The organism is Micromonospora deserti, from assembly GCF_003236335.1.
Classification (GTDB): Bacteria; Actinomycetota; Actinomycetes; order Mycobacteriales; family Micromonosporaceae; genus Micromonospora; species Micromonospora deserti.
Map to the genome: position 1 here is coordinate 1 of NZ_POUB01000007.1, position 56,892 is coordinate 56,892.

At 71.7% G+C, this 56,892-nt stretch carries 51 protein-coding genes; 44 read left to right on the forward strand and 7 right to left on the reverse strand.

The features are described 5' to 3' along the window. The first annotated feature begins 241 nt into the window (after positions 1-241). The 3 genes from C1I99_RS01965 to C1I99_RS01975 are packed head-to-tail and all read left to right on the forward strand — an operon-like array spanning position 242 to position 2,685. The gene (locus C1I99_RS01965) at positions 242-919 is read left to right on the forward strand and encodes a response regulator transcription factor (protein ID WP_111132430.1); all 678 of its coding nucleotides are present in this window, start codon (positions 242-244) and stop codon (positions 917-919) included. Continuing rightward, positions 909-2,306: a sensor histidine kinase gene (locus C1I99_RS01970; protein WP_158553923.1), complete on the forward strand. Its 1,398-nt coding sequence runs from the start codon at positions 909-911 to the stop codon at positions 2,304-2,306. The genes C1I99_RS01965 and C1I99_RS01970 overlap by 11 nt, the downstream gene beginning before the upstream one ends. A gap of 4 nt (positions 2,307-2,310) precedes the next feature. Next, positions 2,311-2,685, forward strand: a complete 375-nt coding sequence (locus tag C1I99_RS01975; protein ID WP_158553925.1) for a response regulator transcription factor — start codon at positions 2,311-2,313, stop codon at positions 2,683-2,685. A 215-nt stretch (positions 2,686-2,900) separates the two neighbouring features. Here C1I99_RS01975 and C1I99_RS01980 read toward each other — a convergent pair whose 3' ends face one another. Further along, the gene (locus C1I99_RS01980) at positions 2,901-3,680 is read right to left on the reverse strand and encodes a carbonic anhydrase (RefSeq protein WP_111132433.1); all 780 of its coding nucleotides are present in this window, start codon (positions 3,678-3,680) and stop codon (positions 2,901-2,903) included. A 315-nt stretch (positions 3,681-3,995) separates the two neighbouring features. Here C1I99_RS01980 and C1I99_RS01985 point away from each other — a divergent pair, with 315 nt between their 5' ends. After that, positions 3,996-4,493 carry a hypothetical protein gene (locus tag C1I99_RS01985; RefSeq protein WP_111132434.1) on the forward strand — a complete coding sequence of 166 codons (498 nt, stop codon included), beginning with the start codon at positions 3,996-3,998 and terminating at the stop codon, positions 4,491-4,493. A gap of 77 nt (positions 4,494-4,570) precedes the next feature. Here C1I99_RS01985 and C1I99_RS01990 read toward each other — a convergent pair whose 3' ends face one another. Next, a complete protein-coding gene (locus C1I99_RS01990) occupies positions 4,571-5,644 on the reverse strand; it encodes a hypothetical protein (RefSeq protein WP_111132435.1) in 1,074 nt (357 codons plus the stop codon). A gap of 721 nt (positions 5,645-6,365) precedes the next feature. On the opposite strand from C1I99_RS01990, the gene C1I99_RS01995 reads away from it, so the two are divergent. Genes C1I99_RS01995 through C1I99_RS02025 form a run of 7 tightly spaced genes read left to right on the forward strand, consistent with a single transcriptional unit; the run spans position 6,366 to position 10,294 of the window. Beyond that, positions 6,366-7,103, forward strand: coding sequence for a hypothetical protein (locus tag C1I99_RS01995; RefSeq protein WP_111132436.1), 738 nt, complete (start codon positions 6,366-6,368; stop codon positions 7,101-7,103). A 10-nt stretch (positions 7,104-7,113) separates the two neighbouring features. Continuing rightward, entirely contained in the window at positions 7,114-7,653 is a 540-nt protein-coding gene (locus tag C1I99_RS02000; RefSeq protein ID WP_111132437.1) for a hypothetical protein, read from the forward strand. Further along, complete coding sequence (locus C1I99_RS02005) at positions 7,643-8,200, forward strand: hypothetical protein (protein ID WP_146603866.1); 558 nt, start codon at positions 7,643-7,645, stop codon at positions 8,198-8,200. Before C1I99_RS02000 ends, C1I99_RS02005 begins: the two co-directional genes overlap by 11 nt. A gap of 14 nt (positions 8,201-8,214) precedes the next feature. Continuing rightward, positions 8,215-8,436 carry a hypothetical protein gene (locus C1I99_RS02010; RefSeq protein WP_111132439.1) on the forward strand — a complete coding sequence of 74 codons (222 nt, stop codon included), beginning with the start codon at positions 8,215-8,217 and terminating at the stop codon, positions 8,434-8,436. Between the two features lie 57 nt (positions 8,437-8,493). Continuing rightward, positions 8,494-9,012 (forward strand): hypothetical protein, encoded by a 519-nt coding sequence (locus C1I99_RS02015; RefSeq protein WP_111132440.1) that lies wholly within the window; start codon positions 8,494-8,496, stop codon positions 9,010-9,012. Further along, positions 9,009-9,365: a hypothetical protein gene (locus tag C1I99_RS02020; RefSeq protein WP_111132441.1), complete on the forward strand. Its 357-nt coding sequence runs from the start codon at positions 9,009-9,011 to the stop codon at positions 9,363-9,365. Before C1I99_RS02015 ends, C1I99_RS02020 begins: the two co-directional genes overlap by 4 nt. Before the next feature lie 44 nt (positions 9,366-9,409). Then, on the forward strand, positions 9,410-10,294 hold the full coding sequence (locus C1I99_RS02025; protein ID WP_111132482.1) for a hypothetical protein: 885 nt from the start codon (positions 9,410-9,412) through the stop codon (positions 10,292-10,294). A gap of 239 nt (positions 10,295-10,533) precedes the next feature. Here the strand turns inward: C1I99_RS02025 and C1I99_RS02030 are convergent, their stop codons facing one another. Next, the gene (locus C1I99_RS02030) at positions 10,534-10,833 is read right to left on the reverse strand and encodes a GNAT family N-acetyltransferase (protein WP_111132442.1); all 300 of its coding nucleotides are present in this window, start codon (positions 10,831-10,833) and stop codon (positions 10,534-10,536) included. Between the two features lie 182 nt (positions 10,834-11,015). On the opposite strand from C1I99_RS02030, the gene C1I99_RS02035 reads away from it, so the two are divergent. Then, positions 11,016-11,420 (forward strand): Fur family transcriptional regulator, encoded by a 405-nt coding sequence (locus C1I99_RS02035; protein WP_111132483.1) that lies wholly within the window; start codon positions 11,016-11,018, stop codon positions 11,418-11,420. Between the two features lie 34 nt (positions 11,421-11,454). Then, the gene (gene katG, locus C1I99_RS02040) at positions 11,455-13,686 is read left to right on the forward strand and encodes a catalase/peroxidase HPI (protein ID WP_111132443.1); all 2,232 of its coding nucleotides are present in this window, start codon (positions 11,455-11,457) and stop codon (positions 13,684-13,686) included. A 194-nt stretch (positions 13,687-13,880) separates the two neighbouring features. On the opposite strand, the gene C1I99_RS02045 is transcribed toward katG, so the two are convergent. After that, positions 13,881-14,897 (reverse strand): LacI family DNA-binding transcriptional regulator, encoded by a 1,017-nt coding sequence (locus tag C1I99_RS02045; RefSeq protein WP_111132444.1) that lies wholly within the window; start codon positions 14,895-14,897, stop codon positions 13,881-13,883. A gap of 288 nt (positions 14,898-15,185) precedes the next feature. Between C1I99_RS02045 and C1I99_RS02050 the strand changes: the two genes are divergently transcribed. The 14 genes from C1I99_RS02050 to C1I99_RS02115 all read left to right on the forward strand — a co-directional run bounded on the left by C1I99_RS02050 (position 15,186) and on the right by C1I99_RS02115 (position 31,203). After that, positions 15,186-16,709 (forward strand): sugar ABC transporter ATP-binding protein, encoded by a 1,524-nt coding sequence (locus C1I99_RS02050; RefSeq protein ID WP_111132445.1) that lies wholly within the window; start codon positions 15,186-15,188, stop codon positions 16,707-16,709. Continuing rightward, positions 16,706-17,767 (forward strand): ABC transporter permease, encoded by a 1,062-nt coding sequence (locus C1I99_RS02055; protein ID WP_111132446.1) that lies wholly within the window; start codon positions 16,706-16,708, stop codon positions 17,765-17,767. The genes C1I99_RS02050 and C1I99_RS02055 overlap by 4 nt, the downstream gene beginning before the upstream one ends. Continuing rightward, positions 17,757-18,818, forward strand: a complete 1,062-nt coding sequence (locus tag C1I99_RS02060) for an ABC transporter permease (protein ID WP_233512265.1) — start codon at positions 17,757-17,759, stop codon at positions 18,816-18,818. Before C1I99_RS02055 ends, C1I99_RS02060 begins: the two co-directional genes overlap by 11 nt. A gap of 37 nt (positions 18,819-18,855) precedes the next feature. Next, positions 18,856-19,935: a rhamnose ABC transporter substrate-binding protein gene (rhaS, locus tag C1I99_RS02065; protein WP_199561890.1), complete on the forward strand. Its 1,080-nt coding sequence runs from the start codon at positions 18,856-18,858 to the stop codon at positions 19,933-19,935. A gap of 62 nt (positions 19,936-19,997) precedes the next feature. Further along, entirely contained in the window at positions 19,998-20,351 is a 354-nt protein-coding gene (locus C1I99_RS02070) for an L-rhamnose mutarotase (protein ID WP_111132485.1), read from the forward strand. Continuing rightward, positions 20,348-21,529 carry an L-rhamnose isomerase gene (gene rhaI, locus C1I99_RS02075; RefSeq protein ID WP_111132448.1) on the forward strand — a complete coding sequence of 394 codons (1,182 nt, stop codon included), beginning with the start codon at positions 20,348-20,350 and terminating at the stop codon, positions 21,527-21,529. The genes C1I99_RS02070 and rhaI overlap by 4 nt, the downstream gene beginning before the upstream one ends. Positions 21,530-21,566: 37 nt before the next feature. Continuing rightward, positions 21,567-23,600, forward strand: coding sequence for a bifunctional aldolase/short-chain dehydrogenase (locus tag C1I99_RS02080; RefSeq protein WP_199561891.1), 2,034 nt, complete (start codon positions 21,567-21,569; stop codon positions 23,598-23,600). Between the two features lie 84 nt (positions 23,601-23,684). Next, on the forward strand, positions 23,685-25,118 hold the full coding sequence (locus tag C1I99_RS02085; RefSeq protein ID WP_111132450.1) for a rhamnulokinase: 1,434 nt from the start codon (positions 23,685-23,687) through the stop codon (positions 25,116-25,118). 2 nt (positions 25,119-25,120) lie between these two features. Next, positions 25,121-25,912, forward strand: a complete 792-nt coding sequence (locus tag C1I99_RS02090) for a (Fe-S)-binding protein (RefSeq protein ID WP_111132451.1) — start codon at positions 25,121-25,123, stop codon at positions 25,910-25,912. Beyond that, positions 25,909-27,339, forward strand: a complete 1,431-nt coding sequence (locus C1I99_RS02095) for a lactate utilization protein B (protein WP_111132452.1) — start codon at positions 25,909-25,911, stop codon at positions 27,337-27,339. Before C1I99_RS02090 ends, C1I99_RS02095 begins: the two co-directional genes overlap by 4 nt. Continuing rightward, complete coding sequence (locus C1I99_RS02100) at positions 27,336-27,938, forward strand: LutC/YkgG family protein (protein WP_111132486.1); 603 nt, start codon at positions 27,336-27,338, stop codon at positions 27,936-27,938. Before C1I99_RS02095 ends, C1I99_RS02100 begins: the two co-directional genes overlap by 4 nt. A gap of 281 nt (positions 27,939-28,219) precedes the next feature. Further along, on the forward strand, positions 28,220-29,515 hold the full coding sequence (locus C1I99_RS02105; protein WP_111132453.1) for an MFS transporter: 1,296 nt from the start codon (positions 28,220-28,222) through the stop codon (positions 29,513-29,515). A gap of 54 nt (positions 29,516-29,569) precedes the next feature. Beyond that, a complete protein-coding gene (locus C1I99_RS02110; RefSeq protein ID WP_111132454.1) occupies positions 29,570-30,232 on the forward strand; it encodes a M23 family metallopeptidase in 663 nt (220 codons plus the stop codon). A gap of 575 nt (positions 30,233-30,807) precedes the next feature. After that, positions 30,808-31,203, forward strand: a complete 396-nt coding sequence (locus tag C1I99_RS02115; RefSeq protein WP_111132455.1) for a RidA family protein — start codon at positions 30,808-30,810, stop codon at positions 31,201-31,203. Positions 31,204-31,241: 38 nt separating this feature from the next. On the opposite strand, the gene C1I99_RS02120 is transcribed toward C1I99_RS02115, so the two are convergent. The 3 genes from C1I99_RS02120 to C1I99_RS02130 form a co-directional block, all read right to left on the reverse strand. After that, positions 31,242-33,113: an AfsR/SARP family transcriptional regulator gene (locus C1I99_RS02120; RefSeq protein ID WP_111132456.1), complete on the reverse strand. Its 1,872-nt coding sequence runs from the start codon at positions 33,111-33,113 to the stop codon at positions 31,242-31,244. A 73-nt stretch (positions 33,114-33,186) separates the two neighbouring features. Next, the gene (locus tag C1I99_RS02125) at positions 33,187-34,740 is read right to left on the reverse strand and encodes an amino acid adenylation domain-containing protein (RefSeq protein WP_111132457.1); all 1,554 of its coding nucleotides are present in this window, start codon (positions 34,738-34,740) and stop codon (positions 33,187-33,189) included. After that, positions 34,737-36,044 (reverse strand): MFS transporter, encoded by a 1,308-nt coding sequence (locus C1I99_RS02130; protein ID WP_233512266.1) that lies wholly within the window; start codon positions 36,042-36,044, stop codon positions 34,737-34,739. Before C1I99_RS02130 ends, C1I99_RS02125 begins: the two co-directional genes overlap by 4 nt. Positions 36,045-36,864: 820 nt before the next feature. Here C1I99_RS02130 and C1I99_RS02135 point away from each other — a divergent pair. Genes C1I99_RS02135 through C1I99_RS02215 form a run of 17 tightly spaced genes read left to right on the forward strand, consistent with a single transcriptional unit; the run spans position 36,865 to position 56,888 of the window. Further along, a complete protein-coding gene (locus tag C1I99_RS02135; protein ID WP_111132459.1) occupies positions 36,865-37,113 on the forward strand; it encodes a phosphopantetheine-binding protein in 249 nt (82 codons plus the stop codon). Further along, positions 37,110-40,301: a non-ribosomal peptide synthetase gene (locus tag C1I99_RS02140; protein WP_111132460.1), complete on the forward strand. Its 3,192-nt coding sequence runs from the start codon at positions 37,110-37,112 to the stop codon at positions 40,299-40,301. The genes C1I99_RS02135 and C1I99_RS02140 overlap by 4 nt, the downstream gene beginning before the upstream one ends. Beyond that, positions 40,298-41,023 carry an alpha/beta fold hydrolase gene (locus C1I99_RS02145; RefSeq protein ID WP_111132461.1) on the forward strand — a complete coding sequence of 242 codons (726 nt, stop codon included), beginning with the start codon at positions 40,298-40,300 and terminating at the stop codon, positions 41,021-41,023. Before C1I99_RS02140 ends, C1I99_RS02145 begins: the two co-directional genes overlap by 4 nt. Next, entirely contained in the window at positions 41,020-41,760 is a 741-nt protein-coding gene (locus C1I99_RS02150; protein WP_111132462.1) for an SDR family NAD(P)-dependent oxidoreductase, read from the forward strand. Before C1I99_RS02145 ends, C1I99_RS02150 begins: the two co-directional genes overlap by 4 nt. Further along, the gene (locus C1I99_RS02155; RefSeq protein WP_233512267.1) at positions 41,757-43,091 is read left to right on the forward strand and encodes a glutamate-5-semialdehyde dehydrogenase; all 1,335 of its coding nucleotides are present in this window, start codon (positions 41,757-41,759) and stop codon (positions 43,089-43,091) included. The genes C1I99_RS02150 and C1I99_RS02155 overlap by 4 nt, the downstream gene beginning before the upstream one ends. Beyond that, on the forward strand, positions 43,088-43,357 hold the full coding sequence (locus C1I99_RS02160; RefSeq protein ID WP_111132464.1) for an acyl carrier protein: 270 nt from the start codon (positions 43,088-43,090) through the stop codon (positions 43,355-43,357). The genes C1I99_RS02155 and C1I99_RS02160 overlap by 4 nt, the downstream gene beginning before the upstream one ends. After that, entirely contained in the window at positions 43,354-44,694 is a 1,341-nt protein-coding gene (locus tag C1I99_RS02165) for a TrpB-like pyridoxal phosphate-dependent enzyme (RefSeq protein WP_111132465.1), read from the forward strand. The genes C1I99_RS02160 and C1I99_RS02165 overlap by 4 nt, the downstream gene beginning before the upstream one ends. Before the next feature lies 1 nt (position 44,695). After that, the gene (locus C1I99_RS02170; RefSeq protein ID WP_111132466.1) at positions 44,696-45,943 is read left to right on the forward strand and encodes an acyl carrier protein; all 1,248 of its coding nucleotides are present in this window, start codon (positions 44,696-44,698) and stop codon (positions 45,941-45,943) included. Further along, positions 45,943-47,442 carry a class I adenylate-forming enzyme family protein gene (locus tag C1I99_RS02175; RefSeq protein WP_111132467.1) on the forward strand — a complete coding sequence of 500 codons (1,500 nt, stop codon included), beginning with the start codon at positions 45,943-45,945 and terminating at the stop codon, positions 47,440-47,442. The genes C1I99_RS02170 and C1I99_RS02175 overlap by 1 nt, the downstream gene beginning before the upstream one ends. Next, entirely contained in the window at positions 47,435-48,685 is a 1,251-nt protein-coding gene (locus tag C1I99_RS02180) for a type III PLP-dependent enzyme domain-containing protein (RefSeq protein WP_111132468.1), read from the forward strand. The genes C1I99_RS02175 and C1I99_RS02180 overlap by 8 nt, the downstream gene beginning before the upstream one ends. Further along, positions 48,682-48,933 (forward strand): acyl carrier protein, encoded by a 252-nt coding sequence (locus C1I99_RS02185; protein WP_233512268.1) that lies wholly within the window; start codon positions 48,682-48,684, stop codon positions 48,931-48,933. Before C1I99_RS02180 ends, C1I99_RS02185 begins: the two co-directional genes overlap by 4 nt. After that, on the forward strand, positions 48,930-50,099 hold the full coding sequence (locus C1I99_RS02190; protein ID WP_111132470.1) for an acyl-CoA dehydrogenase family protein: 1,170 nt from the start codon (positions 48,930-48,932) through the stop codon (positions 50,097-50,099). The genes C1I99_RS02185 and C1I99_RS02190 overlap by 4 nt, the downstream gene beginning before the upstream one ends. 19 nt (positions 50,100-50,118) lie before the next feature. Then, positions 50,119-51,231 (forward strand): acyl-CoA dehydrogenase family protein, encoded by a 1,113-nt coding sequence (locus C1I99_RS02195; protein ID WP_199561893.1) that lies wholly within the window; start codon positions 50,119-50,121, stop codon positions 51,229-51,231. After that, a complete protein-coding gene (locus C1I99_RS02200; protein WP_267897460.1) occupies positions 51,228-51,932 on the forward strand; it encodes a 4'-phosphopantetheinyl transferase family protein in 705 nt (234 codons plus the stop codon). Before C1I99_RS02195 ends, C1I99_RS02200 begins: the two co-directional genes overlap by 4 nt. Beyond that, the gene (locus C1I99_RS02205; protein ID WP_233512269.1) at positions 51,929-52,873 is read left to right on the forward strand and encodes a hypothetical protein; all 945 of its coding nucleotides are present in this window, start codon (positions 51,929-51,931) and stop codon (positions 52,871-52,873) included. Before C1I99_RS02200 ends, C1I99_RS02205 begins: the two co-directional genes overlap by 4 nt. Positions 52,874-52,883: 10 nt before the next feature. After that, positions 52,884-54,449 carry an AMP-binding protein gene (locus C1I99_RS02210; RefSeq protein ID WP_111132471.1) on the forward strand — a complete coding sequence of 522 codons (1,566 nt, stop codon included), beginning with the start codon at positions 52,884-52,886 and terminating at the stop codon, positions 54,447-54,449. Between the two features lie 9 nt (positions 54,450-54,458). Continuing rightward, positions 54,459-56,888 (forward strand): condensation domain-containing protein, encoded by a 2,430-nt coding sequence (locus C1I99_RS02215; protein WP_111132472.1) that lies wholly within the window; start codon positions 54,459-54,461, stop codon positions 56,886-56,888. The last annotated feature ends 4 nt before the right edge of the window (positions 56,889-56,892 follow it).

A 56,892-nucleotide genomic window follows, 5' to 3' on the forward strand; every position in this document is an offset into this window, starting at 1 on the left:
GTGGGGGGGGGCACGGGCAGCCCCGACGTCTACATCCGCGAGGACCGCCCTGATCGACCCACTCGACACCTGGCTCGCCACCCCGTTCATCCTGGGCCTGAACGGAGCATGTCCGCCTTCTGGTCGGTCGGGCACCGGGCTCTCCGGTGGCGCTTGCGCCCCACCTTCGCGGTGTGTCGCTGAGAACCGTGAGAGCGACTTCTCATCCGGGTCTCATCTACAGCCGGCTACCGTGCGGGGTATGCGTCTGTTGGTGGTCGAGGACGACGTGAAGATGGCGGCCCTGCTCAAGCGCGGGCTTGAGCGCGAGTGTTACGCCGTGGATGTCTCGTCGACCGGGACAGAGGCCTTGTGGGCCGCGCAGGAGTTCCCGTACGGCGGCGTGGTGCTGGATGCGATGATCCCGGCACCGGACGGGTTCGAGGTGTGCCGGCAGTTGCGGGAGATGGGCAAGTGGATGCCGGTGATCATGCTGACCGCACGCGGCGCAGTCGGCGACCGGGTCCGAGGGCTCGACGCGGGCGCCGACGACTACTTGCCGAAGCCGTTCTCGTTCGCTGAGTTGTTCGCCCGGCTGCGGGCGCTGCTGCGCCGTGACCCTGGTGAGCGGCCGACCGTCCTGGCCGCCGGACCCCTGCGGCTGGACCCGGCCAGCCGGGAGGTGCGCCGGGGCGGGGTCCCGATTACGCTCTCGGCGCGCGAGTTCTCCCTGCTGGAGTTGTTGCTGCGCCGTAAGGGTGAGGTGCTCAGCCGCACCGCGGTCCTCGAGCATGTGTGGGACTTCGCCTACGACGGTACCTCCAATGTGGTGGACGTCTATATCCGATACCTGCGCGACAAGATCGACCGGCCGTTTGGCCGGAGCGCGATCGAGACCGTGCGGGGCGCCGGCTACCGGCTCCGCGCCGATGGCGGCTGATCGCATGGCGCCGCGCGCGTTCTCGTTGCGGGTACGCCTGGCGGCTCTGGCGGCTCTGGGGTCGGTCATCGTGCTCGGGATCGGCTCCCTGCTGCTCTACCAGGACCTGAGCCACCAGCTGAGCATCGCGATCACCAACGAACTCGCGGTGGCGGTGGACGACCTTGCCGGTGGCGCCCCACCGGTCGATTCCGCCCTGGTCACCGCCCAGTTGATTGACCTGTCCGGCGAGGTGCGGGCGCCGGCCGGCGAGCCCCCGCTGCTCACAGCCGAGGAACTCGCCGAGGTCAGCCGGGGCCAGATCGTGGTCGATCGACCGGTGCCCGGCATCGGGAAGGACGCGCGTCTGCTGGCCCGCCGTCTCGGGCAGAGCGGCGGGGAGCAGGTCGTGGCTGTTGGGGCGACGAGCACGGCGTCGCTCACCCACGCCCGCGGCCGGCTGGTGCTGGTGCTCGCCCTGGCCGGGCCGGTGCTGACGGTCGGCGTCGCGGTCGCCGCCTGGTTGCTGGCCGGGGCGGCGTTGCGCCCGGTGCGGTGGATGGCTGGCGAGGCGGCGACCATCTCCGCCGCCCAGGTCGGTCGGCGGCTGCCGCAGCCACCGGGTGGCGACGAAGTCGCGCAGCTCGGCCGGACTCTCAACGACATGCTGGCGCGAATCGAACGGGCCATCACGCACGAGCGGGCCTTCATCGACGATGCCGCGCACGAACTGCGTACACCTATTGCCGTACTGAGGGGTGAGATCGAGCTCGCGGCGCACGAGCCGGATCTGCCGCCCCCGGTGGCGGAGAGCCTGGCCAGTGCGCTGGAAGAGACCGATCGGTTGGCCCGCCTGACCGAGAACCTGCTCACCCTGGCCCGGGCCGACGCTGGCCAGCTCGCCCCTGGTGATGCCACCACCGACCTGGTCGCCGCCGCCCGGACCAGCGTGCGCCGGGTCCCGCTCGCCGACGGGATCAGTATCGAGGTGCGAAGGCAACCAGGCCCGAGCTGCCAAGAGCGGGAACCCGTGCTGGTGCGCGGCGAGCAGGAGTGGACCGGCCACATCGTACGCAATCTCGTCGGCAACGCCGGCCGGTACGCGCGGAGCCGCATCCTGCTGACGGTCACGCCGGAGGGTCGGTACGTCCGGCTTGTCGTCGCCGACGACGGTCCGGGATTCCCGCCCTCGGTGCTGCCACGGGCGTTCGACCGGTTTGCCCGGGCGGACGACGCTCGCGGCCAGCCCGGCGGGGCCGGCCTCGGCCTGGCCATCGTCGCCTCGCTCACCCGCGCGCTGGGGGGTCGCGTGACCGCTAGTAACGGGGCGCCACTCGGCGGCGCTCGGGTTGAGGTCGAGCTTCCACTGGCGTCTCATCCTGGTCTCATGGGCCGCGACGCATGCTGAACCCGTGGCAGGAGAACGGGGAGTCGTGCTCGTGGTCGAGGACGACCGTAAGCTCGCTCGGATCGTGGTACGCATGCTGGAGCGCGCCGGCTACCGGTGCGTGACCGGAGCGTCGGCGGACCAGGCGTTGCGGGCGGTCGACGAGCACCACCCGGACGCGATCGTGCTGGACGTGATGATCCCCGGACCTACCGGCATCGAGGTGTGCCGGCACCTGCGGGCTGATGGCTGGGTGGGCGGCGTCATCATGATCAGTGCCCGCAGCAGCCCGGCCGACCGGGCCACCGCCACCGCGGCTGGAGCCGACGCTTTCCTCGGCAAGCCGTTCCCGCTGGCCCAGCTAGTGTCCACGGTCGACAACGTCGTCCGGCCTCACTAGCTCTCGGTCGCGGCTCAGGAGGAGATCAGTCAGTAAGTAGACAAGTCGGACTTGGGGTGCGCCGGGGCCCCTAGCCAAGAAGATGGTCGATCAAGGGGCGGTTGGCGTGATCAGCCGGGGTGCGCTCGTCACGGGTTAGAGATCAAGTTAGGCGTAGTCGGCCTGCAGCGAACGCTGGGGGCGCTCCGAGGCGGAGCGCCCCCAGCGGCCTGCGGTCACTGGACGATGATCTCCACTCGACCGGAGTCGAGGGCGTAGCGGCCCCCGACCACCCGCAGCTTTCCGGACTTCACTGCGGCGCCGATCACAGGATTGGTACGCAGCTTGGCGACGACGTTGGCCACGTGCTGCCGTACCGCATGGTCGACCAGGTCGCCACCGTTTTCTTTGACCTTCTCCACCGCTGGCCGGATCGCGTCGATAATCGAATCCAGGTCGGTGCCGGTGGGCTCGCTGTGCTTTTCGACGGCCTCCACGGCGGCGGTGACCGCGCCACACTTCTGGTGGCCGAGCACGAGGATCAACGGCGCCCCCAGTTCTTGTACGGCGTATTGCATGCTGCCCACCGTCACCGGATCGGGGATATTGCCGGCGTTGCGTTCGACGAATAGGTCGCCGAGGCCGCGATCGAAGACCAGCTCCGGGGCGACCCGGGAGTCGGAGCACGTGAGGACCTGGGCGAACGGGTGCTGACCCTGCGCCAACTCGGCGCGGATCCCAGGGCTGAGATTCGGGTGCTCGAACTGGCCGCTGACAAACCGCGCGTTGCCCTCGAGGAGCCGGTCGAGTGCCTCCTCCGGTGACGTGACCGGCTTCTCCTTGTGGGAAACCGGATTCGTGGTCGAGGCGGCGCTGCCAGCGCTCGTGCCGCCCGAGTCGCCCGAGCCGCAACCGGCCAACGCGGCCGCGCTGCCGGCGCTGCCCACGAGTAGGCCACCGAGGCGTAGCAGATTCCGGCGATTGAGTGCCAGAGATTGGGAAGTGGTGTTGACCATGACAAAGAACCTAACCTCGGTGTTCCACTACGCCAAGCGTCGCCAGAGTTCGGCGATCGTGATTTGAAAGACAAGATGAAAGGACGATGAGAAGTGATCTAAGATACCGCGCCAAATTCTTGGGGGATCTCAAATCTCGCCTGGTTTGTTGGTGTGCGCGAGGTGGTGCCGGACGGGTAGGTCGTCGCTGCCGATCCGCGAAGCTGGGCGAGGACGCGGAGCGCGACGACGTCCTCGCAGAGGTGCAGGGCTGGCTGAGATCGCCCACTGGGTGCCGGCATCGAGCCGCCATCCAATGTGGGATCATGGCGGCTCATGCGCGCGATCTTCGCGCCGGAGCATTTGGAGGACTGTGTGCGCGGACTAGCGCGACGGCTGGCCATCTCGATTCTCTCCGCGACCGTTGCGGCGGTGACGCTCGCCTCGCCCGCACAGGCCGCGACGAATCCGTTCACCGCGGCGCAGGCATGCAACAACGACTTCGGTGGCTCGTGGGCCTACGCCAGTGATGGCCACCGGTCGATCTACGCGTCGGATGGCACCAAGGTGGGCGACGTCTACCTGATGTACAACAGCGCCAGCGGGTACAACTGTGTCGCCACCCTCAAGCGGGTGGCCGTTGGCTCGACGACCGGGGTTTCCGCCGGGATCCGGGTGGAGGGCGCCTCCTGGGTGTACGACTCTGGAAACTACAAGTACTACGCCGCGATCCAACGCCCTGCGCGGGACAAGTGCGTGATGTACAGCGGCGAGGTCCTGTACTTCACCAGCTGGGAGAGCGCTGGCCGGTACAGCTGGGGTAACTGCGGCTGAGCTGCCCTTAGCCCGTGATCGGCGCAACGCCGACGCGCGGCCGGCCCGGTCGGGCCGGCCGCGCTTCCTGTCACCGGTCAGTCGACGGTTCGCGGTGCCGTCCTGGCCGCCTCCGCGAGGGCCGCCGCCGCGCTGGCGTACGGGTTGTAGGTGTAGGTGCGGGCCACGCCGCCCGGAATCGTGAAGTACTCGGCGGACAGCTTCGCCGGGTCGCTGGCGATCTCTCCGCGGGCGGGTACGTCGTTGCCGTCGTCCCAGCCCCAGGGCGCATTGGCCGAGTTGGTCGAGCAGCTCCAGGTGCCGGAGCCGCAGTCGCCGGAGGCGTCGCCGGCGAAGGTGCCCAGGCCGGCGAACAGGCTCGGGGTGGACCGCTGCGCCCACAGGCCGTCAGCGGCGAAGATGTCGACCAGCCGGTAGCGCACGTCGCGGTCGTTTCCGTCGCTCGGCGTCTCGGCCACGGTCGACGGGTAGTAGACCAGGCCGTCGCCGTTGATCGCGTACTGGGGATATGCCTTCAAGCCGTGGCCTTGCGCCTCCTGCGCCGTCACCGGGTGCTCGAACGCGTCGTGCGGTGATGCCTGGAACTGTAGGGCGCCGTCGATGTTCTCGCGGCCGTCCGTCCAGGTGCTGCCGGCCGGCGTGTACGAGTAGAAGTCGCTGTGCGCGACGGTGACGGCGGCGCGCAGCACCCCGTACGTGGAGCCGTCGCGCTCGATCGCGAACAGCACGCCCTCGCCGTCGTTCTCGTGCTCGGTTTCGAAGAACGGGTGGTCCGCCCAGTCTCGAGGGTGGAAGAACAGGTACGTGATGTACCAGTGGGTGCTTGTCTCGACGACGGAGTAGTACACGTGCGCGGCGAGCGAGGTACCGGTCTGACCGGCCCGATCCCAGTTGTTGCGTCCGTTGAGGTCGCCGTCGAAGTCAATCCTGGCGATGTAGTCGGACCGACCGCCCAAGGCGTGGGTCCCGGTGGCGTCGACGTCCTGGTAGTGGATGGGTGCCCAGCGAAGGGCGAGCTGGCTCCGGCTGACCGCGGCGCCCGCGGGCACCGGCGCCGCGAGGTGCGCCGCCGCCAGTGTCGCCACGACACCTGCCGCCGCCAGCGCCCTCGCCACCCTGGATCCTCCCGCCTTGCTGCTTCTGTCGAGCATGCTGCCCTCCTGCGTCCGTGGAATCGATAGACCACTATGGATCCTCACGGTCCCGGACGCCCGGCCCGTGTCCGCCCGGCGACGAACAAATAGATGACGCTCGACAGCTGTGGTTGGTGTGCCTCCTGGCGCCCTGCTGTCCTGATGTGCGGGCTCGGGGGCCAAGCTCGCCGTGCTCCCGACCTGGCCGGTGCCGGTGCTCGCCGAGACCGTCGCCATGCTCGCCGACAGGTCCGAACTCGCCCGGCGCCGCGTCACGATGGCTGGTGCCGTAGGGCCCTCCCGGCCTCGTTGCTCCTCGCGACCGCTGGCGCTGCCGAGCGGAGAGCGGAGCGCAAGGTGGCCGTCATGGCGCTGCTCGGCCTTCGGCGCTTGGATGCCGTACGGCCGCGGCGCGGCTCGTCACCCCCGTGGCGCGGCACAAGACGGGGAACGGTGCCACCTCGGCCATGGGGCCGTCATCCCGCTGCTTGAGTGCCTCGCCGGCGTCGGCGCCACCTGGCGCCCTCCCCAGGGGTGGCCGCCAGGTGAACGCAGTCTCTCCTCCTCGAAAACTCTGGACAAATTTGGGCTCATCGGCCAGACGTACACCGTGCGGTGGAAACGGGAAGGAAGTTGACATACCTCTAAGTGCCCGCTAAAAATTTTCACAAGACATTGGAGACTCTGACGGACGTCTATCGGTGCCTCCAGTGGTTCCCGAACTCACCGAGGAGGCCAGATGGCCGAGGTCGTACGTACGGCACCGGACGGTGCGCGGGTTTCCGTGACGGTGCCTGCCACGGCAGGCACCCTGAAGTGGTACGGCACCATCCGATTCAACGGGCCCGACTTCCTCCGCGACTTCAGCTTCGCTGAAGCGGGTGCCCATCAGGTGATCCCGAAGAAGATCCTGCCGGGGGCACGTACCGAGGTGTTCCGCCGACGGGGCTTCGACCTCGTGGTGTACGAGGCGGCGGACCGCTCGGATGCCTGCCTGGTCATCGCTGGACCGCACAACGAGGCAACCACCTGGTTCGGCGGTCCAGCCCCGCGGCCGGCGGTGCTGAACCGGATCACGTCGATGGTGGACTTCGCAGACTCGCCGACCGGTGCACGGCTGACCCCGCGACCCGGCGCGAATCTTCAGCAGTTTGGGACCATGGTGATCGGTTCGGATGCCCGGATGACCATCATGATCAAGGATGCCCGGCAGGTTCGGGACCAGTTGCCCACCTGGCGGGGCCTGGTGCAAGGAGAAGCCGAGGTCTGGCGGTCCCGGATGGACGTGCACGAGACGAAGGCGGCCAAGCTGGCCGGCACCCCCTTCGAATGGCGCTACACGTACGCGAACCCGACCGCCGTGTTCGACGTCGCCTTCCGCGACGAGACGCCGCCCGGCATCACCCTCAACGTCGCGGTGGACGAGGACTATGTGAACAGCATGCTGTCCGGTCTGCGCGTCACCTGGGCGGGGTGACCGGTCGACGATGAGCCTGCCGACCGCTCTTGCTCTCCTTTCGCTGCTGGTCTCCGCCTTCGCCGTGCTCGCCGTCGGTGCGGTGTACGCCAGACTACGGCTGCTCGAGCGCACCGCGCTGAATCCGCACAGCGCGCTGCTCGCCGACGAGGTTCGGACGGTGCCGGCCGCGCTGTGGCCGCAGGGTGACCAGCAGCAAGCCGTGGTCCTGCAACTCAACGACAGCTGCGCGCTCTGTCACCTGGTCTGGGAAGCGGCGTCCGAGGACGCCACGATCCGCGAGGCCGCCGGTACGCGGATCATGGGACTGTTCGCCTCGTCGGAAGCGGCCAGCTCGTTCCCGGAAGCCTCCTCGGTGGAAATCGTCGTGGACGCTGACGCGTGGGCGGCCATGTCCGAGGGGTACACCCCGTGTGTCTTCCGCATCGACAACGCAGGCCGGGTCGCCGACCGCCGATTCGTCTACCGCGACACTGACCTGCCGGCTCTGCTAGCCCAGCTCGTCCCCGTACCCGAAGCCGAACCCGCCAGGAGTAGCCGTGCGCTTTGACCTCATCCCCGCAATGGAGACCGCTCCGGCAGACGCAACCCCGAGCCGGATCCGCGAACTCATTCCCAACCCGCCGGCGGCACGACGAACCCTGTTCAAAGGACTGGCAGTGGCGGCGATCTCGGCGACGCTGGTGCCCTTCGACTGGGCCCTCTCCCGCCGCCAGGCCGTCGCCGCGGACGCCCCCACGTCGGAGTGGACCGATCCGCACTGCGGCGGATACGGCGTGAACTACACCGGGCAGGCAACCAACTGGTGGTCAGGTGGCCCTTCCGAGTGTCACGGCGGCTGGCGCCGCGGCGGACGGCCGTGCAACGCCGAGAACCGCCACTGGGATGGTCACTTCACCTACAGTTCCCCGTGGTACGAGGACGTCTGGTCGCAACGCACCACGCACTACTGCAACGGCCGGAACGCCTGGCGGTGGTCGGCACCGAGCGGCAACACGTTCCGCTGCTCGGATGCCTGGACCCACATCTATTGGAGTGACGGGACCGACCGGGCCGACCTGACCATCGCCGTGTGCTTCGTCGGCGTCTACGGCTAGCGAGCACGCTCGTCATGACCACCAGCGCCACCGGGACGCCGACCCCGGGCCGGCTCCGCCGCATCCTGCTGCATCCGCTCACCGTGGCCCTGCCGCTCGTGGCCGGCGCCGCCGCTTCGGCGGCGCTGGCCGCGGTCGGCGCGGGCGCCGAGGGAACCCTCGGCGCCGCGCTGGCGTTGCTGGCGTTCGGCTGGGCGGGACTCAACGCCGGGTATGCCAACTCGGGCTCCACTTGAAGCAACAACTCGGCATTCCTGCTGAGCGCGCCGGTCTGGCGCGGTGTCGTTCCGCTCATGTGCTTCGGGCTCGGCCTGCAGTCCGGTGCGTTGCTGGTCGTACTCGTCGGTGCCATCCTCGGCGGGCTCGTCCAGGCGTTGCTGCCGCTCACCGTACGGCTGTCGCTGTTCGGCCTGCTGGCGGTGGCCGTACTGATACGCGAGGCCGGGCTGGTGAAACTGCCAGTGCCCGAGAACAAGCGGCTCGTTCCCGAGGAGGTGCAGCACCGGGGGCGGGTCGTCGGCACGATCCAGTTCGGCTTCGAGATGGGTACGGGCATGCGGACGTACTCGCCGTCGGCGCTGCCGCATCTGGTGCTGCTTGCCGTCCTGCTGGTGCTGCCCTTCCCGGGGGCCCTGGTGGCCGGCGCGGGCTTCGGCGCGGCCCGCTGGATCATGCCCGCGGCGAGCATCGGTTACGGAGGCGACGGAGGGTGGGAGGATCAGTGGCGGGCGAACCGCAGGTTGCTCGCCGTGGTGACGGCGCTGGCCACCGTGACGGCGATCGCCGCCGGCCTGGCTCTGATCGCCCGGTGACCCGTCTCGTGGTGGTGTACGACGGCGCATGCGGCGACTGTTCCGCGATCGCCGCGCGCCTGTCCGACGTCCTGGCCCCGGAGGTGCTGACCCGCTCCTGCCGGGATCCCCACCTGGCAACCGAGTTCCCGGTGCTGGCCGGGCACCTCAGGGACCGGCCCTGCCGCCGCCCACTCATGATCGTCGTTCGTTCGGGCGGGCGGGCCGAGGTGGCGAGCGGGTGGTCCATGCTGTGGGTCGCCGCCGGCCTGGTCGCGCCGCGCCGCTGGCGCGCCGCGCTCCGGCTGGCCCTGCGCGTCATCTGGGGCGGGATCGGTCGCCGCCCGTGGGCGGGATGGCCGAGGCGACGGTGAGCAATGTGCGGGAACTCCTCGACGTGCGATGGCGTCTCATCGCCATGAATATTCGTCGAAGCGGGCCGTTGGCGGTCGTTCCGTTGCTGTTGCTGCTGTCCACGGCCTGCGGCCAGCAGGGCGGCGCCATCGGCGCCGGGTTCTCCGGCTCTCCCGTGGTGTCCCACCCCGCGGACGCCGTGGTGTTCCAGATGGATCACGTCGGCGGGTTCGTGACGCCCGCAATGTTGGCTACCCGCCTTCCCTCCATCAGCGTCTACGGCGACGGGCGGGTGATCACCCAGGGGCCAGTCACCCTGGCCTATCCTGGCCCGGCGCTGCCCAACCTCCAGGTGGGCACGATCAGTGCCGCGGAAGTGGACAACCTGGTCATGCTGGCCCGCGGGGCGGGCGTGGGCAGTGCGGTGGACCTCGGCACGCCGCCGGTCGCCGACGCGCCCTCGACCCGGTTCACCGTGCTCGGTGAGGCCGGAGTCGAACAGCTGGAGGTCTACGCCCTCGCCGAGGCGGCCGGTACCGAGCCGGGCCTGACCGCGGACCAGCGGGCGGCCCGGGCCAAGCTGCGGGAGTTCGTCGAGGCGTTGACCAGTACATCGGGTCCGCTCGCGGGAGCGCAGGGTGGGGGTTCACAGCCGTACGTGCCAACCGCCGTGGCGGCCGTCGCCGAGCCGTGGGTCGCCGACGGCGGGGCCGGCGAGCAGCCCGAGGTGCCCTGGCCGGGGCCGGCGCTGCCCGGCGCCGACCTCGGCACCAATCTCGGTCTGGGCTGTGTGACGGTAACCGGCGATGCGGCGTTGACGCTGCTCACGGTCGCCGCGAGCGCCAACTCGGCGACCCCGTGGACCTCGGGCGGCCGGCGCTGGGCCGTCACACTGCGGCCGCTGTTGCCCGACGAGACGGACTGCGGCGACCTCGCGACCAACCGCTGATCCCGGCCGGAGCAGGACCCGCCATCGGCGCCGGTCGCGCACCTCGAGCCAGCCCAGCGCGCCTGGCCTTCCGACGTGACCGGAGCCGGCGGGGTCAATGCGGATCGTCGTCGCGGCCGGCGTTCACCGGCTTGGTGGAGCAGGTGGGCCCGCACGGCCGTCATGGTCGTGCGGGTGGGCGGTTCGAATCTGGCACCGGCGTCCTTGATGCGCTGCGTGGCGCGGCTGTGACGGTCAAGCTAGTCCGTGACCTTGCTGGCCGCACGGTACTCCAGGCCCGCGTACTCGGGGTGCCGGGCCAGCCATCCCGCGATGAAGGGGCAGATCGCCAGTACCCGCAGGCCGTCCGCCCGCGCTGCATCGAGACCCGCGCGGGCCAGTTGGGAACCCACACCACGCCCCTCATAAGCGGAATCGACCTCGGTGTGGGTAAAGACGACGAGGTTGTCCGTGCGGATGTACTCGGCGAAGCCGGCGATCGTGTCGTCGTCATGTGCCTCGAACCGGCGCATGGTGTGGTTGTCGGTCACGGTGATCATCGGGTGATCCTCGCAGCGGGCGGCGGTGGCCGCCAGAGCTGCCCGGGCAACACCGCGAGCTGACCTCCCGCGCGGCGCATGACCTGGTTCAGGCCCAGGGTGACGTCCAACCTATAATCTTGACTGATTCCAGAAAAGGGGCCAGACTTCCGGACGTGGCCAGGACCCTGGACTTCCAGCAGATGCTGCGCGGGGCCGCGTTGCGCGTGACCCGTCCTCGGGTGGCAGTGCTGAACGCGGTGCACGGGCATCCGCACGCCGACACGGACTCGATCATCGGTGTCGTGCGCACGGAGCTTCCCAGGGTGTCCCACCAGGCCGTGTACAACTCGCTGCACGCGCTGACGACCGCGGGCCTGGTGCGGCGCATCCAGCCGTCCGGCTCCGTGGCTCGCTACGAGTCGCGGGTCGGGGACAACCATCACCACGTCGTGTGCCGATCTTGCGGTCTCATCGCCGACGTCGACTGCGCCGTCGGCGAGGCACCCTGCCTGACCGCGTCCGACGACAGCGGCTTCTCGATCGACGAGGCCGAGGTCGTCTACTGGGGCCTGTGCCCCGACTGTTCCACCGCAGCCAATTCCTGATCCCTCTGATCCGCCACGTCACGGAAGGAACCCGATGTCCGAGAACCACGATGCCGTCGTCCATGACGCGAACGCGGGGAGCGAGTCTCGCTGCCCGGTCGCACACGGACGAGCCCCCCACCCGACCCAGGGCGGCGGCAACCGCGGCTGGTGGCCGAACCAGCTCAACCTGAAGATCCTCGCCAAGAACCCCGCCGTGGCCAACCCCCTCGATGCGGAGTTCGACTACGCCGAGGCGTTCAAGACCCTCGACCTCGCCGTTGTGAAGCAGGACATCGCCGAGGTCCTGACGACCTCGCAGGACTGGTGGCCGGCCGACTACGGTCACTACGGGCCGTTGATGATCCGGATGGCGTGGCACAGCGCGGGCACCTACCGCATCAGCGACGGGCGTGGCGGCGCCGGTGCCGGGCAGCAGCGCTTCGCGCCGCTCAATAGCTGGCCGGACAACGGGAACCTCGACAAGGCTCGCCGCCTGCTGTGGCCGGTCAAGAAGAAGTACGGCCAGCGGCTCTCGTGGGCCGACCTCATGGTCCTCGCCGGCAACGTCGCCCTGGAGTCGATGGGCTTCAAGACCTTCGGTTTCGCCGGCGGCCGTGCGGATGTCTGGGAGCCCGACGAGGACGTCTACTGGGGTCCCGAGACGACGTGGCTCGGCGACGAGCGCTACACCGGCGACCGAGAGCTCGAGGACCCGCTCGCCGCGGTCCAGATGGGCCTCATCTACGTCAACCCGGAGGGCCCGAACGGCAACCCGGACCCGATCGCCGCGGCCCGGGACATCCGCGAGACGTTCCGCCGCATGGCGATGAACGACGAGGAGACGGTCGCGCTGATCGCCGGCGGCCACACCTTCGGGAAGACCCACGGTGCGGGCACCACGGACCACGTCGGCCCCGAGCCCGAGGCCGCCCCGCTCGAGGAGCAGGGCCTGGGCTGGAAGAACACCTTCGGCACCGGCAAGGGCGCGGACACGATCACCAGTGGGCTCGAGGGTGCGTGGACCAACACCCCGACCGCGTGGGACAACAGCTTCTTCGAGATTCTCTTCGGGTACGAGTGGGAGCTGACGAAGAGCCCGGCCGGTGCGCACCAGTGGAAGCCGAAGGACGGCGCGGGCGCCGGCACCGTCCCTGACGCGCACGACGCGTCGAAGAGCCACGCCCCGACGATGCTGACGACGGACCTGGCGCTCCGCTTCGACCCGGTCTACGAGCGGATCTCGCGGCGCTTCCTCGAGAACCCGGACGAGTTCGCGGACGCCTTCGCCCGGGCGTGGTTCAAGCTGACCCACCGCGACATGGGGCCGATCGCCCGCTACCTCGGCCCGGAGGTCCCGACCGAGACGCTGCTGTGGCAGGATCCCGTCCCCCCGGTGACGCACGAGCTCATCGACGCTGAGGACGTCGCCACCCTCAAGGGCCAGATCCTCGCCTCGGGGCTGTCGGTGTCCCAGTTGGTCTCCACCGCGTGGGCGTCGGCATCGACGTACCGCGGCAGCGACAAGCGCGGCGGCGCCAACGGGGCGCGCATCCGCCTCGAGCCGCAGAACGGTTGGGAGGTCAACAACCCCGACGAGCTGGCGAGGGTGCTGCACACCCTGGAAGGGATCCAGGAGGCGTTCAACGCTTCCCAGACCGGAGGGAAGAAGGTCTCGCTCGCCGACCTGATCGTGCTCGGCGGGTCCGCGGCCGTCGAGCTGGCCGCCAAGAACGCCGGCCACGCCGTCGAGGTCCCCTTCACGCCGGGCCGCACCGACGCGTCGCAGGAGCAGACCGACGTGGAGTCCTTCGCCGCGCTCGAGCCGACCGCGGACGGGTTCCGCAACTACCTCGGCAAGGGCCACCGCCTGCCGGCTGAGTTCCTCCTGATCGACAAGGCGAACCTGCTGACCCTGAGCGCGCCCGAGATGACGGTCCTCGTCGGCGGTCTCCGCGTCCTGGGTGCGAACTACCAGCAGTCGCCGATGGGCGTCTTCACCGCGACCCCCGGGTCGCTGACCAATGACTTCTTCGTCAACCTGCTCGACCTGGGCACGACGTGGAAGGCGACGTCCGAGGACGCGAACACCTTCGAGGGTCGTGACCTCGCCACGGGCGAGGTCACGTGGACCGGCAGCCGCGTCGATCTCGTCTTCGGTTCGAACTCGGAGCTGCGCGCGCTGGCGGAGGTCTACGCGAGCGACGACGCGCGGGGGAAGTTCGTGCGGGACTTCGTCGCGGCGTGGGTCAAGGTGATGAACCTCGACCGGTTCGACCTCGCCTGATCCGGACGTCCAGGTCGGCCCGCCCGGGCCGACCTGGACGTCCTCGGTCCGGTGATCGATCCCCTCCGGTCCGGCACGCCGTTCCTGACGCTGCGTGAGCGTGGAGAACAGCTCCCACAGCAGCGTGTCCCGGGTGAGGAACAGGCCGGACGCCGTCCTGGCGTCGGCGACCGCCGGCTAGCCGCGCCTGCCGATCATCGCCGGTCGCTGGAGCGGCGGACGACGAGTTCCGGCTGGAACACGACGTGCCGGTGGCGGTGCGACTCGCCGGCCTCGGCCTCCTCCAGCAGCAGCTGTGCGGCCGTGCGCCCCAGTTGCTCGCGCGGCTGGCGGACCGACGACAGCGGGACCGCCGCGGCGTCGGCGAACTCGATGTCGTCGTAGCCGACGATCGCCACATCGTCCGGCACCCGCAGCCCGCGCCCGGTCAGCTCCTGGAGCACACCGAGCGCGATCAGGTCGTTGGCGCAGAAGACGGCGCTGGGGCGCTGCCGGACGGGCAGGGTCAACAGCTCCTCGGCGGCGCGCCGGCCGGCGGCCACCGTCAGGTTGGTCGTCGGCGCGACGCGCAGCTCCGCGGCGGGGCCGCGCTCGGCCAGCGCCGCCGCCGCGCCGGCGTGCCGGTCGGCCACCTGGGGGATGGAGAAGGGCCCACCGAGGTAGGCGATGCGGCGGTGGCCCTGGTCCAGGAGGTGCTCCATGGCCAAGCGGCCGCCCAGCACGTCGTCGACCGCCACCGAGCAGCGGCTGGCCCGGCCGGATCCGCGGTCGACGAGCACCACGGGAATTCCCCGGTTGTGGAGGCGTCCAAGGTTGGGCTGGCGGCCATGGCCGACCGGAGTGATGAGCACCCCGCGCACCCGCTGCTCTTCCAGCAGCTCGAGGTGCCGGCGTTCCCGCGCGCTGTCCTCGCCGCTGTTGCAGACGACGAGCATGGCGCCGGCCTCCTCGACTACCTGCTCGGCGCCGCGGACCACGTCGGTGAAGAAGGGGTTGGCCACGTCGAGGACGACGATGGCGATGGTGCGGCTCTGTCCGGCGCGCAGTTGGCGGGCGGAGTCGTTGCGTACGTAGCCGAGTTCGGCGATGGCGTCGAGGACCCGCTGGCGGGTGGCGGGGGCGACGTTGTTCGGCCGGTTGAGTACGTTGCTGACGGTGCCCAGGGACACACCGGCGTGCCGCGCCACCTCCTTGATGCTTGCCGCTGACATGGCTCCCTCGACGGTCTCTGGTGGACGTCCGACCTTCTGGGGCGCTCGATGCGGGAGTGCCCGACCGAAGTGGTGATCGGGAGCAGTCTATAACTTCCTAAAACGTTTCACACGCTCGCCCCCTGCGGCGGTTCGTCGACGGGACGGGCGCCCCCCCCGGGAGGTGAGAGTCCTCCGCGGCTACGCCCGCTAACCAAGGAGAAATCTCCTCGAAACTCTTGACGCGTGTGAAGGTGAGCCCCTAGCGTCCTATCCCAAGTTGCATGAAACGATTCAGAAGGGGGTCGGATGAGCCCCGACGCACGCGGGACGAAGGCGCCCCCGCTGCTCGTCCTCGACGACATCAGAAAGTCGTTCGGCGCTGTCGCGGCGCTGCGGGGAGTGCACCTGGAGCTTCACCCCGGTGAGGCCCACGCCCTGGTCGGTGAGAACGGGGCCGGCAAGTCCACCCTCGTCAAGATCCTGGCCGGCGCCCACGCGCCGGACTCCGGCCGGATGACCCTCGACGGGCACCCGCTGCTGCTGCGTGGGCCCGCCGACGCCCGGTCCGCCGGGATCGCCGTCATCTACCAGGAGCCGACGCTGTTTCCGGACCTGACGGTCGCGGAGAACATCTTCATGGGCCGGCAGCCCCTGCGGAGTTTCCGCCGCATCGACACCCGGGAGATGAACCGCGCCGCCGAGCGGCTGTTCGACCGCCTCGGCGTCCGGATCGACCCCAGCCGTCCCGCGCGCGGGTTGTCCATCGCCGACCAGCAGCTGGTCGAGATCGCCAAGGCGCTCTCCTTCGACGCCCGGATCCTGGTGATGGACGAGCCGACCGCCGCGCTCTCCGGCGTCGAGGTGGAACGGCTCTTCGGGGTCGCCCGGTCGCTGTGCGAGCGCGGCGCGGCGGTGCTGTTCATCTCGCACCGGTTCGACGAGGTGTTCGACCTGTGCCAACGGCTCACCGTGCTGCGCGACGGGGCTTGGGTCTCCAGCGACCGGACGGCCGACCTCACCGTCGACGAGGTGGTGCGGCGCATGGTCGGCCGGGACGTCGCCTCGCTCTACCCGAAGCAGGACGCGCCACTGCGCGACACCCTGCTGGAGGTACGCGGACTCAGCCGCGCCGGCGTCTTCTCCGACGTGTCGTTCAGCGTCCGCGGCGGTGAGATCGTCGCCCTCGCCGGGCTGGTCGGAGCCGGTCGGAGCGAGGTCGCCCGCGCCATCTTCGGCATCGACCGCCACGACGCGGGCGAGGTACGCGTCGCTGGGCGGGTCCTGCCCGCCGGCAGCCCGCGCAAGGCGATCGCCGCCGGGATGGCGCTGGTGCCGGAGGACCGTCGCCAGCAGGGCCTGGTCATGGAATTGTCGGTGGAACGCAACGCCACCCTGGCCCGGCGTCGGGCCCTGAGCCGGCTGGGCCTGCTCTCCGGCGGCGCCGAGCGGGCCGAGGCGCGCCAGTGGACCACCCGCCTGCAGGTCAAGACGTCCCGGCTCGCCGCGCCGGTGGCCACCCTGTCCGGTGGTAACCAGCAGAAGGTCGTCCTCGCCAAGTGGCTCGCCACCCGGCCGCGGATCCTGATCATCGACGAACCCACCCGCGGCATCGACGTCGGCACCAAGTCCGAGGTCCACCGGCTGCTGTCCGAACTGGCCGGTGAGGGCCTGGCCATCCTGATGATCAGCAGCGAGCTCCCGGAGGTGCTCGGCATGGCCGACCGGGTCCTCGTCATGCACGAGGGCCGCCTGGTCCGCGAGCTGTCCCGCGACGAGGCCGACGAGACGTCCGTGATGTTCGCCGCGACCGGTCAAGGAGCGACCGCATGAGCCTCACCGACACCGGCGTGACCGAACGGATCGCCAACACCTCGCCACCCGACGCCGGCCGACCGCGCCGCAGGCTCACCGAGCGGCTGCTCGCCGTACGGGAGCTGAGCCTGCTGCTCGCGCTCGGCGCGCTGATCCTGGTCACCATGCTGCACAACGACCGCTTCCTCAGCAGCCAGAGCATCAAGGACCTGCTGCTGGGCTGCGCGATCCTGGTGATCCTCGCGGTCGGCCAGACCCTGGTCATCATCACCCGCAACGTCGACCTGTCCGTCGGGTCGATCCTGGGGCTGGTCGCCTTCGCCACCGGCGAGCTGTTCCTCGCCGCGCCCGGAACCCCCTGGCCGGCCGCGCTCCTGCTCGGTGTCGCGTTGGGCGCGGTGTGCGGGGCGGTCAACGGCGGCCTGATCGCGGTGGCCAAGGTTCCGGCGCTGGTCATCACCCTGGGCACCCTCTACGCCTTCCGCGGCATCGACTACTACTGGGCCGCCGGCCAGCAGATCAACGCCGCCGACATGCCCCGGTCGTTCCTGCGCCTGGGTAACCAGACGTTGCTCGGCGTACCCGTCCTCTTCCTGGTCGCGCTGGTCGTGGTCGCCGCCGCCGGCTTCTACCTGCACTCCTACCGCAGCGGCCGCGAGCTCTACGCCATCGGCTCCGAGCCGGCGGCGGCCCGGCTCTCCGGCGTGCCGGTCGGCCGGCGGGTGTTCGCCGTCTTCGTCGCCAGCGGCGCGCTCGCCGGTCTCGCCGGCGTGCTGTACGCCGCCCGGTTCGGCACTCTCGATGCGGCCGCCGGCACCGGCCTGGAGCTCCAGGTCGTCGCCGCCGCGGTGGTCGGTGGTGTGGCGATCTTCGGCGGCAGCGGCAGCGTGTTCGGCGCGGCGCTCGGCGCCGTCCTGCTCACCACGATCGGCAGCTCGCTGGCAGTCCTGCGCATCGATCCGTTCTGGCAGCAGGCCGTGGTCGGTGCGCTCATCCTCGCCGCCATCGGCCTGGACCGGCTCCTGGCCGCGCGGATGGCGGCCCGGCTCAGAGGGAGAAGCGCACGTGGCGCATGACAGCCTGTACACCGCACCACCGTCCGGCGCGGTCGCCGGGCGGGAAAGGGGCCGCCTGGCCGGGCTGCGCGGCGCGCTCGGCTCCTGGGACGCGGCGATCGTGGCCGGGCTGGCGGTGGTGGTGCTGCTGGCCAGCGTGTCGGTGCCGAACTTCGCCACCGGCCGCAACGCCCAGTTCCTGCTGCTCGACCTGGTACCGCTGGCCCTGCTCGCGCTGCCGATGACGCTGATCGTCATCACCGGCGAGATCGACCTGTCGGTGGCCAGCATGGTCGGCCTCGGCAGCACCCTGATGGGGCAGATGTGGCTGTCCAGCGGGCTGTCGCTGGAGCTGATCTGCGTGCTGGTGGTGCTGTCGGGCGCCCTGCTCGGAGCGGTCAACGGCGTGTTCGTCACCGGCTTCGGCCTGCCGTCGCTGGCGGTGACGATCGGCACCCTCGCCCTGTACCGGGGACTGTCCTTCGTCGTGCTCGGCGACCAGGCGGTGGCCGACTTCCCGGCCGACTGGACCGACGCCGTGGTGCAACCGATCCCCGGTACGTCGATTCCCGTCATGGTCGTCCCGGTGCTTCTGCTGGCGCTGGTGTTCGGCGTCGTCCTGCACGCCACGCCGGTCGGGCGGGCGCTGTACGCCATGGGCAACAACGGCGAGGCCGCCACCTTCGCCGGCGTGTCGGTGGCCCGGACGAAGTTCTGGCTGTTCGTGGCCTCCGGGGCCGTCTGCGGGCTGGTCGGCGTGTTCTGGACCCTGCGCTACGCCAGCGCCCGCGGTGACAACGCCACCGGACTGGAACTGACCGTGGTGACCGCCGTGCTGCTCGGCGGCGTGTCCATCTTCGGTGGCCGGGGCGGGCTGCTCGGCGTGGTGGCCGGCGTCCTGCTCCTCGGTGTCCTGCGCAACGCGCTTCAGCTCGCCGATGTCGACGCCAACGCGCTGACGATCGTCACCGGCACCCTGCTCATCGCCTCCGTGGTACTTCCCCACGCGGTCGCGGACGTCCGCGCCCGGCTGCACCGCCGACGGCAACGCGCGCAGCTCACCGCGTCGTGACCGTCTCCACACCCCCACCTCCCCCGGAAGGATAACGATGTTCACCTCCAGACGGCTTCGCCTCGGAGCCACCGCCCTCACCCTGACCGCCCTCGTGCTCGGCTCCGCCGGCTGTGGCGGCACCACCCGGGAGAACTCCGGCACCGACGCCGGCGGCGCGCAGGCCAGCGGGGCCGCCAACCCGGACGCCCCGATCAAGGAGGGCCTCAAGATCGCCTTTCTGCCGAAGCAGGTGAACAACCCGTACTTCACCACCGCGGACAACGGCGGCAAGGAGGCGGTCACCGAGGTCAAGGGCGAGTTCAAGGAGGTCGGCCCCTCCGAGGCCAGCGCCTCGTCCCAGGTCAGCTACATCAACACCCTCTCCCAGCAGGGCATGGATGTCATCGTGACCTCGGCGAACGACCCGAACGCGATCTGCGGCGCGCTGAACCAGGCGAAGGCGGCCGGCGCCAAGATCGTGACCTTCGACTCCGACACCAAGCCCGAGTGCCGGCAGATCTTTGTCAACCAGGTGACCGCCCAGGGCATCGCGGAGAACCAGGTCAAGCTCATCTCCGAGCAGATCGGCGGCGAGGGCGAAATCGCCATCCTGTCCGCTACCGCCAACGCGACCAACCAGAACGCCTGGATCGAGCTGATGAAGCAGGAGCTGAAGAAGCCCGAGTACAGCAAGATCAAGCTGGTCACGGTGGCGTACGGCAACGACGACGACCAGAAGTCCTTCCAGGAGACCCAGGGCCTGCTGCAGTCGTACCCCAACCTGAAGGGCATCATCTCCCCGACCACCGTCGGTGTCGCGGCCGCGGCCCGCTACCTCAGCGGCTCGCAGTACAAGGGCAAGGTCAAGCTGACCGGCCTGGGCACCCCGAACCAGATGCGTGAGTACGTCAAGGACGGCACGGTCGACGCGTTCGCCCTGTGGAGCCCGGCCGACCTCGGCTACCTCGCCGCGTACGCCGGCGCGGCGCTCGCCTCGGGCCAGATCACCGGCGCCGAGGGCGACAAGTTCAAGGCCGGCAAGCTCGGCGAGTTCACCGTCGGCAAGGACGGGGTGGTCGTCCTCGGCCCGCCCACCGTCTTCGACAAGAACAACATCGACCAGTTCCAGTTCTGACCGCCGCTCGGTCGGTGCCGGCGCTCGCGGCCGGCACCGACCGGGGGCCCGACGGGAGAACCATGCCCCGTATCTGCTTCACCCTGCAGGTCGACCCGGCCCGGCTGGACGAGTACCGCGCCCGGCACGAGCGGGTCTGGCCGGAGATGCTCGCCGCCCTGGCCGAGAGCGGGTGGCGCGACTATTCGCTGTTCCTCCGCGAGGACGGCCTGCTCGTGGGGTTCCTGACGACCGATGACTTCGCGGCGGCCCAGGCCGCCATGCAGGCACACGACGTCAACGCCCGATGGCAGGCGGAGATGGCGTCCTTCTTCCTCAACCTCGACCACGAAACAGCCGACCGCGCCATGCGGCCGCTGGACGAGGTCTTCAACCTCGAGGCGCAGCTCGCCTCCCAGACGGGAGAAACACCATGACGCAGATTGACGCGCTGACCCGCGACCGGGTCAAGCGGGCCCTGCGCGCACAGCGCATCGAAACCCCGTCCTGGGCGTACGCGAACTCCGGCACCCGGTTCAAGGTTTTTCCGCAGGAAGGCGTGCCGCGTAACCCGTACGAGAAGATCGCCGACGCGGCCGTCGTGCACCGCCTCACCGCTGTGGCGCCGACCGTGGCCCTGCACATCCCGTGGGACCGCGTCGACGACTACGCCGACCTGGCGAAGTACGCCGCCGACCAGGGTGTCGCCCTCGGCGCGATCAACGCCAACGTCTTCCAGGACAACGACTACAAGCTGGGCAGCATCACCAACCCGGACCCGGCGGTGCGGCGCAAGGCCATCGACCACCTGCTCGAGTGCGTGGACATCATGGACCGCACCGGCTCCCGCGACCTCAAGCTCTGGTTCTCCGACGGCACCAACTACCCCGGTCAGGACGACATCCGCACCCGGCAGGACCGGCTCGCCGCCGCCCTGCGCGAAACCTACGACCGGCTCGGCGACGGCCAGCGGCTGCTACTGGAGTACAAGCTGTTCGAGCCGGCCTTCTACGCCACCGACGTGCCGGACTGGGGCACCGCGTACGCGCACTGCCTGGAACTGGGGCCGAAGGCGCAGGTGGTCATCGACACCGGGCACCACGCGCCCGGAACCAACATCGAGTTCATCGTGGCGTTCCTGCTGCGGGCCGGGAAGCTGGGGGCGTTCGACTTCAACTCCCGCTTCTACGCCGACGACGATCTCATGGTCGGCTCCGCGGACCCGTTCCAGCTGTTTCGCATCATGCACGAGATCATTCGCGGTGACGCCCTGCGCCCGGAGGCCGGCATCGCCTTCATGCTCGACCAGTGCCACAACATCGAGCCGAAGATTCCCGCGATCATCCGCTCGGTGCTCAACGTGCAGGAGGCCACCGCCAAGGCGCTGCTCGTCGACGCCGACGCACTCGCCGCCACGCAGCAGGCCGGCGACGTGCTCGGAGCCAACGCGGTGCTGATGGACGCGTACCACACCGATGTGCGGCCGCTGCTCGCCGAGCTGCGCGCCGACCTGGGCCTGGACCCGGATCCGATGGCCGCGTACGCCCGCTCCGGCTACTTCGAGAAGATCCGCGCCGAACGCGTCGGCGGCCAGCAGGCCGGCTGGGGCGCCTGAGCACCACCGAGAAACACAGACAGGGGACATGAGGACGATGCATTCCGAGGTTCAGGCGCTGGTAGCCCGCAGCAACCGGCTCGGGGCCGACCCGACCACGACCAACTACGCCGGAGGCAACACCTCGGCCAAGGGCGAGACCACCGACCCGGTGACCGGCGGCCCCGTCGAGCTGCTGTGGGTCAAGGGCTCCGGCGGTGACCTCGGCACCCTCACCGAGGCCGGTCTGGCCGTGCTCCGGCTCGACCGGCTGCGCGCCCTGGCCGACGTCTACCCCGGCGTCGAGCGGGAAGACGAGATGGTCGCCGCGTTCGACTACTGCCTGCACGGGCGGGGCGGCGCGGCGCCGTCGATCGACACGGCCATGCACGGCCTGGTCGACGCCGCGCACGTCGACCACCTGCACCCCGACGCCGGCATCGCGATCGCCACCGCCGCCGACGGGCCGGAGCTGACCAAGGCAATCTTCGGCGACCGGGTGCTCTGGGTGCCCTGGCGGCGGCCCGGCTTCCAGCTCGGCCTCGACATCGCCGCCGTGGCGAAGGCCAACCCCCAGGCGATCGGCGTCATCCTCGGCGGGCACGGCATCACCGCGTGGGGGGCCACCAGCGAGGAGTGCGAGCGCAACTCGCTGGAGATCATCCGCACCGCACAGGCGTACCTCGACGAGCGGGGCCGGCCCGATCCGTTCGGCCCGGTGGTCGCCGGCTACGAGCCGCTGCCGCCGAGCGAGCGGCGAGCCCGGGCAGCGGCGCTGGCGCCGGTCCTCCGGGGCCTGGCGTCGACCGACCGCCCGCAGGTCGGGCACTTCACCGACACCGACGTGGTGCTCGACTTCGTCGCCCGCGAGCGGCACCCCGTGCTCGCGGCGCTCGGCACCTCCTGCCCCGACCACTTCCTGCGCACCAAGGTCCGCCCGATGGTGCTCGACCTGCCACCGACCACCCCGCTGGCGGAGACCATTGCCCGGCTGAGGGAACTGCACGCCGCCTACCGCGACGACTACCGCGCCTACTACGAGCGGCACGCCGGCCCGGACAGCCCCCCGATGCGCGGCGCCGATCCTGCCGTCGTCCTCATCCCGGGCGTGGGCATGTTCAGCTTCGGGACCAACAAGCAGACCGCCCGCGTCGCCGGGGAGTTCTACGTTAACGCGATCAACGTCATGCGCGGCGCCGAGTCCGTGTCGACGTACGCCCCGATCGACGAGGCCGAGAAGTTCCGCATCGAGTACTGGGCCCTCGAAGAGGCCAAGCTGGCCCGGATGCCCAAGCCGAAGCCGCTGGCGACCCGGGTCGCCCTGGTCACCGGAGCCGGTTCCGGCATCGGCCGCGCCATCGCCCACCGGCTCGCCGCCGAGGGCGCCTGCGTGGTGGTCACCGACCGGGACACCGCCGCTGCCGAAACCGTCGCCGGCGAGCTGGGCGGCCCGGACGTCGCGGTGGCCGTACCCGTGGACGTCACCGACGCCGACGCGGTGGCCGCCGCGGTCCGCGAGGCGGTGCTCGCCTACGGCGGACTGGACCTCGTGGTCAACAACGCCGGGCTCTCGCTGTCGAAGTCGCTGCTGGAGACGACCGAGGCGGACTGGGACATCCAGCACGACGTGATGGCCAAGGGCTCCTTCCTGGTCTCGCGCGAGGCCGCCCGGGTCCTCATCGACCAGGGGATGGGCGGCGACATCGTCTACATCTCCAGCAAGAACTCCCTGTTCGCCGGCCCGAACAACGTCGCCTACGGCGCGGCGAAGGCCGACCAGGCGCACCAGGTCCGCCTGCTCGCCGCCGAGTTGGGCGGCCACGGGATCCGGGTCAACGGCGTCAACCCCGACGGCGTGGTGCGCGGCTCCGGCATCTTCGCCGGCGGCTGGGGCGCCCAGCGCGCCGCCGTCTACGGCGTGCCGGAGGAGAAGCTGGGGGAGTTCTACGCCCAGCGCACCCTGCTCAAGCAGGAGGTGCTACCCGAGCATGTCGCCAACGCGGTCTTCGTGCTCACCGGCGGTGAGCTGTCACACACGACGGGTCTGCACATCCCCGTGGACGCGGGCGTCGCCGCGGCCTTCCTCCGCTGATCCGGTGCCGGGGATGAGCAACAACGTGCTGGTCAGGAGTCCGATGTGCGACGAGGAGGACGCGCGGCTTCCGGTGGGGGTCCGGTGAGCGCCGTCGTCACCGTCGCCGCCGTCGACCTGGGGGCGTCCAGCGGCCGGGTCATGCTCGGTCGCGTCGGCGCCGGCCGGGTGGAGCTCACCGAAGCGCACCGGTTCACCAACGAACCCGTCCGCGTCGGGGACACCCTGCACTGGGACATCCTTAATCTGTGGCACGGCGTCCGCACCGGGCTGCGGGCCGCAGGTCCGGTGACGAGCATCGGCGTCGACTCCTGGGCCGTCGACTACGGGCTGCTCGATGCCTCCGGGGCGCTGCTGGGCAACCCGGTGCACTATCGCGACGCGCGTACCGACGGGGTGGCCGAGCGGGTGGCGACGCAGCTGGGGGAGGAGCGGCTCTACGCCACCACCGGGTTGCAGCAGCTACCGTTCAACACCCTCTACCAGCTGGTCGCGGCGGCCGGGACGCCGCAACTGGGCACCGCCCATCGACTCCTGCTGATCCCGGATCTCATCACGTACTGGCTCACCGGCCGGATCGGCGCCGAACTCACCAACGCCTCGACGACCCAGCTGTACGACCTGCGCCGGCGGGCCTGGGCCACCGACCTGATGGCCGACGCGGGCATCCGTACCGACCTGTTTCCGCCGTTGCACGAGCCGGGCACCCGGATCGGCCCGGTCCGGCCCGACCTGGGGCTGCCCGGCACCGCCGAGGTGGTGGCGGTCGGCTCCCACGACACCGCGTCCGCGGTCGTCGGCGTGCCCGCGACCGGGGAGCGGTTCGCCTACATCTCCTGCGGTACCTGGTCCCTCGTGGGAGTCGAACTCGACGCCCCCGTACTCACCGAGGCGAGCCGGCGGGCCAACTTCACGAACGAGTCCGGCGTCGACGGAACGATCCGGTACCTGCGGAACGTGATGGGCCTGTGGCTGCTGCAGGAGTCGCTGCGGACCTGGGGCGCCGTCGACCTGCCCCATTTGCTGCGGCAGGCGGCCGGGGAGCCGGCCTTCCGGTCCGTCGTCGACCCGGACGACCCGGTGTTCCTGCCCCCCGGCGACATGCCGGCGCGCATCGCCGACGCCTGCCGGCGTGCTGGCGAGCCGGTTCCCGCCACCCCGGCCGCCACGGTCCGCTGCATTATCGACAGCCTGGCACTGGCCCACCGGCGCGCCGTCCACCAGGCCCAGCAGCTGTCCGGCCGGAACGTCGACGCCGTGCATGTCGTCGGCGGCGGCGCCCGCAACGAACTGCTCTGCCAGCTGACGGCCGACGCCTGCGGACTGCCGGTGATCGCCGGGCCGGTCGAGGCCACCGCGCTCGGTAACATCCTGATGCAGGCCCGGACCGCGGGCGTCGTCGGCGGCGACCTGCCGGCCCTGCGGACCGTCCTGCGCGAGACCCAGCACCTCGTGCGGTACGAGCCGAGGGGCGACCAGGCGGCCTGGCGAGCTGCCGAAGACCGGATGGGTGGTTGAGGATGCGTGTCGCGCTGTTCGTGACCTGCCTGGCTGACACGCTGTTCCCGCAGGCGGCGATGGCCACGGTGCGGCTGCTGGAGCGCCTCGGTCACCAGGTCGTCTTTCCCGAGGACCAGACCTGCTGCGGGCAGATGCACATCAACACCGGCTACCCGGACGACGCGCTGCGCCTGGTACGCCGGCACGTGCGGGTCTTCGGCCGGTACGACGTGGTGGTGGCCCCCTCCGGCTCGTGCGTCGGCTCGGTGCGGCACCAGCACGCCATGGTGGCCCGGCGGGCGGGCGACGAGCGGTTGGCCAGCCGGGCCGACGAGATCGCCGGCCGCACGTACGAGCTGTCGGAGTTCCTCGTGGACGTGCTCGGGGTGACCGACGTGGGCGCGTACTACCCGCACCGGGTGACGTACCACCCGACCTGCCACTCGCTGCGGATGCTGCGGGTGGGGGACCGGCCGCTGCGCCTGCTGCGCGAGGTGCGAGGGCTGGAGCTGGTGGAGCTGCCGCAGGCGGAGCAGTGTTGCGGCTTCGGCGGCACGTTCGCGCTGAAGAACGCGGACACCTCGACGGCGATGCTCGCCGACAAGATGCGCAACGTACTGGCCACCCGGGCGGACGTGTGCACCGCCGGGGACGCCTCCTGCCTGATGCACATCGGCGGCGGGCTGTCCCGGCTGCGTGCCGGCGTACGGACCGTGCACCTGGCCGAGATCCTGGCCAACACCGAGGCGGACCCGGCCGGTGAGCGGCACGCCGCGGCGAGGGCGACGCCCCCCACCGGAGGTGCGAGATGACCCGGTCCTTCCTCGGCATGCCGGCCACCGCGCCGCCCGGCGTCGGGCACCTGCGCGGCGCCGAGCCGTTCCCGGCCGCCGCCCGGCGTGCGCTGTCCGACGCCCAGCTGCGCCGGAACCTGGGCCACGCCACCACCACGATCCGGACCAAGTCAGCCGCGGTGGTCGGTGAGGTGCCGGACTGGCCGCAGCTGAGGGCCGCCGGGCGGGCCATCAAGAGCGACACCATGGCCCGCCTGCCCGAGCTGCTGGAGCAACTGGAGGCGGCGGTCACCGCCGCCGGCGGCACGGTGCACTGGGCCGCCGACGCGGTCGAGGCCAACCGGATCGTCACCGACCTGGTCCGGGAGGCCGGCGCCGACCGGGTGATGAAGGTCAAGTCGATGGCCACCCAGGAGATCGGCCTCAACGAGGCACTTGAGGCCGCCGGGATCGAGCCGGTCGAGACCGACCTCGCCGAGCTGATCGTGCAGCTCGGCGACGACCGGCCCAGCCACATTCTGGTGCCGGCGATCCACCGCAACCGGGCGGAGATCCGGGAGATCTTCCTGCGCGCGATGCCGGGCGTCGACCCGGCGCTCACCGACGAGCCGGCGGCCCTGGCCGCCGCCGCGCGCCGGCACCTGCGGGAGACGTTCCTGAGCACGCGGGTGGCCGTCTCCGGGGCGAACTTCGCCGTCGCCGAGAGCGGCACCCTCGCCGTCGTCGAGTCCGAGGGCAACGGGCGGATGTGCCTCACCCTGCCGGAGACCCTGATCACCGTGATGGGCATCGAGAAGGTCATCCCCACCTGGCGGGACCTCGAAGTCTTCCTCCAGCTGCTGCCCCGGGCGTCGACCGGGGAGCGGATGAACCCCTACACCTCGATGTGGACCGGCGTGACCCCGGGCGACGGGCCGCAGGCGTTCCACCTGGTGCTGCTCGACAACGGGCGCAGCGCGGTGCTCGCCGACCCGGTCGGCCGGGAGGCGCTGCACTGCATCCGCTGCTCGGCCTGCCTCAACGTCTGCCCCGTGTACGAACGCACCGGCGGGCACGCGTACGGGTCGGTCTACCCCGGCCCGATCGGGGCGGTGCTCTCCCCGCAACTGACCGGAGTCGCCGACAACGCCTCCCTGCCGTTCGCGTCGTCGCTCTGCGGGGCCTGCTACGACGCCTGCCCGGTGATGATCGACATCCCGTCCATCCTGGTCCACCTGCGCAGCCAGGCGCCCCATCCGCGTGCCGAGGCCGCGGCGATGGCCGCCGCCGCGTACACGATGGACCACCCGGCGCTGTACGCGGCCGCGCAGCGCGCCGCGAAGCTGAGCCGGCTCGCTGGCCCCCGCGGGCGCGGCCTGCCGCCACCACTGTCCGGCTGGGCCGCCAGCCGTGACCTGCCGCAGCCGCCACCGCGGAGCTTCCGCCAGTGGTGGGCCGAGCGGTGACCGCACGCGAGCTCATCCTCGGCCGGCTCCGTGCCGCCCTCGCCGAGCCGGGGACAGCGCCGGCCGAGGTGCCCCGGGACTACCGGTCCGCCGGCTCCGTCGCCGTCGATCTCGACGTGCTCGTCCACCGGCTCACCGACTACCGGGCTGCCGTGCACCGGTGCGCCGAGGCCGACGTCGCCCGGATCGTCGACGAGGTACTCGGCCACCGGCGCGTCGTGGTCCCGCCCGGACTGCCCCGGCACTGGCTGCCCGACAGCGTCACCGCGGTGCCGGACGACAACCTCACCGCGGAGCGGATCGCGGCCGTGGACGGGGTCGTCACCGCGGCGGCCGTGGCCGTCGCCGAGACCGGCACCATCGTGCTCGACGCGGCCCCGGACCAGGGCCGTCGGATCATCACCCTGCTGCCCGACGTGCACGTCTGCGTGCTGCGGGCCGACCAGGTCGTCGCCACCGTGCCCGACGCCCTCGCCCGCGTCGATCCGCACCGGCCACTGACCTGGATCAGCGGACCCTCCGCCACGAGTGACATCGAACTCAACCGGGTCGAGGGCGTCCACGGACCACGGGATCTACACGTGATCATCACGACGTGAGTTCTCGCCGGACCCAGACCTCGGCTTGCCGCTGCTGACCGTTCCGGCGGTGCCGGCGCGAGCTGCCACCACCGCCATCGACGGCAGGGCGACGACCGCGGACGGCAGTTGGTGGCGGACGCGTGCGCTTCCGCCCAGCGAGAGCGACCAGGCCGACCTCAATCCGATGGTCGACGCCGTACTGGCCTCCGAGTTGCGCCGCCCGGCCGCTCGGGCGCCACACGTCCCCGGCAAGATCCAGGTCAGCGCTACCACTGCCCCCTGCTCCGGATCGAGGACTGATGGTCGCTCCGCTGCGGTACGCCGCGTTCCGTTACCTGGCTGCCGGTCGGCTGGTCAACATGCTGGGCAACGCGGTCGCCCCCATCGCGCTGGCTTTCGCCGTACTCGACCTGACCGGCTCGGTGCGCGACTTGGGCCTGGTGGTTGGCGCAAGATCGCTGATGAACGTGCTGTTCGTGATCTTCGGCGGGGTGCTGGCTGACCGGATTCCGCGCCGGGTGGTGCTGGTCGGCTCCAACGTGCTCGGTGCGCTGACCCAGGCGGCGGTGGCCGCCCTGGTGCTGACCGGTGCGGCGACGATCCCGCTGCTGCTGGTGCTCGCCGCGGCCAACGGCGTCGTGAGCGCACTGGCCCAGCCGGCCTCGGCCGCCGCGACGCCGCAGACTGTGCCGCCGGAGCTGATCCAGCCGGCCAACGCGATCATCCGGCTTGGCATGAACGCTGGCATGATCGGCGGCGCGGCGCTCGGTGGCCTCCTGGTGGCCGCTGTCGGGCCCGGCTGGGGCCTCGCCGTCGACGCGCTCACCTTCGCCATGGCGGCTGTCGCCTTCACCGGAGTCCGGGTCGCTGCCCCCCGAGCAAAGAGCACCCGCACGAGCATCGTCGCCGACCTCCGGGAGGGCTGGACCGAGTTCACCGCGCGGACCTGGGTCTGGGTGGTCGTGCTCGGCTTCATGGTCCTCAACGCGGCGCTCGCCGGCGGCGTGAACGTGCTCGGCCCGGCCATCGCGGACGAGACGATCGGCCGCAGTGCCTGGGGCGTGGTGTTGGCGGCGGAAACCGCCGGAATGGTCATCGGCGGGTTGATCGCCCTGCGGATCCGGGTACGCCGGCTGCTGCTGCTCGGTGTGGCCTGCATGTTCGCCGAGTCGTTCCTGCTGTTGGGGCTGGCCCTGGCGCCGACCATCGTCGTGCTGGCGACGGCCGGAGTGGCGGTCGGGATCGCCGTCGAACAGTTCGCGGTGGCCTGGGAGACGTCGATCGCGCAGCACATCCCGGCCGACCGACTGGCCCGCGTCTACTCGTACGACATGTTGGGGTCCTTTGTTGCCATCCCGCTCGGCCAGGTGGCGGTCGGGCCGGTCGCCGCGGCGATCGGCACCCGCGACACGCTGCTGATCCTCGCCGCGTTGGTGGTGTTCTCCGTTCTCGGCATGTTGGCCAGCCGGGACGTCCGCCGGCTACCGGCGATGGCCCCCGCCCGCGCCGCCGACGCGGTGCTGGTCGGGTCAACCGACGGCGGACCGGGTGACGGCCCCGTCACGGGACCCGCCGAACCGGCCGTCCGCGCCTGATCCATCTCCGGCCGCGAGCGTCACCGACACGCCGGCGCCTTGCCGGCGTCTGCCATGATCGGTGAGGTGACGACCGGCCACCCACGCGGGCTCCACTCCCGCCGCCACGTTCGGAGCCGCTCCCTCCAAGTGGTCCTCGCGTTCGGTGCGGTCGCGGCCGTCCTCGCCATCGCCGTGGTCGTCGTGCCGCTGCTGCGGCCGCCCGGTCCGCGCCCGCTCTTCCAGCTCCCCGTTGCTTGCGGCGAGACGTGGCAGCTCGGCACCTACCCCGGCCACGACGACTACGACGTCGACCTGTTTCCCACCGAAGGCGAGGCGTGGGGGCGGCCGGTGCTCGCGTCCTACGCCGGCACGGTCACCGAGGCCGGGATCAACGGGTCCCTGGGCGGCCGTACCCCGGACAACCCGGACGGCCCGCGTGGCCGTGGCGGCGGTTACTGGGTGAAGATCGACCACGGTGGCAGGTGGGAGACGCAGTACCTCCACCTGCTCGAACCGCCGCTGGTCCGGGTCGGCCAGCGGGTCGACGGAGGCGAGCAGATCGGGCGGGTCGGCAGCACCGGCAACTCCGGCGCACCGCACCTGCACTACGAGCAGCGCCGGGGCTGGCAGAAGGTCGAAACCTACTTCGACGGTTCACCGTCGGGCATCACCCACGACGACACCGAATACACCGTCACGCGTACGAGCAACAACTGCGCCTCCGGGCAACCGTAGCCGCTGTCGATGGTGGAGACCCCGTCCTCGTACCTGCCTGATTCGGCCTCCCGCGCCAGCTCGGGCAGGAACTCGCGACGGTTGCGGGTGGTCCTGCAGAGTGGTGCCGCTTCGGTGGGGCTGCTAAAAATCAAGGCGACCGGCTGACGGTGGCCGGGCTACGGACACGGCGGGCGGGCCCTGGGTCCGCCCGCCGTGGCCCCGCCGGAGCGGCGGGGAGAGTCGTACGGCACGGAGGCAGGCAACAGCCGGCTGCCCATCGACGCCGGTGCCTGAAGCGCGACCTCGACGACCTTGCCGCCGGAGGAGGCTCACCGGCTGGGGATGCGGGCGTACCGGTGGGTTGCCATCATGCCGGCCGCTCTGCGCCGAGGTCCGGGGAACACGACCGCCCGACCAGCGCCGCGCGGCAGTGGTCATGATCGCATCGGGACAAGTCTTCCTGCTGGTCGTCGGCGTCGGCGTTGCCGTGACGCGACAGCTTCCCCGGATCCGGCCACTTCCGGATCCGCTCGGCGACCGTCGACTAAGGTGACACATCGCACCCGATAGCAGGAAAGCCGGAAGGACGTCAAGTGATCGATACTCTCCAGGTGACACCGATCAACCCGGCGTCGGTACCCGAGACGAGCGGCGGCTACCAGAACGCACTGGAGGTCCAAGGGGCGCAGCGACTGCTGTTCATCAGCGGACAGATTCCGCAGACACGGGACGGGTACGTGCCACCGACCGCGGAAGCCCAGTGCCGGCAGGTGTGGGACAACATCGCCGCGATTCTCGCGGACGCCGGCATGAGTGTCGGCAACCTGGTCAAGGTCACCACGTTCCTGGCCGACCGGGCACACGCCGCCGTCAACACCCGGGTGCGCAACGAGATGCTCGGCCCGCACAAGCCCGCGCTGACAGTCATTATCACCGGCATCTTCGATCCGGAGTGGATCATTGAGATCGAAGCGATCGCGGCGGCCTGACCGACCCGGGCACCCGTACCGCGCCGGTGGTGCGGGATTCACCGGTAGGGGGGAGCGGCGCCGAGCGGACCTCCCGATCCGATCCACGGCTCGGCCTCATCCGGCTCCCGGTCCAGCTCACGGGCATACGCGCGGACCAGATCGGGAATCCGGTACCGGCCGTCCGGCAGTGCCTCGGCGAGCCCGGCGTCCACCAGGCGCTCGACCATCGCCTCCGCGGCGATGGCCGGCTGCCCGGACAGCCAAGCCAGGGTGGGCACGCTCACTGGTGCCGGCGTCAGCCACCCCAGCAGCCGCAACGCGCGCACCTCGGTGCCGTCGCGGTACCGGGTCAGCGTCCGCACCGCGGCAGTCAGACAGTCGCGAAGCGTCATCGACTCGCTGGCCAGGGTGTCGAGCCGGTTGGTCGGGTCGGCCAGCCGGGCGGTGAACGCGGCTATCGACCAGCTCGGCCGGGCGGCCAGCCGCGCGGCGGCGATCCGTACCGCCAACGGCAGCGCGTCGCAGCGGGCGATCAGCGTCCGCGCTGCCGGCTCCTCGGCATTCACCCGCTCCGCCCCGAGGTGGAAGCGGAGCATCTCCACCGCGTCGTCCGGGTCGAGCCCGCCCACCCAGACCCGGACCGCACCGTCCACGCTGGTCAGCCCGGAGCGCGATGTGATCACCAGGGCGCTGCCGGTGGGCACCGGGTACAGGTCGCGTACCTGGGCCACGGCTGTCACGTCGTCGAGAACGACCAGCACCCGGCGTCCGCCGAGCATCGCCGACCAGCCCGCCGACGGGTGCGCGCCGGCTGGCGGCGGCAGTGCGAGCGCGTCGGCGACCCTGCTCAGCACGTGATCCGCCGCCCGGGGTGCGTCCACCACGCCACCCTGCGTCGAGACGAAGAGCAGCCCGTCGGGGTAGTCCGCGGCGAGCACATGGCCCACGCGGACGGCCAACGCGGTCTTGCCAGCACCAGCGAGTCCGTGCACCACGCCGAGCCGACCGGCGCGTACGGCGGTGACCAGCCGGTCGAGTTCCGGCCGCCGGCCCTGCAGGCAAGCCGGATCGGCGGGGAAGTGGGACAGCGTCCGGGGTCGCGTCCACGCCGTGGGCACCGGTGGGCTCTGGACGGCGGTCCCGGGCAGCCGTAGCGAGGGGTCGTTGCGGAGGATGCGCTGTTCTAGGTCGCGCAACGACTCGCTGGGTTCGATTCCCAACTCGTCGACCAGCAGGCGCCGCAGGTCCCGGTAGGCGCCGAGCGCCACCGCCTGTTGGCCGTCCCGGTACAAAGCGGTCATCAGGTGGGCGTGCAGCCGTTCCCGGAGCGGATGCTGACCGACCAGCACCTTGAGTTGGGGTAGGAGCATCCCGTGCCGCCCCAGCTCCAACTCGGCACCGATGCGAGCCTCGATGGCGGCGATCCGGGTCTCCTCAAGCCGGGCGACCTCGGCCATCACCATCGGGGTCGGCCGCACGTCGGCCAGCGGAGCGCCGCGCCACAGGGCCAATGCCGCCTCGAACCCCTCGGCGGCGGCCGCGGGGAGACCGGCAGCCAGGTCGGCGTGGGCTCGCTTCAGCAGCCGCTCACACTGCCCGATGTCGATCCGGTCGGGCGGCACCACAAGCCGGTACCCGGGGCTGCGGGTGGTCAGGATCCGACCGTCCCGATCGTTGAGCGCCCGCCGCAGCCGCCAAGCGTAGCCGGCCACCAGACTGCTGGCCGAGGCGGGCGGGTAATCGTCCCAGAGTTCGGCGACGAGTTGTTCGAGCGACACCACCTGGTCGGCCTTGAGCAGCAGCATCGCTAGCAGCGCACGCTGCTTCGCCGAGCCCATCCCCCGCCACTGCGTACCGTCGTGGAACTCCACCGGTCCCAGGAGCCGGAACGCGGGCCGGCCGGGGGCGGCGGGCCGTGTCATCGGCATGTCTGCTCCCGATTGATCAGCGGTCCGGCGGCCAAGACGGGCGTGCGCCCGGCCGCCCTCCCAGCGGCGTCCGTCACGCCGCCCCGAGGTCGGCTGCCAGTCGCTTGCGGTCGACCTTCCCGTTGCTGTTGACCGGAAGGCACTCGACCCGGTGGTACCTCGACGGAGCCATGTAGGGCGGTAGGTGGTCGGCCACCACCCGGGCCAGCGATGCGCTGTCCACGTCCTCGCACGTGTAGATCGCGTGCAGCTCGGCCGGCCCGGAGCCGGTGGGCAGCGCCAGTACCACCACGTCGACCACGCCCGGGTGACGGCGCAGGACGGACTCGATCTCACCCAGTTCGATCCGGTAGCCGTGGATCTTGACCTGGTCGTCGAGCCGGCCGAGGTGGACCAGCGCACCGTCCTCCCACCGGACCCGGTCACCGGTCCGGTACCAGTCGGCGGGGCCGGGTCGGCCGGTGAACGGGCGGGCCCGTTCCCCGTCGTACGTCACGAACCGGTCGTCGTCCTGTGCCGCGTCGAGGTAGCCGTCGAACCGCTGGCTACCGCGGACGCAGAGCTCGCCGTCGTCGGCTGGGGCACCGTCCGCCCGCCGGAGCATGCCCTGGAGGTGGGCGTGCACCCGGCCGATTGGCACCGTGTCGTTGCTGGTGCGGGGCCAGCGTGCCGGATCGGCAGGCAGTTGGTACCGGGTGCAGGTCACCGTGAGTTCGGTGGGGCCGTAGAGGTTCTCCAGGATGCTGTGCGGTGCCGCCTCAGCCCAGGCCCGGGCCTGCCCGAGGGTGAGCTGCTCACCGGCGAAGAGACTGTACCGCAGGGTGGGCATGCTGTGGGGCTTCAGCGACCGCAGCCGCCGGGCCAGCGAGATCACCGACGGGACGGAGAACCAGTGGGTGATGCCGTTGTCGTTGACGTACCGCACCGGCGCCATGGTGTCGCCCGGTGCCGCCGCCACGAGCAGCGCGCCGGAGAGCCAGGCGACGAACATGTCGAACACGGACGGGTCGAAGGTCAGTTCGAACGTCTGGGACAACCGGGACCCGGGACCCACCTCGTAGGACGTGACGCAGTGTGCCAGGTACCCGGTCAGGTTCCGGTGCCGGATCGGCACCCCCTTGGGGCTGCCGGTGGATCCCGAGGTGAACAGGATGTAGGCGATGTCGTCCGGGTTGCCCGAGTAGGGCTCGGACCACGGCCGGTCCGGCTCGGCCCACCACGGGTGGTGCGGAGCGCCGGACAGCGGCAGGACGTCGAGCGGGCCGGGACCGTCGTCCGCGACCCGCTGCCCGCTGTCGTCCGTGATCAGCAGGTCCACGGCGGCTGCCGCACAGATCCGCCGGGCGCGTTCCACCGGTAGGTCGGGGGCGAGCGGGACGACCGTCGCCGACAGCCGGAGCGCGGCGAGGTATCCGGCGTAGGCGGCGAGGCTGCGGGAGGCGCAGAGCCCGACCACCCGGGGCGGGGTGCCGTGCGTCCGTACCAGCCGGGTGGCCAGCGACTCGGTCAGCCGGAGCAACTCGGCGTAGGTCAGTTGCTGTCCGGCGACCCGCAGCGCGGGCGCCTGGGCGTGCCGGTGGGCCGAGTCGGAGAACCAGTGCCAGAGGGTCGAACCCGACTCGATCATCGGGGACCGGCCGTGGTCGCCGTCTCCGGCAGGTCGTCGTCGCCGGCCCGCGTGGCATTGCCGGCCCGTCTGGCTTCGGCGGTCTGATCCGACGGCGCGCCCACCGGCTGGTCCCCTGGGGTGCCGTCCACCTCCGCCATCCGCCCAGGTGTCACCACCTTGAAGAACGGGTAGATCAACAACACGCAGAGCACCGCGAAGGTACCGAACGCCACCTGGTAGGAGAAGACCTCGGCGAGGAGTCCGCCGAGGATAGCGGCGAGCGGGGTCATACCCCAGGCCACCAGCCGGCTTGCTGCGCTGTAACGCCCGAGCATGTCGGCCGGCACCAGGGACTGGGTGATAAACCGGGCGTTGACCGTCCACATCGTGCCGCCGGCGCCAGCGACGAATGCCGCCGCGCCGATGAGCCAGGCGCTCGACGGACGGGCGGGCAACAGGGCCGGCGTGGCGACGAGCGCGAACGCGCCGATGACGTCGGTGAACATGCACCAGCGGCGCCCGAGCCAGCGGTTGAGCCGCCCCACGATCACGGTGCCCAGTACGCCACCCGCACCGAGACAGGTGAGCAGGAAGCCGTATTGCCGTTCGTCGAGGCCGAGCGGACCACCGACCGCGTAGACCGGGATGAGCGCCAGCCAGGCCGCCCAGCAGCCGGCCATGATCGCGATAAGCAACGCCATCGTCCGGAGCAGCCGGTGGCGCCACAGGAACCGAAGTCCTTCGCGGATGTCGTCGTTCACCGAGTTCCTGCGCGTGGTGCTGGCCACCTTGAAAGTGCCGACCAGCAGCAGCAGCAGTACGGCGCCGGCGGCATAGGCGAAGCCGGTGACGCCGAGCGCGAGCCCGAAGCCGATGGCGACCAGGAAGCCGCCGATCGGCTGACCGACGAAGCCGTTGAACAGGTACTCCAGGGCCGTGATCCGGGCGTTGGCGGTCTCCCACCGCCGCTTGGGCACGGCCGACGGGACGATGGAGACGCCGGCGAGCCCGGCCACCACGTCGGCCAGCCCGATGACCAGCGCGGCGAGGTAGATCAGGGGCAGGGTCGGGCGTGCCACGAGCACCCCGACGAGTAGTGCGCCGACGGAGACCAGCCGGGCGATCTCGGCGGCCATCAGCAGGGCTCGCCGGTCCATCCGGTCGACGAAGACGCCGATGTGCAGCGCGGCCACCAGCCAGGGCAGGCTCATGATCGCGGCGACCGCGGTCACCACGATCGGCGACCGGCTGACCTGCGCGGCGAGCAGCGGGAGGGCGATCCGGGCGACGGCGTCGGCCAGGTTGGTCGTGCCGGTGAACACGACCAGGATCCATTCGTTCCGCCCGGATCCGAACCGATCCGCCTGAACTGTCGGCTGAGCTGTGACCACGACCGCCCCTCGTCATGACGTGAGAAATAGAGTGAGGAAACCCAGCGCTCTGATGTCACTCGGCGGTGGTAGTTCGCATCCGCGCCGAGGCGTGGCGGTTATGTGCAACGCGTGGTCATGGTCGCCACGTCTTCGCCTCGCCCAGCCCGCTGGTCATTTTTTACCAATTTTCGGTTAATGGCACACCAATTATCGGCAGGCGCCTGCGCCGATCGACGGCAGCGCGGTGGCCCGGATCTCCAACATGAGGTTCGCTGGCACGAAACATCCCTTTCGGCGCGGGTCGTCAATACGCTGCGTCGCACTGGTAGCACCATAGGTCATCCCTGGGTGAGTGTCCATCACCACAACGACAGGGTCGCCATCCGGCCAGAAGGCCAGATATGGGGGGCCATCGGCCGTCCAACCCCAAAATATAGCCGGCCGATATGGTCTGTCGTCTCCCGCCCGGATCCGGGTGATTTCGCCCGCCTATCTCGTACCGCGACCTATAGGCCGCTGCCACGACTGCCGAACGGCCCTTTCTGGGTTCGGGTCCGGCGGCCGGTCGCCGGCGTCGACCTGGATGCGCCATCGACTTACAGCCACATTCCATCCCGCGAACATCGAGCGAACAACCGAGCCGGGATGCTCGATCGAGGAAAAGGGTCACAGGTGCAATACGGTTCGACCCAGGTCGATCTGCGCCGTGCACCCTTAGTCCGTCCTCCGACCGTCCGCAGGAGGCCGATCAGGTGCACGGGATGCAGGGATGAAGACGGCAGCTGACCTCGACGAGATGATCGCGAAATACGCGTCGGTGGGCTTCACCGACGCCACTCCCCTTCTGGAAGCCGGGCTGGAGTCGCTCTCCCTGCTCCGGCTCGCGGTCGAGACCGCCGCCGACGACGACGCGGAGATCGACGCCACCCGCCTGGTAGACCTGCGCACCGTCGGCGACCTGAAGCAGTGGCTGAGCGAGCTGGCGGCGGTGGGCGCCGAGAGAGGAGACGCACGGTGACAACCACCGTCCAGACCGCGGATCCGGCGGCCGAGCCGGCGCGACTGCCGATCACCGAGTCCCAGAAGGGCCTGCTGGTGGTCAATGAACGGTCTCCCGGTCACGCCGTCTACAACCAACTGGTCCGCTTCGACATCGACCCGGCCATACCCGCCGAGACGGTCGAGCGGGCACTAGCCACGGTGGTCGCCGTCCAACCAGCCATGCGTCAGGTCTTCGGCATGCTGCCCGAGATGCACGCCCGGCTCACCCCGCCGCCGGCTCCCGATGCGTTACCCCTGGACCGGGTGACCACTCCGGCACGCGACTTCGAGGAGGCGGTCGACACGGTCCTGCGGCGCATCGGCCGGCCCGAGTTCGACCTGGCCGACGGGCCGGCGTACCGGTTCGCGACGGTTCGCAGCCTCGACGAGCCCCGTGCGTCGATCCTGATGTGCGACCACCACGTCATTCTCGACGGGGTCTCCATGGGGCCGCTGGTCCGCGACCTTGAGGACGCGCTGTCCGGCCGGTTGACCGGCGACGAGATCCAACGACGCCGGATTGCCCGGGAGAAGGCGTTCGTCAAGGAACTCGCCGCCCAGAACCGCAGCGCCGGCTCCGACCGGGTGGCCGAGCGATCGCGGGAGTGGGCGGCCCGGCTCCGCGAGGTCCCACCCCTGGTGTTGGCGCCGCTGCCCGGACGGCCCCGGCAGACCGAGTTCACCGGCGACCGGGTCGCCTGGCACCTCAGTGAGGCCGAGACGGCCGCGCTGGCCGAGACCTGCCGGCGACTGGAGATCTCGCCCTTCGTGTTCTTCTCCGGCATCTACGGCACGCTGCTGGCCCGGCACGGAAACGTCACCAGCGTGCTCGTGGGCAGCCCGTTCATGGCCCGCCGCACCATCGGCGCCTTCGACCTCGGCGGCTTCTTCGTCAACACCCTGCCGGTCACGGTGGAGGTGGAGTGGGGCCGCACCGTCGACGAGCACCTCGGCAAGGTGGTCCGGGACGCGGTCGACTTCTGCCGCGCGAACGTGGACGTCACCTTCAGCCGGCTGGTCGCCGACGTACGACCCGATCGGTCGAGCAACCGGAACCCGATGTTCTCGGCGATGCTCGCCATGCAGGACACCTTCGCCCCCGAGTCGGCCGGCGCGGTCCGGCGGGTCCTCGAACCGGGCAACGGCACCGCCAAGTTCGACCTCTGGCTCGGTGCCACCCCGGTCGACGGTCGCTGGCTGCTCGAACTCGAGTACGACCGGCAACTGATCGCCCCGGTGATCGCCGATGGGCTGCTCACCTCGTTGCGGGACGCGGTGCGCACGGCGGTCCGGGACGGCTCCCGCCGGCTAGCCGAGCTGTTCCACGACGCGTCGACCGCGGTCAGCGTCCGTTCCGACGGCTGGACCAGCCACCTCCCTGGGAACTCGCCGTGGGAATGGGTGGCGGCGGTGGGCCGGCGGCAGCCCGAGGCTCCGGCCATCGAGGATCCGCATCGGCGACTCGACTACCGCCAACTGCTGATTGAGGCGGAACGGATCGCTGCCGGCCTGGCCGCGCGCGGCGTGGGTGCCCGCGCCGTGGTCGGACTCGCGGCAACGACCCTGTGCGACACGGTCACCGCCATCCTCGGCATCCTGCGGCTCGGCGCCGCGTACCTGCCGCTGGAACCGGGCCAGCCGGCGGAACGACTCGCCTACCTGGTCCGGCGGGCCGGCTGCGACCTGATCGTCGGCGACGCGCTGGTCGCCGACGTACCCGCGGTGCCGGTGGCGGACCTGGCCGCCAGCACGGCGCCGGTGCCCGAACCCGGCACGGACCCGGACGCCCCGGTCTACGTGATGTTCACCTCCGGCTCCACCGGGCGACCGAAAGGCGTCCAGATGGGGCAGCGACCACTGGCCAACCTCACCCGGTGGCAGATCGCGGCCCTCGACATGGACGCCGAGACCCGGTTCCTCCAGTACGCCCCGCTCGGCTTCGACGTCTCCTTTCAGGAGATCCTGCCGACCCTGGCGACCGGCGGCACGGTGGTCTCCCGCGACCCCATCGACCGGCGCATGCTCACCGCGATCCTCACCCGGATCGCGCAGACCGAGGTGACCCACGTCTACCTGCCGGCCACCGCGCTGCGCCCGCTGGTGCAGGCCGCCACGGCCCGGGGCACCCGGCTGCCCGCGCTGCGCTACCTGTGCGTCTCCGGGGAACAGCTGCTCGTCGACGACGAGATCCGTGACTTCTTCCGCGCCCACCCGCACGCCACCCTGGTCAACCTGTACGGACCGACGGAAACCCACGCGGTCACCTCGTACCGGCTGTCCTACCGGGACCCGGTGTGGCCCACCCACGTGCCCATCGGCGTGCCCTACCCGCGGGTCCACGCATATCTGGTCGACGCCACCGGTCACCTCGCACCGCCCGGCGTCGTCGGTGAGCTCTTCCTGGGCGGGGAATGCCCGGCGGACGGCTACGTCAACGACCCGGAGACCACCGCCGCGCGGTTCGTGCCGGACCGGTTCTCCAACGATCCGGGCGCGGTCATGTACTGCACGGGCGACCTGGCGGTCCGCGACGATCGCGGCGACCTGGTCTTCCTGGGCCGGATGGACACCCAGGTCAAGGTGCGCGGATACCGGATCGAACTCGGCGAGATCGAGGCGGTGGCGCTCCAGGTCGATGGGGTACGGCAGGCGGTGGCGGTGGTACGCGGCGCCGGCGCCGACCGGGAGATCGGCTTGTTCGTCCGCCCGGATCCTGCGTCCACGGTCGACATCGAGCAGCTCCGGCAGCGGCTGGCCGCCGCGCTGCCGGTCTACATGCGGCCGGTCTGGATCTTCCCGATCGACCTGATCCCGACCTCGGCGCCGGGCAAGACCGATCGCGACGCGCTGCTGCGGATCGCCGAGGGCCGGTTGGCCGAGCAGCAGGCCGCCGACGCCGCCGTCGAGCCCGAGTACGTCGACGACCTGGAACGCGACCTCGCCATGCTGTGGGCCCGGGTGCTGGAGGTCGAGCAGATCTCGCCGGACCGACCACTGATGGAGTACGGCGCGCACTCGCTCAACATCTTCACCACCCTCGCCGAGGTGCAGGAACGGTACGGCGTCCCGGTGCCGCTCGCGGAATTCTTCGCCGCGCCGACGGTGACCGTCCTGGCCGGGCTGGTCCGGGCCGGCCGCGCGCCCGCGACGGAGCCGGCCCGATGACGGCCACCACACCCGGCCGGTTGGTCACCCTGCTGCGTCGCGGCACCCGGCCGGTCTGCGTGCTGCTGCCTGGCGCCGGTGGCGGCCTGCAACCGTACTTCCAACTCGCCTCGACGATCGGCCACACCCACAACGTGGTGGCGGTCCGCGCGGCCGGCCTGCTGCCGGGCGAGGAACCGGAACGGACGATCGCCGAGATGGCCGACGCGGCGGCTCGGGCACTGGACGCCGGCGATGCCATGCCGGCCGCCGTGTTCGGCTGGTCCCTGGGTGGATCGGTGGCCTGGGAACTCGCGGTCCGGCTCGCCGAGCGGGGACACCGTCCCGACGTCGTGCTGGTCGACGCCTCGCCGCTGCCGCGCCAGGCCGCGGCCGAGGAGGACGCCCGGATCCGCGAGACGGTCATCGGGATGCTCGGGCCCCGACCCGACCCGGCCACCGTGGACCGGGTCCGTCGGGTTTTCGACACCCAGGTCGCCGCGCTCGCGGACTATCACGCCGAGCGGCCCTACCCCGGCCGGGTGCTGACGCTGTGGTGCGCCGACGACGAGTTCGACTTCAGGCCCGCCGCCGCGGCCCGGTGGCGGGAGCTCGCCCCGGACCTGCGTACCGGCAACCTCGACGCCGGCCACTTCGCCGTCTTCGAGCCGGCCCACCTGCCGCAACTGGTCGGGGCGGTCACCCCGTTCCTCGGCCGGACCCCGGAGGCGGTGGCCGGATGAGTCCGCTCGCGGTGGTCAGCGGCGGCACCCGGGGGATCGGCCTGACGCTCAGCCGGCGGCTGGTCAAGCTCGGATACCGGGTCGTCGCGCCGTACCGCAGTGACGCCCAGGCCGCCGCATCGGCCGCGGCCGAACTCGGCGAATCCTTCCACCCGCTCCAGCTCGACGTCGCCGACGCCGACGCGGTACGGGCGGCGGCCGGCACGGTGCTCACCCGGCACGGGACCCCGACCGTGCTGGTCAACAACGCGGGCATCAACATCGACCGGCCTTTCCTGGAGCTGTCCGCACTGGACTGGCGGCGGGTGCTCGACACCAACCTGTCCGGTGCGTTCTTCCTCAGCCAGGCGTTCGCTCCGGCGATGCTGGCGGCGGATCGGGACGCGACGATCGTCAACATCGGCGCGACCACCGGCATCCGGCCGCGCCGGAACGGGGCCAACTACTGCGCCAGCAAGGCCGGCCTGCTGCATCTCACCAAGTGCCTCGCGGTCGAGCTGGCCCCGCGGATCCGGGTCAACTGCCTGATCCCCGGCATGACCGAGACCGACGAGCTGGTGACCCGGTTCCGGCTGGACGACCCCGCGGCCCGGGCCGCCGTCGTCGCCGAGATCCCCCGCGGCCGGATCGGCACCACCGAGGAGATCGCCGACGCGCTGGAGTTCCTGATCGGACCGGCCAGCGGATACCTGACCGGGCAGAAGCTGATCGTGGATGGTGGGCAGTTCATGTGGTGACCGACGTCGACGACATCCTGACCGGCGTGACGACGGCGCGAGCCGCGCTACCGCCGCCCGGCGACGCTCGCTACGACCGGTACTGCGCCGTACTCGCCGCGCACCTGACCCACTCCTGGGAAGACGTGCTGGCGGCCAACGCCGTCGACGTGGGCCGGGCCGTCGCCGCCGGCCTGGGTGCCGACCTAGTCGATCGGTTGGCGCTGCACAAGCGCCACCTGGCGACCCTGGTCGGCCTGATCGATCGGACGCGGGCGGCACTGCCGGCGGTGACCGCGCCAGGTCCGGCGCACCGGGCTGACAACGGCACCACCCGGCGACGGCTGCCCAAGCCGTTCGGCGTCGCGTTGATGATCTACGAGGCCCGGCCGACGGTGACCGTGGAGGGCGCCCTGCTTCCGGTGGCGGTCGGCAACGCGGCGGTGCTCCGTGGTGGCGCGGAGATCGCGGCCACCAACCAGGCCCTGGTCGCCGTGGTCGACCGGGCGCTCGCCGACGCCGAACTGCCCGACGGCACCGTCGCCATCGTCACCGACCCCGACCGCCGGGTGGTTCGAGCGCTGCTGAAGCGGCCGGACGCGATCGACGTGCTGATCCCCCGGGGCAGCCCGTCCCTGATCGACTACTGCCGGACCAGCTCCACCATCCCGGTCATCGCCAGCGGCGGCGGCGTCAACCACCTGTACGTCGACCGCAGCGCCGACCTGGATCTCGCCGCGCGGATCGCGCTGGACAGCAAACTCGGTGAGCCCACCGCGTGCAACACGCTGGAACTGGTGCTGGCCCACACCGAGGTGGCCCGGGAACTCACCCGGACGCTGCTGCGCACCGGTGCCGGACTGGCCGAGCCGTGGCTGCTGCGGGTCGATCCCCGACTGGTGGCCGCCAGCACGTCGGTGGCCCGGCCCGCCGCCCCGTCCGGACCCGACGCCGCCCCGGCGGCCAGACCGACCACCACGCCGGTGGTCGAACTCACCGCCGCCGACGACGGCCGGGAGTTCCTCGAACGGTCGATCGGCATCCGGCCGGTGGCCGGCCTGGACGAGGCGGTGGACCACATCCGCCGGTTCGGCTCCGGCCACACGGAGGGTGTGGTGGCGACCGACCGAGCGGTCGTCGACGCGTTCCTGGCCCGGGTGGACGCCGCCGCGCTGGTGGTCAACGGGTCGCTGCGCCTGCACGACGGACCCACCATGGGGTTGGGTCCGGAGCTGTCCATCAGCACCGGCCGGTTGCACGTCCGCGGGCCAGTCGACCTGTCCGCGCTACTCACCTACAGCTGGGTGATCGAGGCGGACGGCACGCTGCGTGGCGAGGGGGCGGCGTCATGACCAACCGAACCCAAGTCACCGAGGCGGTCAAGCGGCTCGTTGTCCGCGAGTCCCGGCTCAGCGTGAGCCCAACCGCGGTCGCCGACGACGAGCCGCTCAACGGCGCGTTGCTGCGGGTCAACTCGCTGGGCTTCCTCGGCATGCTCGTGCAGCTCGAGGACGAACTGGACCTCACCCTGCCGGACGACCTCTTCGCCGGGCGGGTCTTCACCACCGTCGCCGACCTGGTCGACGTGGTCATGGACGTGACCAAGGAGGAGACGTGACCGAGGCACCACGAGCCTGGCGCAGCGTCCTGCCGCACCTCGGGTACGACCTGCCCGTCGACCTGACACCGGAGCAGGGCGCAGGCCCGGTGACCGCCACCCTGCCGCTCGAGCTGATCAGGCAGAGCGTGTCCCAACGGGAGTTCTGGCCCGTCCCGGAGCCGGTGGCCGAGCGGTACCGCGCGTTCCGCCCGGCACCGCTGTGGCGGGCCCGCCGCTTCGAGGCGGAGATCCAGGCCGCAGTGCCGATCTACGTCAAGTACGAGGGCGGCAACATCTCCGGCAGCCACAAGTTCAACACCGCGCTGGCCCAGGCGTACTACTACCACCGGGCCGGCTTCCGTGAGCTGGTGACCGGCACCGGTGCCGGCCAGTGGGGCAGCGCTTTGGCCGCCGCCTGCGCGGCGTTCGGCCTGGCCTGCACGGTGTTCATGGTCGGTGGCAGCCTGCGGGACAAGCCGTACCGGGGCAGTCTGATCCGGCTCTACGGCGCCGACCTGCACACCAGCCCCAGTCAACTGACCGCGCTCGGCCGCGACGCCACCGGTAACCACCAGCAGGGCAACAGCCTCGCGCTGGCCATCGGTGAGGCCGTGGAATACGCCCGGACGGATCCGAAACGGGCGTTCTGCATTGGCAGCGGGGAGACGTACAGCATCCTGCACCAGTCGGTGATCGGGTTGGAGGCGATCGACCAGCTCGCCGCGCTCGGCGCCGAGGTGGACACGGTGGTCGGCTGCGTCGGCGCGGGCAGCAACTTCGGCGGCGTCGCGTTGCCGTTCTTCGCCGCCGCACGAGCTGGCGAACTGCCCCGACCGGCCACGCTGGTCGCCGCCGAGTCCAGCACCACGCCCAAACTGACCCGGGGCGTGTACGCGTACGACCACACCGACTCCACCGGCACCGGCCCGATGGAGGCGATGTACACCATCGGCAGCCGGTACGCGATACCCCCGTCACACGCCGCCGGGCTGCGCTTCCACGGCGCGGCCAAGCTGATCTCCGCAATGCGGCACCGCGACCAGATCTCCGCGCTGGCGATCGGGCAACGGGAGGCGCTGTCGGCGGGACGTGTCTTCGCTACCAGTGAGCTGGTGTTGCCGGCGCCGGAGTCGGGGCACGCGCTCGCCGCCGCCGCCCGGGTCGCCGCCGGACAGGAACCCGATCTCGCCTCCCGGCACGGGGTGCTGGTCTGCGTCAGCGGGCACGGCCTGCTCGACCTGGCCGCCTACGACAAGCTCCTGGCCGGGCTCCCCGAGGACCAGCCGGCGGACCCGGAGGCGCTACGCGAAGCGACCGCGACGCTGCGCCCGGTCCATCCGATCGAAGGGGCATGACATGCTCGTTGTACCACCGGTGCCGACCCGCAGCCGGGAGTGGACGCCGATCCTGGCCGGTCTTCGTGCCGACCTGCTGGACTGTCTGCAGGTGAACCTCGCCGCGCTGGCGGACCGGGCCTACCGGCCGGGGGCCCACCTGGCGTTCGGCGCCGCGCTGCGGTTCGACCCGGCCCCGGGACCGGCCGGTCCGCCGACCGTGGTCGCCGGGCCGGACCAGCGTCTGGCCGAGGCGGACGAGCTGCTCGGCCTGCGGGTCGACCAGCGGTGGGATGACGTGTCCGGCGCGCGGCTGCGGGAGCTGGTGACGCGCCGGGCACCGCTGTACGTGGTCGCCGACGCGTTCACCATGGGCTGGCTGCCCTACGCCGGCAACCAGCACATGGAGCACAGCTTCCTGCTCGTCGAGGGGGGCCAGACCTGCCTCGTGGTGGACGGCTACCACAACTCCACCCAGTGGGGCGACGTACGGCCCGGAGCCTGGCGGTTGTCCGCGGCGGAGTTCGACGCCGCGGTGCCTCGGGCCAGCGCGATGACCATCACGGCGGTGGGCGCCCCGTCGCTGGACCGGGCGGTGGTCCTGCGCACGAACGCCGCCGTGCTGAGCAGGGCGACCAACCGGATCGAGGAGTACCTGTCTGCGGTCCGGGACCGGGCCGGTGAGCCTGAGGTGGCGAGCCAACTGGTCCTCGACGTGTGGCTGCTCGGCCGGTCCCGGGCGCTGCACGCCGCCTGGTTGGCCGCGCAGCCCGAACGGATCGGTGCGGCGGAGACCGCCGGTCAGGCCGAGTCCTGGCTCGCGCTGGCCGCGCAGAGCTACGTGACGATGCGGCGGGTCCGGCGCAACGGCGCGTTCCCCGCCGCCGTGCTCGACCAGCTCGCCGAGCTGCTGCGCGGCGACGTGGCGCTGGCCCGGCGGCTGGCCGGCGACGACGCCCCGCCCGTGGCCACCGGCCCGGCGTCGCCACCACCGGAGCCGGTCGACCCGGACCAGATCCGTGCCGTGCTCGTCGCCGAGGTCGGCGCGGTGTTCGGGGTCGGCGCCGAGGTGTTGGCCACCGGGCCCGCGCTGCGGACGCTTCCCGGCTTCAACTCGTTCCGGCTGGTGGAGGTGATCGAACGGGTGGAGACCCGGTTGGGGGTCGAGGTGGACCCGGACCACCTCACCGGGACGGCCCTGCACGACCTGGACTCGCTGCACGCCCTGTTCCGCCGGGCCCGGCAGTCCGCCCGGATGGCGGCGGGCTGATGAGCGACCTACTGCACGACCTGCTGGACCGCTCGGCGACGACCTGGCCGGAATCGACCGCGGTCGGCCACGACGGGGAGACGCTCAGCTACGCCGCGGTTGCCGCGGCCAGCCGCCGGCTCGCCGGCTGGCTCATCGGGCGGGGTGTCCGGCGGGGCGACCGGGTGGTCGTCTGCCTGCCCAACGACCTGCTGCTGCCGGCGCTGCTGTACGCGTGTTCTCGGATCGGCGCCGTGTTCAGCGTGGTCAACGACCAGTCACCGGCGGTCACCCTGGCGCACGTGCTGACCGACGCGGAGCCGATGCTGCTGGTCAGCGACTCGCCGGTGGCGGCTGCCGTCGCCGTCGACCACCAGACCCCGACAGCCGGGCTGGCGGAGCTGCGCCGGGCCGGGCGGGGCGGGCCCCACGAACGAATCGCCACGACGCCGCTGGCGGTCGACCCAGTCTGCCTGATCTACACCTCGGGCAGCACCGGCATGCCCAAGGCGGTGGTCTCCACCCACGCCCAGGTGGTCTTCGCGGCCGGGGCCATCGCCTCGCAGCTCGGCTACCGGCCCGACGACGTGGTCTACTGCGCGGTGCCGCTGTCCTTCGACTACGGCTTGTACCAGATCCTCCTCAGCACCCTGGCCGGCGCCCGGCTTCAGCTCGGCCCGCCGGGGGTGGCCGGCCCGATGCTGGCCCGCGAGCTGGTCGCGCACCGGGCCACCGTGCTGCCGGCAGTGCCCGCGCTAGCCCGCGGCCTGGCCAGGATGCTGTCCCGCCCCGGTGCGACGGCGCCGGCGCTGCGGTTGCTCACCAACACCGGCGCTGTGATGCCTCCGGAGGTGCTGCGGGAACTGCGCTCCCGGATCCCGACGCTGCGGGTGCAGCTGATGTTCGGGTTGACCGAGTGCAAGCGGGCCGCAATCATGCCGGCCGACGAGGACCAGCGCCGACCCGGGGCGAGCGGGCGGGCGCTGCCCGGCACGGAGATCCTCATCGTGGACGAGGACGGTGCGTCGCTGCCGGCGGGCACGGTCGGCGAGATCGTGGTACGCGGGCCGCACGTGATGGCAGGTTACTGGCGCCGGCCCGCGCTCACCGCGCAGCGGTTCCCCCGGGTCGAGGGCCTCTTCCCCCAGCTGCGTACCGGTGACTACGGATGGCTCGACGACGACGGCTACCTCCACTTCGTGGGGCGGCGGGACGACATCTACAAGGAGCGGGGCACCCGGGTCAGCGTCACCGAGGTGGAGGCGGCGGCGTACCGCGTACCCGGGGTCGAGGCGGCCGCCGTGCTGCCCCCGCGGGCCGAGGACGCCTCCGACTCGGCCACCCTGTTCGTGGTCAGCGACCTGACCACGCAGCAGGTGCTGCACGCGCTGCGCGCCGAGCTCGACGAGATCAAGATGCCGCGTACCTGCCTGGTCCTGCCGGAGATCCCGTTGACCCGCAACGGGAAGGTCGACCGGGCGGCGCTGTACCAGGTGTGGCAGGAGCGGGCCCATGTCTAGCCTCGCCGAGCTGTTCGGACGACCGGACGCCCCGCCGACCCCCGCGTACCTGTACGACCTCGACGAGCTGGCCCGGTCGCACGCCGCGCTGCGGGCCGCGCTGCCGCGGGCCGCCGAGCTGTTCTATTCGCTCAAGGCCAACCCGCACCCGGCCGTGCTGGCCGCTCTCGCCACGGCCGGTTGCCAGGCGGAGGTGTGCTCACCGGGCGAGCTGCGGGCCGCCCTGGCGGCCGGGTACGCGCCGGCGGCGATGCTCTACACCGGCCCCGGCAAGCGCGACGTCGACGTCGACGAGGCGGTCCGGGCCGGGGTCCGGCTGTTCTCCATCGACTCGCCGTACGGGCTGGACCAGCTCGACCGGATCGCCGCCGAGTACGGCACCGAGGTCCGGGCGCTGGTCCGGATCAACGACGACACCCCGAGCCCCGGACAGGGGCTGACCATGACCGGGGTGGCGTCGCAGTTCGGCGCGGACGTCTGGTGGGTGCTGGACCGGCCCGAGCTGTTCGGTCCGCGCCGGCACGTGCGCCCGGTCGGCTTCCACCTCTACACCGGCAGCAACCTGACCGGCGAGGACGCGCTGATGGCACAGTTCAACCAGTCCGTCGCCACGGTACGGCGGCTGGCTGCGGCGACCGGCGTCGAGCCGGAACTGCTGGACCTGGGCGGTGGGTTCGGCGCGCCGTTCGCCCGCGCCGGTGCCCGTCCGGAGTACCCGAAACTGGCGGACCGGCTGGTCCGGCTGCTCGACGACGCGTTCCCGGGCTGGCCGGAGAGCGGACCGGCGGTCGCCTTCGAGTCCGGCCGCCACCTGGTGGGCACCTGCGGCACCCTCGTCACCCGGGTGCTCGACGTCAAACGGTCCCAGGGCTCCACAGTGGTCGTGCTGGAGTCCGGGATCCACCACCTGGGTGGCATGTCCGGGCTGCGCCGGCTCCCCCCGATCGTGCCGGACGTGGTCGCGCTGGCGGGGCCGGCCGGCCCCGCCCGCCCCGGCACGATCGTCGCCGGACCGCTCTGCACCCCGCTGGACACCTGGGCCCGCTCCGCCACGCTCGTCGAGCTGACGCCGGGTCAGCTGGTCGCCGTGCCCAACGTCGGCGCGTACGGCCTGTACGCCAGCCTGGTCGCCTTCCTGGCGCACCCCATGCCGGTCGAGGTCACCGTCACCGGCGGCCGGGTCACCGGAATGACCCGCCTGGAACTCACCCGGCACTCCACCAACGGCAGCGTTAGGGGTTGACCGCATTGGACACCGGATTCCCGGATCTCCTCAAACCGTTCCTCAAGTACGCCGGAACCGAGCCCATCACGCCCGACGCCTCGCTGACCGACCTGGGCCTGGACTCCATGCGCGCGATCGAGCTGCTGTTCGCGATCGAGGATACCTATGGCGTATCCATGCCGGACGAGTTGCTCACCAACCACACCTTCGCCACGGCGGGCAGCCTGTGGGCGACCATCGAGTCGCTGCGTGGACGGGCGGCATGACCGGTAAACCGCCCCTCGTCGGCCGGTACGAGTCGGCGGTCGCCGAGGTGCTGGCCGTCACCGCCGAGTACGCCGGACACTCCGACGAGGCCGCCGAGTTCCCGACGGCGGCGCTGGATGCCATGCGGGCGACCGGGCTGCTGGGCCTGCTCGTGCCGGCGGAGCACGGCGGGGGCGGCGGCACGCTCACCGACCTGGTCGAGGTGACCCTGCGGCTGGCCCGGGTCGACATGTCGGTGGCGCTGATCTTCGCCATGCACTGCCAGCAGGTGGCGGCTGTGGTCCGGCATGCCGACGGGCCGCTGGCCGCCCGGCTGCTGCCCGTGCTGGGCAAGGGCAACGTCTACCTCGCCTCGGTGACCACGGAACGCGGCACCGGCGGGCACCTGCTCAGTTCGGAGTCGGTGGTGGGGCGGACGGCCGGGATGCTGACGATCGACCGGGACGCCCCGATCGTCACCGGCGGCCGGTACGCCGACGCTTTCCTCATCACCGCGCTGGCGCCGCAGGCCACCTCGCCGAGCCAGGTGTCGCTGGTGTACGCGCGCCGGGACCAGCTCACCGTGGAGGTACGCGGCGGCTGGCAGCCGTTGGGCATGCGGGCCACGGACAGCGTGCCGATGCGGCTGACCGGGCAGGTGCCGGCCGACCAGGTGATCGGCGAACCGGGGCGGTTCCGGGAGATCGTCGCTCCGACGTTCGGCCCGTTGGCGCACATCGGCTGGTCGGCCGCGTGGCTCGGCGCGGCCACCGGCGCGCTGTCCCGGATCCTGCACCACATTCGGGATGCCGGGCGCAACCAGTTCGACCCGTCCTCGGAGCTGCTGCTGACCCGGCTGGCCCGGCTCCGGGGCCGGCTGGACCTGGTGAACGCTGTGCTCCGGCACACCGTCGCGACGATGGAGAGCGGGTCCGACCGCAGCGATCCGGCCGTGCAGATGCTGGTCAACTCGTTGAAGGTGCACGCCGCCGAGCAGTGCTTCGCCGCGGCCGACGAGATGGTCGAGCTGGTCGGGCTGCGCCACGGATACCTGAAGTCGTCCCCGTTGCACCTGGAGCGGGTCTTCCGGGACCTCCGTTCGGCGTCGCTGAACTACGCCAACGACCGCCTGTTGCTGGTCAACGGGGCACTGGTGTTGCGGGATCGGCAGGTGCGCCTTGCCTGAGCCGCGACCGTCGCCGGCGGTGGACTCGCCAGCCGGCACCGCCCAGCACCCGCCGTCCTCGGACGACGTCACCGCGCGCACCATCCGGGCGGTGGAGTCGGCGGAGCGGCCCGGGGACCCGCGCGCGGTGTGGCGGGCGCTCGGCGCGCACGGCCTGCTGACCGACCTGCGGGTCGGGCACCTGCCGGGACTCCTGGCCGCCCTCGACCGGTCGTGCCCGGTCGGGGTGGTGCTGTCGGTCTGCGTCCAGGTGGCCAGCGCGCTGCCGGTGCTGCGGGAACACGTCGACGCGGCGGCCGACGGGCCGGTCACCGCCGCCTTCCGGGCAGCGGTCCAGGGCCGGTCGACGCTCGCGTTGGCGGCGACCGACCGGGACGGTGCCGGCTCGGACCTGATGAGCCTCGGCACCACGGCGCGGATCGACGGCCACGCGGTGCTGTTGAACGGCGGCAAGCGCTGGATCACCAACGCCCAGACCGCGGACCACGCGCTGGTGCTGGCCCGGCACCGTCCGGAGCGGCACTTCACCAGCTTCGTCTGGGTGCTGGTGCCGACCGACGCCCCCGGGGTCCGGGTGACCGGAACGGACGGCCCGCTCACCGGCACCGGCCTGGGCGACCTGCACTTCGACCACGTGCGCCTGGACCGGTCGCACCTGGTCGGCCGGCCCGGCCGCGGCATGGTCAGCTTCGCCCGGCACATCGCCACCGAGCGGTACGCCGGTGCGGTGTGGGCGGCGGCGATGTGCCGGCGGGTGCTCGCCGACACGCATTGCCGGCTCACCGGGCGTCCGCTCGGCGCCGGGTCGGCCTGGGACAACGCGGCGATCCGGGAACGGTTCGCCCGGTGCCTGGTGGAGACCTGGCGGATCGAGACGGCCTGTGCGGCGTACCGGTCCACCGCCGAGCCGCTGGCGGTCAGCATGCTGCTCAAGGTGTCGGTGGCGGACAGCCTCGACCTGGTGCTCAGCGAGTGCGCCCGGCTGGTCGGGGCCGAGGCGTACCTCGACGGCGGGCTGGCGCAGCTGCGAGCGGCGGCCGGGATGTTCGCCACCGCCGGCGGGGCAACCGGGGCGATGCTCGCCGGCATCGCCGACCACGCCCCCGACCTGCCCGGGGGTCGACCGTGGTGAGCGCGGCGCGGCTGGCCGCCGCCGGGCGGGGCCGGGGCGTCGGGCGCGGCATGCTGCGCCTGATCGTCGGTCGCCGGATCCGAGTGGCGGTCGCCGACCAGCGGCTGCTCGTCCGGTGGGCATCGACCCCACCGGCCGAACTCCGCGGACCGGCCGCGCTGGCCGGGCGATGGGATCCGGCCCAGCGGGGGGCCTGGTCGGTCGAGCGGCTGGCGGCCCGGGCGCTGCTACGGATGCTGCTGGTCGAGGAGCTGGGGCCGGCGGCCGGCGACACGCCGCTGGCCGCCTATCCCACCGGGCAGCCGTACCTGCCGGACTGGCCACGGATCGGGGTCAGCCTCTCCCACGACGCCGGTACGGTGGCCGCCGCGCTGGGGCTGGGCGTGCCGGTCGGGGTGGACGTGCAGACCCCCGTACCGGCGCCACCGGCGCTGCTGCGACGTTGCTGCGCCCCGCCGGTCCAGGCCGCGCTGGACCGGCTGCCGGCGGCGGTCCGGGACCGCGAGTTCGCCTGGATCTGGTCGGTGCAGGAGGCGTGCGTGAAGGCCACCGGCGCCGGGCTTGCCGGCGCCCCGTGGACCGTCCCGGTGCCGTACCGGCGGCGCGCCGGCCGGTGGCGCGACCTGCGGTGGCGGAGCCTGCGCGGGCGCAGCCGGGTGCCGGTGAGCGTCGCCTGGCGACTCCGTGGAGGGGCGCGATGATGGCCGGCCCGGATCCCCGCTTCGTCGGGTTGAGCTGCTACACCAGCAACCTCGCCGGCTACCTGGCGGGCGAGTTCCCCGACACCCCGCGGTGGTTCGCGGAGTCGGTACGCGTCGCCGTGCGCACCGACCTGCCGGACCAGCAGCTCGCGCTCTCCCACCACCGGTTTCCGCTGGACCGGCTGCCGGACGGCACCCGGTTGACGTACGCCACCGCGCCGGTCGGCGCGGTGCTCGACGCGGTCGACGCCGAGCTACGCCGGCACGGCCGGGTGGTGGTGGTCACCGACAACGCCGCGCTGCCCTGGTCGCCGGCCCGGGGCGACGGCGCCGCGCCGCACTGGTTGCTGGTCGACCATCGGCGCGGCGATGGCTGGCACGTGGTGGACGGGTTCGCCGGGCTGCTGCCGGGCGGCGCGCAGCAGCCGTATGCCGGCTGGCTCGGCGGTGCCGACCTGGTGGCCGCGATGACCCCGCCGGACCGGTGGAGTCCGGAGCAGCAGCGCCGCAACGCACTCGCGTTCGGACACTGGCTGCCGCCACCCGCCGGCTCGCACCCGTGCTGGCTCGCCCGCACCGCCGGTCCGGGCGCGGACCCGGAACTGCCCGGAGAGTGGCTGCTCGCCGACGACGACGCTCTGGTGTTCCTGCGCGAGCACGTCGCCGGGTCCCCGGCGGACGCGGTGCGGCACCTGGACGACCTGTGGACCGTCGCGCAGCACCGCACGTTCCGCTACCGGTGGTCCGGCGACGGCGAGGCGGCGGCCGCATGGGCGGAGCTGCCCCGGGCGTTGCGCTTCGCGGTGGACTCGGCACGCCGGGGACGCCCTCGACCCGGCCTGGTACGGGCCACCTTCGACCGCCTCCGACAGCTCGACTGTGACCGGTCCATCCCATCCCAGCCCCCAGCGGCGGCCCACCCGCACCGCCAGAGCATGTGAAGGACGTGTGATGCAGACCCGTACCCTCTACGACTGGTTCCGTATGTCGGCCCGGCTGCACCCGGACAACGTGGCCATCGAGATCGCCTCGGACGCGCTGACCTACGCCGAGTTGCGGGCTGCCGCCGGACGGTTGTCGGCGGCCATGTGCCAGGCCCTGGGGCGCCCGCCCCGGCGGGTCGGGCTGCTCACCTCCCGCAGCCTGGTCGGTTACCTCGCCTACCTCGCGTCGCTGCGGCTGGGGGCGACGGTGGTGCCGCTCAACCCGGCGAACCCGGCCGCCCGGAACCTGGCCATCACCGAGGAGGCCGGGCTGGACCTCACCATGGTCGACGACACCTCGGGGGACGGGCTGGCCGAGTACCGGTCGCTGGCCGGCGTCATGGTCCTGGATCTCACCGGCGAGGGCTGGCGGCGGTTCCTGGCGCCCGGCGACGGGTCGGAGGTGCCAGCCGAGGTGGAACGCGGGCCGGACGACTTCGCCTACATCATCTTCACCAGCGGAACCACCGGCCGACCGAAGGGCGTGCCGGCCACCCACGCCAACGTCAGCGCGTTCCTCACCACGGTGATCGAGCGGTACCGCTTCCTTCCGCAGTCGCGCGTCTCGCAGACCTTCGAGATGTGCTTCGACGGTTCGATCCTGGCGATGTTCGGTGCCTGGGGCGCCGGCGCCACCCTGTGTGTGGCGCAGCGCGCCGACGTGTTGACGCCGGTCCGCTTCATCAACAGCAAGCGGCTGACCCACTGGCTGTCGGTCCCGTCGCTGATCTCGTTCGCCAAGCGGCTGCGGGCGCTCGCCCCCAACAGCATGCCCACGCTGCGGTTGAGTTCGTTCGGCGGGGAACCGCTCACCATGGAGCAGGTCGACGACTGGACCGCCGCCGCGCCGAACACCAGGGTGATCAACTGCTACGGGCCCACCGAGACCACGGTAATCGTCACCGCGTACGTGGTGCCCGCCGACCCGGCCGAGCGGATCGAGTCGTCCAACCGGTCCATACCGATCGGGGACATCTACCCGCACCTGGAGTATTTGCTGCTCGACGCGGACCTGCGCCCCGGTGACGACGGTGAGCTGTGCATCCGGGGCGCCCAGCGCTTCCCCGGCTACCTCGACCGGGTGGAGAACGTGGGCCGGTTCGTCGAGTTCGACGGCGAGCGGGGCCGGCTCTACGACGGCAGCACGCCGCTGACCCCCGCGCACTGGTACCGCACCGGCGACCGGGTCCGCCGGGAGTTCGGCGAGCTGGTGCACCAGGGCCGGATCGACCACCAGGTGAAGGTCCGGGGTAACCGGGTGGAGCTCGGCGAGATCGAGGCGGCGTTGCGGACCCACCCGGCCGTGGTGGAGGCGGTGGTGGTCACGGTGACCGCCGCCGACGGCGAGCTCGACCTGTACGCGGTCTACACCGGTGAGCCGCTCGCCGATGACGACCTGGCCGGACTGGTCCGGCACCTGCCCGCGTACATGCGGCCCCGGGGGTTCCACCACCGCTCCGAGATCCCATTGACCGAGGTGGACAAGGTTGACCGGCGCCGGCTGACCACCGAGCTGCTTGCCGCGCGTGGCTGAGGCACGACGATGACGACCGCCGAGCCGGCGATGATCCCGGCTACCCCGATGCAGGAAGCCCTCTGGTGGGTGCACCAGCGGGCCCGGAACCAGTCGGTGTACCACCTCACCTGGCGACTCGCCGTCGACCGGGCCCTCGACGAGCCGGCCCTGCGGACCGCCTGGCAGGCCGTGGTAGACCGGCACGAGGCGTTGCGTACCGCCGTGCGGCGGAGCGGCGACATCCTCGCCCTGGAGGTGGCGCCCCGGCTGGCGGTGGGCGTGCACCGGATCGAGGTGCCCGACCCGGGGCCGGTCGAGCCGACGAGCCTGCTGCGGCTGCTCGCCGAGGAGGTGCACGGGCAGCCGCTGGAGCCGGACACCGCCCCGCTGGCCCGGCTTACCCTGGTCCGGGTCGCCGGCCGGCACGAGGTGCTGCTGACCGTGCACCACGTGGTGCTGGACGGCTGGGCGGTGCAGCTGCTCATCGGGGAGCTGTCCGAGGCGTACGAGGCGGCTCAGGCCGGCCGCCCGGTGAGCTTCCCGACCACGCCGGTGCCGTTCTCCACGTACGCGCTGGAGCAGGCGGCGGCCCGCGCGGAGGGCCACTGGGACAAGAGCGTGTCGTACTGGTGCGACACGCTGACCGGGGCGGCGGCCAGCGTCCTGGTGCCGGACCTGCCCGGCACCGCGGCCAGCGGAGCGCCCGGCACGATCCTCCGGTACGCCTTCAGCGCCGAGGCCGCCACCGGGATGGCGGTGCTGGCCAAGGCCACCTTCGCCACCCCGTTCGCGATCATCCTCGCCGCGGCGCAGATCGTGCTCGCCCGTTCCGGAGCGGGTCCGGACGTGACCATCGGCGTGGTGACCGCCAACCGGACCACCGCCCGGGACCAGGCGCTGGTCGGCTACACGGCCAACCTCTGCCTGGTCCGGGGCACCGTCGAGGCCGACGACACCGTCACCGCGGTGGTGAGTGGTGCCCGGGACGCGATGTGGCAGATGCTGCTGCACCAGGCGGTGCCGTACCCGGTGGTGTTCGCAGCCCTGCCCGAGTCGACCCGCACCGCGCTCGGCGACCCGGCGCCGGTGCTGCTGAGCTACCTCGGCCACATCGGGTCGGACCTGCGCCTCGGTGCGGTCCCGGCGGCGCTGCTGCCCAGCCCCAACCGGGCGGCCCGCGCCGACCTGGCGATGTCCGCCTTCGAAACCGACGGCGGCTTCCAGGTCGAGATCGAGTACCACACCGGGCGCTACCGGGAGAGCACCGTGCTGGGTCTGCTGCACGACCTGGACGCGGTGCTGGCCGACGGCGGCGCCGAGCCGGGGCGGACGGTGGGCTCGTTCGAGGTCACCTCCCGTGCCCGCGCCGGGCGGGAGACGCCGGTGGCACGCCCGGTCTCGGACGGCGGTGCCCGGGCGGCCGGCGCGCTGCTGGAGTCACCCGACGGGCGGCGCGTCGTCGCGGCCTGGAGCCGGCTGACCGGCGGCCCACCGGACGGGCCGGACACCGACTTCTTCGCCGTCGGCGGCAACTCGTTGCGGGCGTTGCAGCTCGCCACGCTGCTGGAGGCCGACGGGCATCCGGCCGTGGACGTGGTGCGCTGGCTGCGCGAGCCCACCGTGCGCCGGCTGGTCGAGCAGCTCGGCGGCGAGACAGCTCCGGTCGAGACCCCCTCGACGCTGGTGACGGTGCGCGGCGGTGCCGGCACCCACCTGCACCTGGTGCACGGCGCCGGTGGGAGTCTCCACGACTACCAGGAGCTGGTGGCGCTGCTGCCGACGGACTGGCGGGTCACGGTCTCCCGGGACAGCGCCGAGCTGACCACGGTGCCCACGATGGCCCGGCGGTACGGCGCGGACCTGGCCGCCGCCGGACTGGCGCCGGATCTGCTGGGCGGGTGGTCGCTGGGTGGCCAGATCGCCTACCAGATGGCGGCCGAGCAGGGCGGGCGCCGGCCGGCGCTGGTGTTGCTGGACAGCGCGCCGCCGACCGGGTACGCGCTGCCCGACGACGGGGTGCGGCAACGCTTCGACACCTTCGCCGAGAACGTCCGTCGCTCGCTGGGGCTAGCTCCCGGGAAGTCGAGCGCGCACACCGGGGGCGGGCCGGATCCGGACGGTTTCGACGAGCGGCTGGCGGTCGCCGCGCTCGCCGCGGGCCTGGCCGCCGCCGGGGAGCCGGTCTCGGCGGACGCGCTGGCCCGCCGGTGGCACGACTACCAACGCCACATCCGGGCCGGCGTCACGTACGTCCATCCCGGTCCGGTCGACACGCCCGCGCTGGTGATCGGCGCGGAACTGCTGGATGCGCAGCTCGGTCTGTGGACGGAGCGGCTCGGCGCCGTCCGCACCCGGCAGATCAGCGTGGACCACTTCGCGGTGCTGCGCCCGCCCGCCGTGGCGGAGGTCGCGGCGGCCGTCATCGAGTTCGCCCGCGTCGAGGCGACGCGCGGTTAGTCAA

What these genes read in the sequence shown, in the direction of transcription:
- C1I99_RS02000 (WP_111132437.1), top strand. Translation starts at nt 7,114, where the DNA reads ATGAGCCTGCCGACCGCTCTTGCTCTCCTTTCGCTGCTGGTCTCCGCC.
- C1I99_RS02150 (WP_111132462.1), top strand. Translation starts at nt 41,020, where the DNA reads ATGAGTCCGCTCGCGGTGGTCAGCGGCGGCACCCGGGGGATCGGCCTG.
- C1I99_RS01965 (WP_111132430.1), top strand. Translation starts at nt 242, where the DNA reads ATGCGTCTGTTGGTGGTCGAGGACGACGTGAAGATGGCGGCCCTGCTC.
- C1I99_RS02170 (WP_111132466.1), top strand. Translation starts at nt 44,696, where the DNA reads ATGCTCGTTGTACCACCGGTGCCGACCCGCAGCCGGGAGTGGACGCCG.
- C1I99_RS02050 (WP_111132445.1), top strand. Translation starts at nt 15,186, where the DNA reads ATGAGCCCCGACGCACGCGGGACGAAGGCGCCCCCGCTGCTCGTCCTC.
- C1I99_RS02010 (WP_111132439.1), top strand. Translation starts at nt 8,215, where the DNA reads ATGACCACCAGCGCCACCGGGACGCCGACCCCGGGCCGGCTCCGCCGC.
- C1I99_RS02055 (WP_111132446.1), top strand. Translation starts at nt 16,706, where the DNA reads ATGAGCCTCACCGACACCGGCGTGACCGAACGGATCGCCAACACCTCG.
- C1I99_RS02095 (WP_111132452.1), top strand. Translation starts at nt 25,909, where the DNA reads ATGACCCGGTCCTTCCTCGGCATGCCGGCCACCGCGCCGCCCGGCGTC.
- C1I99_RS02090 (WP_111132451.1), top strand. Translation starts at nt 25,121, where the DNA reads ATGCGTGTCGCGCTGTTCGTGACCTGCCTGGCTGACACGCTGTTCCCG.
- C1I99_RS02135 (WP_111132459.1), top strand. Translation starts at nt 36,865, where the DNA reads ATGAAGACGGCAGCTGACCTCGACGAGATGATCGCGAAATACGCGTCG.
- C1I99_RS02175 (WP_111132467.1), top strand. Translation starts at nt 45,943, where the DNA reads ATGAGCGACCTACTGCACGACCTGCTGGACCGCTCGGCGACGACCTGG.
- C1I99_RS01995 (WP_111132436.1), top strand. Translation starts at nt 6,366, where the DNA reads ATGGCCGAGGTCGTACGTACGGCACCGGACGGTGCGCGGGTTTCCGTG.
- C1I99_RS02035 (WP_111132483.1), top strand. Translation starts at nt 11,016, where the DNA reads ATGCTGCGCGGGGCCGCGTTGCGCGTGACCCGTCCTCGGGTGGCAGTG.
- C1I99_RS01970 (WP_158553923.1), top strand. Translation starts at nt 909, where the DNA reads ATGGCGGCTGATCGCATGGCGCCGCGCGCGTTCTCGTTGCGGGTACGC.
- C1I99_RS02030 (WP_111132442.1), bottom strand. Translation starts at nt 10,833, where the DNA reads ATGATCACCGTGACCGACAACCACACCATGCGCCGGTTCGAGGCACAT.
- C1I99_RS02125 (WP_111132457.1), bottom strand. Translation starts at nt 34,740, where the DNA reads ATGATCGAGTCGGGTTCGACCCTCTGGCACTGGTTCTCCGACTCGGCC.
- C1I99_RS02180 (WP_111132468.1), top strand. Translation starts at nt 47,435, where the DNA reads ATGTCTAGCCTCGCCGAGCTGTTCGGACGACCGGACGCCCCGCCGACC.
- C1I99_RS02045 (WP_111132444.1), bottom strand. Translation starts at nt 14,897, where the DNA reads ATGTCAGCGGCAAGCATCAAGGAGGTGGCGCGGCACGCCGGTGTGTCC.
- C1I99_RS02205 (WP_233512269.1), top strand. Translation starts at nt 51,929, where the DNA reads ATGATGGCCGGCCCGGATCCCCGCTTCGTCGGGTTGAGCTGCTACACC.
- C1I99_RS01980 (WP_111132433.1), bottom strand. Translation starts at nt 3,680, where the DNA reads ATGGTCAACACCACTTCCCAATCTCTGGCACTCAATCGCCGGAATCTG.
- C1I99_RS02210 (WP_111132471.1), top strand. Translation starts at nt 52,884, where the DNA reads ATGCAGACCCGTACCCTCTACGACTGGTTCCGTATGTCGGCCCGGCTG.
- C1I99_RS02015 (WP_111132440.1), top strand. Translation starts at nt 8,494, where the DNA reads ATGTGCTTCGGGCTCGGCCTGCAGTCCGGTGCGTTGCTGGTCGTACTC.
- C1I99_RS01990 (WP_111132435.1), bottom strand. Translation starts at nt 5,644, where the DNA reads ATGCTCGACAGAAGCAGCAAGGCGGGAGGATCCAGGGTGGCGAGGGCG.
- C1I99_RS02105 (WP_111132453.1), top strand. Translation starts at nt 28,220, where the DNA reads ATGGTCGCTCCGCTGCGGTACGCCGCGTTCCGTTACCTGGCTGCCGGT.
- katG (WP_111132443.1), top strand. Translation starts at nt 11,455, where the DNA reads ATGTCCGAGAACCACGATGCCGTCGTCCATGACGCGAACGCGGGGAGC.
- rhaI (WP_111132448.1), top strand. Translation starts at nt 20,348, where the DNA reads ATGACGCAGATTGACGCGCTGACCCGCGACCGGGTCAAGCGGGCCCTG.
- C1I99_RS02160 (WP_111132464.1), top strand. Translation starts at nt 43,088, where the DNA reads ATGACCAACCGAACCCAAGTCACCGAGGCGGTCAAGCGGCTCGTTGTC.
- C1I99_RS02120 (WP_111132456.1), bottom strand. Translation starts at nt 33,113, where the DNA reads ATGCCGATGACACGGCCCGCCGCCCCCGGCCGGCCCGCGTTCCGGCTC.
- C1I99_RS02070 (WP_111132485.1), top strand. Translation starts at nt 19,998, where the DNA reads ATGCCCCGTATCTGCTTCACCCTGCAGGTCGACCCGGCCCGGCTGGAC.
- C1I99_RS02215 (WP_111132472.1), top strand. Translation starts at nt 54,459, where the DNA reads ATGACGACCGCCGAGCCGGCGATGATCCCGGCTACCCCGATGCAGGAA.
- C1I99_RS02080 (WP_199561891.1), top strand. Translation starts at nt 21,567, where the DNA reads ATGCATTCCGAGGTTCAGGCGCTGGTAGCCCGCAGCAACCGGCTCGGG.
- rhaS (WP_199561890.1), top strand. Translation starts at nt 18,856, where the DNA reads ATGTTCACCTCCAGACGGCTTCGCCTCGGAGCCACCGCCCTCACCCTG.
- C1I99_RS02110 (WP_111132454.1), top strand. Translation starts at nt 29,570, where the DNA reads ATGATCGGTGAGGTGACGACCGGCCACCCACGCGGGCTCCACTCCCGC.
- C1I99_RS02025 (WP_111132482.1), top strand. Translation starts at nt 9,410, where the DNA reads ATGAATATTCGTCGAAGCGGGCCGTTGGCGGTCGTTCCGTTGCTGTTG.
- C1I99_RS02145 (WP_111132461.1), top strand. Translation starts at nt 40,298, where the DNA reads ATGACGGCCACCACACCCGGCCGGTTGGTCACCCTGCTGCGTCGCGGC.
- C1I99_RS02190 (WP_111132470.1), top strand. Translation starts at nt 48,930, where the DNA reads ATGACCGGTAAACCGCCCCTCGTCGGCCGGTACGAGTCGGCGGTCGCC.
- C1I99_RS01985 (WP_111132434.1), top strand. Translation starts at nt 3,996, where the DNA reads ATGCGCGCGATCTTCGCGCCGGAGCATTTGGAGGACTGTGTGCGCGGA.